This window comes from Streptomyces sp. R44 (assembly GCF_041053105.1).
GTDB lineage: Bacteria > Actinomycetota > Actinomycetes > Streptomycetales > Streptomycetaceae > Streptomyces.
In genome coordinates, this window is sequence record NZ_CP163444.1 from 8,569,734 (window position 1) to 8,623,597 (window position 53,864).

The window sequence follows — 53,864 nt, forward strand, 5'->3', positions numbered from 1 at the left end:
GGGCGCGGGAGCGGCCTGTCTCGCTCAGTTCTCGACGTCCTGCGGGTACCAGCGCAGTTCGACCGTGTTGCCGTCGGGGTCCTTCACGTAGACCGACTGGGCCGAGCCGCGGGCTCCCCAGCGCGGGACCGGGCCCTCCAGGACCTCGAACCTGCCGGAGTCGATGACCTCCTGCCAGTCCAGGGGGTCCACGACCAGACAGATGTGGTCGACGTTGGACTCGCCGCGCGGGCGGGAGAACAGGTCGATGACGGCGGTCTCGTTTATCCGCACAGAGGGGAACGACACCTTGCCGGCCCGCCACTCCTCGACGCGCTCGGGGGCCAGGCCCAGGGCGCCTGTGTAGAACTCCAGGGACTTCTCGACGTCGGTCACGTTGAGCACCAGGTGATCGAAGGCTTTGACTCGCATGAGGGGCTCAATACCTTTCTGAGGTTGCGTCTCGTCTTGATGATCATGGTGACTGCGGAGGCCGTGGGCAAGTGCCCCGGAGGTCCGCGATCCGGACCACCCGCCTCCGGTCCACGGCTTCCGGGCGGCTCCCCGTGCCGTCAGATGTGGAGCTCGGGAGGGAAACCCGTCCACCGCAGCTCGGCGGGGAGATGACCCGTGTCGTTGAAGAAGAGGACGGCGGGGGCCCGGTCGGACGTGTAGCGGATGACGGTCAGCGCCGCGTTCGTCTGGTTGATGCCCATCCACCGCGCCTTCGGGGCGTCGAGGGCCTCCCGGACGAGCCAGGCGATGAGGAAGTTGTGCGTGACGACGAGTTCGTGGCGCGGCTCGTCGCCGTCGACGGGGCCGGTGAACCGGGCCACGGCCTCGGAGGCCAGTCCGGGGCCCTCTTCCCGCTCCTGCGCCGGGAACCGGGCCAGGAAGTCGAGCATCGCGTCGGCCGACTTCGCGGGCAGTTCCTCGCGCCGCGGAATGTAGGGGATGTAGTCGCCGGCGGGCGGGGACACGCGCAGGGGGACCCCGTCGAGCTGGTCACCGATCAGCCGAGCCGTCTGTTCCGCGCGGGCCAGCGGGCCGTGATGGATCGCTGTGAGAGGTGCCTTCCGGAGCCGCTCCCCGAGGAGGACGGCCTGACGGCGCCCCCGGTCCGTCAACGCACTCTCGTCCTCGTTCGCTTCACCGTGCCGCGCCAGATACAGGTAGCGGGCGGCTGTCTCCGTCATGCTCGACTCCTCCGGCCAGGTTCATGATCATCTGAATGAGTGGACAGACGTGCTGCGGCGCCATGTGGTTCCGCTGCCAGGGGTGTTGCCACACGAGGGGCGGTGTCAGTGCCTGTCCTTAGGCTGCCGCCATGAACGTGAGGGAACCTTCCGCGGACGAGGTCCGCCCCGCACCGGAGCGCACGGTGCGGCACCTCCTGGAGTCGGCACGCGAGCAGGCGACACAGCTGACCCTGGAGGCCGCCTTCGCCTGGATGACGGAGGGGCGGCTCGCGTACGACCTGGTTGCCGACTGGCGCGGTCTGCAGGAGGAGGCGAACGCGGAACTCGACCGCTGCTGTACGGCCCTGCGCGGCCTCAGGAACGCGACGACCCCACAGGACACCGTGCGGTACGGCCGGTGCGCGGCGGAGGCGATCCTCGCAGGAGAGCTGCGGGAGCTGGTGTCCCGCACGAAGAAGGCCGTGGCGTGGTCCGAGCAGGCCCGTGACGCGGTCATGGCGGACCTCGGCCGACTGGTGAGGGAGCGACGCACCGAGTTCCCCTCGGCCAAGGCGGCGCCCCTGGGGGAGTTGCTCGAGGAACTGGCGCGGGCACGGGCGGACCTCGCCCGCTCCCTGGAGACGTACCGGGAGGAGATGCGCGAGCTGTCCCTGGAGGAGGAGCGGCGCCAGGAGTTCCTGCGGAGCGACGGCAGCGTCTCCCTGGAGGAGATCCGCGACCTGTCCAGCCGCGGATTCGAGGAGCTGATCGCCTCACTCCTCGAACGCGACGGCTGCGAGGTGCGGCGTACGCACGGCGGGGCGGGGGACCGGGGAGCGGACGTCATCGCCGTGGGCGGGAACGGGGAGCGGATCGTCGTGCAGTGCAAGCTGCGGAGGAAGCCGGGTGCGGCGATCGGGGTCGTCGACGTGCAGACGTTCAACGGCACGGCACGGCCCGACCACCGGGCGACCCATCCCCTCATGGTGACGAACGCCCGCTTCACCGCCCAGGCGGAGGCGGCCGCGGCGAGATACGGGATCACACTCATGGACAGGAGCGCGCTGCGGGTCTGGGCGACCTTCGGGAAACCCCTTGTGTTCGCCGTCGCCTGAGGGCGTCAGAGCCGGAGGAGGACCAGGGCCGTGTCGTCGGTGACACCGGAGGGCGGGGTGAGCTCGGTGAGCAGGATGTCGGCCAGAGCCTCCGGGGCGGCGGCCCGGTGCCGGGCGAGCGCGTCGGCGAGCCTGTCCAGACCGGTGTCGATGTCCTCGCGGCGGCGCTCGACGAGCCCGTCGGTGTAGAGCGCGAGGACCGTGCCGTCCGTGAAGGGGGTCCGGGCCTGGGGCCGGGGCGCGTGTTCGGGGAGCGCCCCCAGTGGGGGGTCGGTGGCCCGGTCGAGGAACTCGACGGTGCCGTCGGGGTGGCAGAGGACGGGAGGGGGATGGCCGGCACTGCTGTAGGTGAGGACACGGTTCGTCCAGTCGATCACGACGGACACGGCCGTGGTGGACTCGGCGCCGTGGACGTCACGCGAGTACAGGTCGAGGACTTCCAGGGCGCGGGCGGGGCCGTCGGCGACGCGTGAGGCCGCCGACAGGGCGCTGCGGAGGAGTCCCATCACGCCGGCGGCGCGCAGACCGTGGCCGACGACGTCGCCCACGGCGACCGCGGTGCGGCCGGGCAGCTCGACCAGGTCGTACCAGTCGCCGCAGACGTTGAGCGCTCCGGTGGCGGGCCGGTAGCGGACGGCGGCGTGGTGGTGGCCCAGGGGGCGGGGCGGGGGCAGCATCGCCTCCTGGAGGTGGAGGGCCACCTCGCGCTCGCGGGCGTGCGCCCGGCGCAGGCGCTCGTTCACCTTCTGCAGTTCCCTCGCGCGGGTGTAGAGCTCGGACTCCAGGACCTGGGCGCGCTCCCCGGCAGTGCCCCTGCCGCGGGCCTGCATCAGTTCGGTGACCTCCTCCACGCGGTGCAGAAGGAAGGCCACGGAGCCGTCCGGCGCGAGGACGGGGGCGTTGACCGGGCTCCAGTACCGCTCCTGCCACTGCCCGGGCCGGTCGGGGGCCTCGACGTCGTAACGCTGCAGTGCCATGGTGTCGGGTTCCCGGGTGGCGAGGACCCGCTCCAGGGAGGCGCGCAGATTGCGCACGCCGGTCGCGGACGGATCGTCCGGGTTGTCGGGGAAGACGTCGAAGAGATAGCGGCCGACGACCTGCTCGCGGGTCCGGCCGGACATCGACAGGAAGGCCTCGTTGACGTCCGCGAAGACCAGCCCGGGGGTGAGCACCGCGACGGCACCCGGCAAGGCCTGGAACACCGCTTCGTAATCGATCCCGGGTCCGTTCACCCTTCACCTGCCCGTCCGCCGCGGGTCCGGCCATCAGACTGCCCCCACGATAGGCGCGACCTGCGAGTACGGCCTCCGGACGGAGTCCGTTCCGGGGCCGTCGTCCACCCCGGAGCCTTGCCGTGCGCCGAAACGAAGAGATCATGTCGAGATGACGGATCACCACTCCTCCGCGTCGCCGACCGTGGTGCGGCTCGCGGAGTACACGAAGGCCGACCAGACCGAGATCCTCGGCGACGGTGCCGATCCCTTCGGCGTCGCCGACGCCGGACTGACCTGGCTGCCCAAGAAGGAACACTTCGGCATCAGGCGGCAGGACCGCCTCGTCGCGCACGCCGGCCTGCTGCAGCTGCCCCTGTCGGTCGCCGGCTCGGCGATACCGGTGGTGGGCGTCGGCGGCGTGGCCGTCGCCCCCGACCTGCGGGGCCACGGACTGGCGCGCGCGGTCGTCGCGGCGGCCCTGGACCACGCCCGGACACTGGGCCCGCGGTACGGGCTGCTCTTCTGCCGACCGCCCCTCGTCGCGCTCTACCGGCGACTCGGCTGGCACCTCCTCGAACAGCCCGTCCACGTCGAACAACCCGAGGGGCCCGCGATCATGCCGCTCCGCACGATGTGGACACCGCTCCACGACGACGCGACCTGGCCGCCGGGAGAGGTCAGGCTGCTCTCGCTCCCCATGTGACCGACGACGCGGCCCGGGGCTCGTCCCCGCATATCGCGGGCGTATCGAAAATCGCATACGTCACGGCAACGGGGACTCGTCTTCCCTGGGCGTATGAACGACCACACCCCTGCGTCCGTCCCGCTCCGCCGCGCGCGCCGGATCGTCCTGCCCGGTCTCGCGGTGCTCGGCCTCGCGTGCGGCCTGTACGTCCTGCGGGGCCCGCTCCTGATGGCCGCCCCGCGCTGCGTGGCCGGGCAGTGGCACGGCTGCTTCGACACGTTCAACGGTGTGGTGCTGATGACGCTGGTCGCGCTGCCCCTGGCGTTCCTGGTGGTGTGGGGTCTGGCGTACCGGCGGCGTGCCGCCGGAGCGAGGTCGGCGTGGCGGATGTCGCTGGCCGAGGTGGGCATGGTCCACGGGACGCTGCCGTTCCTGGGGCTGACCATGATGCCGGGGGCCGGCGCCGGGGTCGTCCCCGGCCGGGTGAGCCTGGTCCCGCTGCGGGACCTGGTCACGATGGGGACGCTCGGGATCATCGGCAACCTGCTGGTCTTCGCGTCGCTCGGGTTCTTCGCCCCGATGCGGTGGGCGGCGCTCGCCTCCGTACCGCGGATCCTCGCGCTCGGGGCCGGCTGCTCGCTCCTGGTCGAAACCGCTCAGTACGTCCTGCGGCTCGACCGGGTGTCCTCCGTCGACGACGTCCTGGTCAACACCACCGGCGCCGTCCTGGCCGCGCTCGCGTCGCGCCGCTGGTGGCGCACTCCGGGGGAAGCGCCCTCGGACACTCCCCGCCCGGCACTCCAGGCCGCTGCTTAGGCTTGAGCCATGCGCGTACTGATCGTGGAGGACGAGCCCTACCTGGCCGAAGCAGTCCGTGACGGGCTCCGCCTGGAAGCGATCGCCGCCGACATCGCCGGCGACGGCGACACCGCACTGGAGATGCTCGGCGTCCACAGCTACGACCTCGCGGTCCTGGACCGCGACATCCCCGGCCCCTCCGGCGACGAGGTCGCCCGGCGCATCGTCGCCTCCGGCAGCGGCATCCCGATCCTCATGCTCACCGCGGCGGACCGGATCGACGACAAGGCCTCCGGGTTCGAGCTCGGCGCCGACGACTACCTGACCAAGCCGTTCGACCTGCGCGAGCTCGTCCTGCGGCTGAGGGCCCTCGACCGAAGGCGCGCGCACTCCCGGCCCCCGGTCCGCGAGGTCGCGGGCCTCCGGCTCGACCCCTTCCGCCGGGAGGTCTTCCGCGACGGACGCTACGTCGCGCTCACCCGTAAGCAGTTCGCCGTCCTCGAAGTCCTTGTCGCCGCCGAGGGCGGCGTCGTCAGTGCCGAAGAGCTCCTCGAACGGGCCTGGGACGAGAACGCCGACCCGCTCACCAACGCCGTACGCATCACCGTCTCCGCCCTGCGCAAACGGCTCGGCGAACCATGGATCATCGCCACCGTGCCCGGAGTCGGGTACCGGATCGACGCCGGCTCGCATGGATAGGCGCCCCGGGCTCAGCGCCCGCCTGAAGCTCACCCTCAGCTACGCCGGATTCCTCGCCGTCGCCGGCGCCCTCATGCTGGCCGTGGTGTGGGGCTTCCTGCTGCGCTACGTACCCGACAACTCGCAGGGCCTTCTCGGGATCTCGCCCAACCGCTACCTCCTCGTGCACACCTTCGCCCCCGCCGCGGCCGTGGCGATGGCCTTCCTGCTCGTGTTCGGCCTCGTCGGAGGATGGATCCTCGCCGGCCGGATGCTCGCACCGCTCGACCGGATCACCGCCGCGGCACGGACGGCGGGAAGCGGATCGCTGTCCCACCGCATCCGCATGAAGGGCCGCCGGGACGAGTTCCGCGAACTGTCCGACGCCTTCGACTCGATGCTCGAACAACTCGAGTCCCACGTCGCCGAGCAGCAGCGCTTCGCCGCGAACGCCTCCCACGAACTGCGCACCCCGCTCGCCGTCTCGCGCACTCTCCTCGACGTCGCCCGCGAGGACCCCACGCGGGACCGGGACGAACTCATCGAACGCCTGCAAGCCGTCAACACCCGGGCGATCGACCTCACCGAAGCGCTCCTCCTGCTCAGCCGCAGCGACCGCGGGAACGTCACCCGCGAGAGCGTCGACCTCTCCCTCGTCGCCGAAGAGGCCGCCGAAACCCTGCTCCCCCTCGCCGAACAGCGCCGGATCACCCTCGACGTCACCGGCGAGGCCGCCCCGACCAGGGGCTCCGCCGGGCTGCTGCTGCGGATGGTCACGAACCTCGTCCAGAACGCCATCGTCCACAACCTGCCCACCGGTGGCACCGTGACCGTCCACACCGGGACGCGGGACGACGCGAGCGTGGTACGGGTCGAGAACACGGGCCCTCCGCTGCCTCCGGAGCTGGTGCCGACCCTCACCGAACCCTTCCGGCGCGGAACGGAACGCGTACGCACCGACGAGCACGCCGGTGTCGGCCTCGGCCTCGCCATCGTGCACAGCGTCGTCCGCGCCCACGACGGGACCCTCGACCTCGCCCCTCGCCCCGGCGGCGGCCTCCTCGTCACGGTCACGCTTCCCCGCACGCCGTAGACCCTCCGACGCCTCCGCTTCACACCGCTTCCGTCCGCACCGGCCGGCGCAGCAGATACACGGCCGCCGAGGTGACGAGAAGCAGCATGCAGCCGGTGAACACCAGGCCCGCCTGCTCAAGGCCGAGCGGTTCGGCCAGGAGGCCGACCCCGATGACCGGGATCGAGATGCCCGTGTACGCCACCACGAACAGGGTCGAGATCACCGCCGCACGCCGCTCCACCGGCGCGGCCGCGGCGACGGCGGACAGCGCCGCGCGGAAGGAGAGCCCCTGGCCGACTCCGCCGACGACAGCGGCGAGGACCACGAGCGCAAGCAGCTCGGCGGAGAGCGCCCCCGCCAGGAACGCAAGCCCGGCGAAGAGCACGACGCAGCCCAGCGGCAGGGACCGGGGCACCCCGAAGCGGCCGACGGCCAGCTGACCGGCCGTGGAGGAGAAGAAGGCCAGCGCGACGATCAGACCGCTCACCGCGTGGTTGTCCACCTGCAGGAACTGGGCCAGGAAGGCGGGGCTGACCGAGGTGAACACCCCGAACAACGCGAACCCCGCGAAGGACGCGATGGCCGCCGGCACGAACACCGGGCGGACCTGCGCGGGCAGCGCCGGCCGCTGCGGCCGTACGGCGCTCAGCGGCCGCGGGTCCCGCACGGTCTCCGGCAGCCGCAGCAGGACGACGACCGATACGGCCACCAGGGCGAGATGTACGGCGAAGGGGAGCAGCAGCGGCTCGGGGGCGTACTCCGCGAGCAGGCCGGCGAGCAGCGGCCCGCAGCCCAGTCCGCCCATGTTGGCGGCCGTCGCCACGAGCGTCGCCCGGGACTGGCCGCCGGGCGGGGCGAGATCCATGACGTACGCGGTGGCCGCCCCCGTGAACAGGCCGGCCGACAGGCCCGAGAGCAGCCGGCCCGCGTACAGCCACGCCAGTCCGTCGGCGCTCAGGAAGCAGACCGCACTCATCCCCGCGAAGCCGAGCCCCCACAGCAGTGTCGGCCGTCGGCCGACCGTGTCCGAGGCGTTGCCCGCGAGCAGCAGCACGCCGATGACCCCGAAGGCGTACACCGCGTACACGACGGTCACCGTCAGCTCGGAGAACCCGAATTTCTCCTGGTAGAGCGGGTAGAGCGGAGTCGGCAGCGTGGTGCCGGTCATCCCCACGACGAACACGGCCCCGGCGAGCAGACACCGCAGCCACCCCTGACGATCACCAACCATGCCGCCGACCGTAACCCCCACCCGCGCCCCCACCCGGCAACGCGACGCCCGCGATCGGGTCATCGACCGTGCCGGCCCAAAGCGGGCTGGACGAGGGGGACCCACGAGCCAGACTGTGCGCATGGACGGATGGATCCGATCGGGGAGTGAACCCGGTCCCGCACTGTACGGACGCCTGCGCGTCGAGACCGCCGACCTGGGGCCGGCCCGCCGCCTCACCGAACGCCGCCCCGGGTACGGCGATTTCGGCACCGTCGCCGGCGTCGCCGCGCCCGGCTTCCCGGCGTACGCGCGCGTGCTGCACCCCGCCGCCCTCGACGAGCGCCCGGTCCGCTGGGACACCGTGGCCGCCGCCTGCGGACGGCGGGTCGAGGCGCTGACGGACTGGTACGAGGTGATCGGTGCCGAGCGGTTCCACCAGAACCGCTCGGAGTACGGCCTGCCCGGAGTCTGGGACGAGCATCCCGCCGAAGGCCCCACGCCCGGTGCGGTCGCGCGGGCGATGATCCCCGTCCTCGCGCGCCACACGGGCACGCCGGACCACTGCTGGTACGGGCTGTGGGAGGGGTACGGCCGCTGGGACTGGGAGGGGATCCCCACCTTCCCGACCCCGGGCAGGGACGAGATCCTGCTGTCCGGGACGCTGGCCGACGCGGTGTCCCCGGAATTCCTGGACGAGTTCGCCGAACTCCCCGACCTGTGGTGGCCGCAGGACGGCGTCTGGTGCGTGGGCGGCGACGTCGACCTCGTGAGCACGTACGTCTGCGGATCCGAGGAACTGATCGCCGACCTGCTCGCCACACCCGGCCTGGAGGCCCACCGGGTCACGGCCTCCGACCGCGTCGGCTGAAGGGAGGCGGAGGACCCCCGGCGGGCTCGTCGCGCGCACGGCGCTCGTACTAGCGTGGGGCGCATGGCCACGTCGTACTCCTCCGCCGCGGGAAGTCGGTGGCGACCGGCGACGAGGGGCCTCCTGCACATGGGAGGGGCCACGCTCGTGCGGTCGCTCTACCTGCTCACCGCTCCGGTGACCGCCGCCGCCGGACTGCTCCCGGCACTCGGCGCGCTGTTCGCCTCGACGGCCGGCCTGCTGCTGCCGTCCGGTTCACCGGTCGTGGCTCGCGCCCTGGCCCCGGCCCGGTGGTGCGCCGACCTGGAGCGGTGGCGCATCGCCCGGGTACGTCCGGTAGCCGGGGAACGGGAGGGCGGTGACGCCGCGTCGGCTCCCGTCCCGTGGCTCGACGCCGCCCACGCGCTACTGGTCCTCCCCGTCGCCCTGGTCACCTCGCTCGTGACGGCGCTGTGGTGGTTCGTCGGACTCGCCTGCGTCACCTGCGCCCTGCGCTACGAGGACGCGCCGCCCGGATCCCTGCGGCCCCTGGCCCTGACCGCGGGCAGCGCCCCGTCCCACATCAGCGTGAGCCTCGGCCTGTCGTCACCGACGGACCGGGCCCTCTTCGGGACCGCCGTCGGCCTCGCGCTGCTCCTCACGCTCCCGCTCGTGACCCGGGCGTGCGCCACGGCGCAGGCCGGTCTGGGGCAGGCATTGCTCTCCGACACCTCCGCTCTGCACCGCCGGATCAGCGGACTCGAACGCGAACGGGACACCGCCCGGGCCCAGACCCTCGCGGCGGTCACCGCCGAGGCGGCCGCACTGCGCCGCCTCGAACGCGACATCCACGACGGTCCCCAGCAGCGCCTCGTCCGCCTCGCGCTGGAACTGGGGCGGGCCGAGCGCCACCTCGACAGCCGGCCGGAGACGGCCAGGGCGGCCCTCGCCGACGCGATCGTCCAGACCCGGGAGGCGCTGGAGGAGCTGCGGGCCCTTTCCCGCGGCATCGCCCCGCCGATCCTCGTCGACCGCGGCCTGCACGAGGCGCTCACCTCCCTCGCCGCACGCTCCACCGTCCCCGCCGCACTCGACACCGCGCCCCTCGGCCACCGGCCCGACCCCGCCGTCGAGACCGCCGCCTACTTCGTGATCGCGGAGACTCTGACCAACGTGGCCAAGCACAGCCACGCGCACCGCTGCTCCATCGGACTACGCCACAGCGAGGGAACCTTGAGGGTCTGGGTCACGGACGACGGGGTGGGCGGCGCGCACCCGGGCAAGGGGCACGGCCTGCGGGGCCTGGACGAGCGGCTGCGCGCCGTCGGCGGCCGGCTGCACGTGGACAGTCCCGCCGGGGGCCCGACGACGATCACCGCCGAGCTGCCGTGCTGCTGACCCCGAACGACGGAGCGCGCCGACCGCCGACGGACCCCGCGTCCCGCGGTCCGCTGCGGATCGTCGTGGCCGACGACTCCGTGCTGCTGCGGGAGGGCCTGGTCCGTCTGCTCGTCGAGGAAGGGCACGAGGTCGTGGACGCGGTCGGTGACGGGCCCTCCCTGGTCGCGGCGGTCCTCGCCCACCGCCCGGACGTGTCGGTCGTCGACGTACGGATGCCGCCGACCCACCGGGACGAAGGGCTGCGCGCGGCCGTCGACGCCCGCTCACGGCTCCCCGGGGCACCGATGCTGATGCTCAGTCAGTACGTGGAGGCGTCGTACGCGGGCGAGCTGCTCGCCGACGGGTGCGGCGCGGTCGGCTACCTCCTCAAGGACCGGGTGGCCAGGGTCGACGAGTTCCTCGACGCGCTGGAGCGGGTCGCCCGCGGCGCGACCGTACTCGACCCCCAGGTCGTCGCCCAGCTCCTCACCGAGCGGCGCCGCGACGACACCCTCGGCGCGCTCACCGCACGGGAACGGCAGATCCTGGCGCTCATGGCCGAGGGCTGCTCCAACGCGTCCGTCGCCCGGCAGCTCGGGGTGACCGCCAGTGCGGTGGAGAAGCACATCGGCAACATCTTCGCCAAGCTCGGCCTGCTGCCCGACGACGCCCACCACCGCCGGGTGCTCGCCGTCCTCAGCTACTTGAAGGGATGACTGCTTGAAGGGATGACGACGGCCCGGTCCACCGCCCTCGGGGGTGGGGTTGTCCCCACCTTCCGGGCTCCGGTCTGCTCCGGTGACCGGGCGGCGTTCGTGCGCGAGCGTGGTCGGCATGACAGCAGCACCCCTGCGGACGGGCTCCGCAGCCCCGTCGCGACCGGCGGCCCTCCATGGCCGCGCCCTCGCCGTCCTCGTCGGCGCCGTCCTGGCCCTCGCCGCCGCCTTCGTCCTCGCCCCGCGCCCGCTGGCGGCGACGGGCCCGGGGGACGACTTCGGCGAGGCGGGGGAGCTCACCGGGGCCTTCCGCGAGGCGTTCGTCGCGTACTGGAGCGCGGGCGAACGGCGCTTCCCACCGGACCTGGACAGGATCGTCGACTACTGGTCCCGCTATCACGTCGCCAAGGGCGTGATCGCCGCGATGCTGTTGACCGTGCTCATCGCCCTGGGCGTGCTGCTCTGGAAGGCCTTCCTCAAGGCCGAAGGGCTCGGAGCGGGGAAGAGGCTCTCGCTCGCCGCGGGAGGCGTTCTCACGACTCTGCTCGCGTTGCTCTCGCTGGCCGCGGTGATGGCCAATGTCCAGGGTGCCGCGGCGCCCTTCGCCTCCCTCCTGCCGATGCTGCCGACCGGTGCGGCCGACGGCGAACTCGCCGGCGTGCTTGCCCAGGTCGGAGGGCGCCTGACCCTCACCCCGAGTGAGGTTGATCAGAATCCGCCCGCTCTCGACGCGATGGTCGGCGACTTCGCCCGCTATCACGAGGCGATGGCTGTGATCGCCGCCACCGTCGCGGTCGGCCTCGTCCTCCTGAGCGCGCTGGCCTGGAAGAGGTTCAGGAGAACGGCGCCGGCCGACCGGCGGACGAGGCGCACGCTCGGGTCGTTCGGTGTCCTCTGGGCGCTCGTCGCGCTGTTCGCGCTCGTGGTCGCGGTGGCGAACACGACCACGGCGGCCGACCCCCGGCCCGCGCTGCTGGCGTTCTTCGAAGGCGGATGGTGACACCCGCTCAAGGCCTCTGCTCCGGACCGGTGCCGAGCACCTCCAACAGGCCTGGGATCAGGGGGTTCTGGGTGTCCTTGCGCCAGGCGGCGGCGACGCGTGTCAGCGTGGCGTCGAGATCGATCCTGCGGTAGGCGACCCCCTTGAGGCGGATGCGGCGGACGCTCTCGGGAGCCAGCGAGACGCCCAGACCGGTCTCCACCAGGGCGCAGACGGTCTGCCACTCCACGGCGTGCTGCACCACCTCGGGCGTGAAGCCCGCAGCAGCGCACAGGCCGGCGATCTGGTCGTACAGCGACGGGCCGACCGTACGAGGCAGGAGGACGAAGGGCAGGTCGGCCAACTGCTCGACGCGCACGGTCCGTTGTCGTGCGAGGGGATGCGCCGACGGCAGGACCGCCACGAACGGTTCGGTCAGTACGGTGGCGAAGCCGAGTGCCGCGTCATCGGCGGGTGGTTCGCGCAGCAGCCCCACGTCGATGGTCCGCTCGCGCAGCGCGGCCAGTTGGGGGGTCGTGGTCATCTCCTGGATGTCCAGGCGCACGGCGGGGAAGCGCTCGTGGAAGGTCCGGAGCAGGCCGGGCAGGACGGTCAGGGCGAGGGATGCGGCGAATCCGATGCGCAGCCTGCCCGCTCTCCCGCTGCCGGCTTCCCGGGCCGCGGCGAGGCCGTCCGCCAGGCCCGTGAGGGCGTGCCGGGCCGGGGGGAGGAGTTCCCGCCCCGCTGGGGTGAGGGCGACCCGGCCGGGTTCGCGGCTGAACAGAGGGTGGCCGACCTTGTCCTCCAGGCGGCGGATCTGCTGGCTCAGGGGTGGCTGGGCGATGCCGAGGCGGGTGGCGGCGTGGCCGAAGTGGAGCTCCTCGGCGAGCACGACGAAGGCGTACAGCTGCGCGAGGGGGATTTCGGGGCGGTCCATACGCTCAGTGATATCACTCCACACCAGATCGTGTATTAGACGTATCCTCGCAGGTCACCTAGCGTTCGGCGCATGACAGAGCGACGTTCCCTCCTCAGCGGCTCCACGTTCGAAGAGCAGATCGGCTATGCCCGCGCCGTGATCGACGGCGACTGGGTGCACGTCTCCGGGACGACCGGATTCGACTACACCACGATGACGATCTCCGAGGACGTGGTCGAACAGGCCGAGCAGTGCCTGCGCAACGTCGAGGCCGCCCTCGTGGAGGCGGAGTGCACCTTCGCCGACGTGGTCCGCGTGCGCTATCTGCTGCCGGACCGCGCCGACTTCGAGCCCTGCTGGCCGGCGCTGCGCCGGGCCTTCGGCGAGGTCAGGCCGGCCGCCACGATGCTGATGTGCGGCCTCGCCGACCCGCGTATGAAGATCGAGATCGAGGTGTATGCGCGACGGGCCGCCGCGTAAGGGCGCTCAGTCCGAGTCGTCGGCGCGCAGGGTGAGGGCGAGGAGTCCGGGGAAGCGGGCGTCGAACTCCTCGCGGCGGAGGCGGTTGAGCCGCTTCGGGCCCTGGTCGCGCTGTTCGACGAGGCCCGCGCCGCGCAGGACGGTGAAGTGGTGGCTCTTGGCGGCCCGGCCCACGGGGACGTCGAAGTTGCTGCAGCTGAGCGTCCAGTCGGGCTGGGCGGCCAGTTCGCGGATCAGCTGGAGGCGCACGGGGTCGGCGAGCGCGGACAGTGCGGTGAGGAGTGCGACGTCATCGGGGTGCGTGTGCACGGGCGCCGCACGATGGCCCGCGCCTCCCTCTCGCTCCGGCATCCCGCCTCGTCCTTTCGTCGCGACCCGCTCGCTTGCCCAATGTTCGATGACCATCATACAGTGCGGGTGTTCGCTTTTCGTTGAACACTCCGTTCGAGCTCTCCGTCCGAGCTCTGCCTGAAGGGTGGTTCGTCCATGCGCGCGATCGAGTTCCACGAGTACGGCGGTCCCGAGGTGCTGCGGGTCGTCGAGGCCACGACACCGCGGCCGGGCCCGGGCCAGGTGGCCATCGACGTCGCCTGGGCGGGGGTGAACTTCGCCGACGTCAAGGCGCGCGCCGAGGGATACCGCGTCGACGAACTGCCCTACCGCCCCGGCCTGGAGGTCTCCGGACACGTCCTGGCGGTCGGAGAGGGAGTCGACGGCCTGGAGGTCGGCCAGGAAGTCGCCGCCCTCGTCGGCGGGGGCGGATACGCCGAGGTGGTCCTCGCCCGGGCCGAGTCCGTCTTCCCGCTCCCCGAGGGCCTCGACCGTAGGACCGCGGCGACGCTCCCCACGGTCCTGCCCACCGCGCACGCCCTGATCCACGAAGTGGGCCGGCTCCGCACCGGGGAGAGCGTCCTGGTGCACGGAGCGGCGGGCGGCATCGGTACCGCCGTCGGCCAGCTGGCCCGGGCGGCCGGCGCCGGCGCCGTCTACGGCGTCGCCTCCACCGAGGAGAAGGCCGCGTACGCCCTGAAGTACGGCTACGACGAGGTCTTCCGGCCCGACACCTTCGCCGAGGACGTCCGACGGGCCACCGGCGACAGGGGAGTCGACCTCGTCCTCGACCCCGTCGGCGGGGACACCCTGCGCCGCGGCCTGAACGCCCTGGCCCCCTTCGGGCGCCTCGTCTCCTTCGGCAACGCCGGTGGCGGCGCACCCTGGCAGGTCGGCCAGCCCGAGCTGTACGGCCAGGGCCACGCCGTCGCGGGCTTCTCCGTCCTGTCCCTCGCGCAGACCGCCCCCGCCGCCGCCCGCGCCCTGACCGAGCGGGCCCTGCGCGCGGTCTCGGAGGGGGCCGTGACCCTCCCCGTCACCGCCGAGTTCCCCCTGGCCGAAGCGGCCGAAGCCCACCGGCTCCTGGGCGGTCGCACCTCCACGGGCAAGCTGCTGCTCCGGGTGAAGGACTGAACGCGCCCGATCGAACGCCGGTCGCTCCGGGCGCGGTTCAGGCCGGCCGGCACGTCCTGCTCCGCGCCGGAGGGCGGCAGGCGCGCGCACGCGGATTCACAGCTGGTGGATCCAGGCGATGACCAGGACGACGCCGGCAGCCGACGACACCAGGAGGGCGAACACGGGACCCGCCCCCACCCTGCGCCCCCACAGCCGGCCCGCCAGTCGCGAGCGCAGCCGGTCGATGAGCCAGAGGGCGCCCAGGCCGGCGGCCGCGAACGGCAGGGCGACGAGGAAGTGCGTGATCCAGGCCCCCGCCAGAGTCGGGCCGCCCCAGGAATGGTCGTACGGGCCCTGGTCGACGAGCCCGTACAGCACCCCGCGCAGCACGAACAGGACCTCGATGCCGACGGGGATGAGGGCGAGCAGCCCCAGCGGCACGCACACCAGCGCGTGCGCGAGCAGGCGCCCCGCCCCGGGCCGCCGGGCCACGGCGGGCAGTGCCGGATCCGGCTCGTCGACCCGGGCCCAAAAGGCGCGTGCCCTGTCCGACCGCCCGGCCACGACGGCCCCGACCGTCACCACCGCGGCCGGAAGCAGCGCCGCGGCATACCCCACCCGGCGCGCGAATCGCGCGGTGCGCGCGGGCGAAGCGGAGCCCGAGGCCCGCGAGTTGCGAGCGCGCCGTGCGGCAAGGAATGACATGGCCTGTCCCCGTTCTCGTGATCGCCGGCCGCTGCCGACGCCCGGAGAGTAGGGGGAGGCCTCCGTCGACCACGTCACACCACGGTGCCAAGGCGCCGTCGTACCCGAGTAGGGGGTCAGGTGTCGCGGTCGACCCCGCTCAGTCCTGCCGGCGGAAGTCCAGCATGCAGAAGACCTTGTCGTAGCGGCGTTCGCCGACCGCGACGAAGTCAGGCAGCCGGCCGTACTCCGTGAAGCCCAGCGTCCGGTAGAGGTGCAGCGCGTCGGCGTTGTCGCCGCGGGCGTCCAGGGTGAGGACCTCGATCCCCGCCTCCCGGGCGTCGGCGATCAGCGCGGCGGTCAGCGCCCGGCCGACGCCGAGACCCTGGGCGGCGCTGTCCACCGCGAGCTTCTCGAGGTCGGCGTGCGGTCGATGCGTCGGCCGCGCGTAGCGGAGCCAGTATCCGAAACCGACGAGCCGACGGTCGACGTAGGCGGCCCGGAGGGCCCCGTCCCCGGTCCGCACGGTGGCGAGGACATCGTCCACGAGCTCCGCCGCCTCGTCCGGTGAGGGCGGTTCGACCCAGCCCAGCGCGGCCCCGCCACGGACCAGGTCCGCGAGGATCCGGTGGGCCGACTCGACGAACCCTTCCCGCAGGCCGGCGTCGGAGGTCAGCTCCACCGCGTCGAGGAGGGCGGGCCGGGGGGTCGCGTCGTGGGGCATGGCGGGCTTCATGATCGACAGCCTAGTCATCCCGGAGGCCGGGCTGACGCCGGCGCTTGCGGTTCGGCCGGTGCGGGCGGACGAGGGTGTCGAGAGCGCCCACGGCAGCCCGGACGTGCGCGGGATCGTGCGGGGTGCGCCCGCCCGCACACCACCAGGACGGCTGCCCGTCCACCTCGTGCAGATGCATGCCGAGACCGTGCTCTGCGCACAGCGGCCATGCCTGCCAGAGAAGCTCGGAGACGGTGTCCTGCGCGGCGTCGGCGATGGCCGCGAGCGCGCACACGGGATCGTCCGCCGACTCCGGCTCCAGGAAGTTGCCGTGCCACTCGCCGTTGGCCATGGCCACGTAGACGTTCTCGGCCTCCCCGTACACGGGCGCTTCCAGCAGCCGCAGGGTCTCCTGGTCCGGCAAGGTCGCCGCGAGGTCCCGGTTGACGAGGGCGAGAGCCTCGTCCCACAGCGGGTACTGGCCGAGCAGGACGGGGCGGGGCGTGGACGATTCGAAGAAGGGGCTCACGGAGACCATCCTGCACGGCACGACGCCGACAACGCCCGGCCTTTTCGGCCCTCGTCCACAGGGCACCGGCCGGGACGGGTCGCCGCCCCGGCCGGTCGGATCACTCCCCGGAGTCGATCGTCGGGCGGCGCAGCTGCACCTCGGCACCGGTCTGCTTGAAGGATTCCGCCGACACCGGAACGAGCACCGCGTCGCGGTGGAAGTCCCGCAGGTTCGTCGAACCGCAGCTGATCATCGTCGACGTGAGCTTCGCCCGGGTCCGCTCCACGTTGTCGTACAGGCTGCCCGCGTAGGGCACATAGCCGTCGACGCCCTCCTCGAAGACCATCTGACCGCGCTGGCCGTACCGGGCCGCGTTCTGCGCGCGCCGCGAGCCCTCGCCCCAGTACTCCTTGTACCACTGGCCGCCGATCTGCATCTTCCGCGACGGGCTCTCGTCGAGGCGGGCGAAGTAACGGCCGAGCATGATGAAGTCCGCGCCCATCGCCAGGGCCATCGCCATGTGCGAGTCGTTCAGCAGACCGCCGTCGCAGCACAGCGGCACGTACACCCCGGTCTCCTGGGCGTAGGCGTCGCGCGCCTCCACCACGTCGAGCAGCGCGGAGGCCTGGCCGCGGCCGATGCCCTTCTGCGCCCGGGTGGTACAGATGGCGCCGCCGCCGATCCCGACCTTCACGAACGCCGCGCCGGCGTCGGCCAGGTACCGGAAGGCCCGCCCGTCCACGACGTTCCCCGCACCCACGTGGACGTCGTCGCCGTACGTCTCCCGCGCGAACTCGACGGTCTTCGCCTGGTAGACGGAGTAGCCGTCGGAGGAGTCCAGGCACAGCACGTCCGCGCCGGCCTCCACCAGGGCGGGGATGCGGTCCTTGAAGTCACGGGAGTTGATGCCGGCGCCCACGCGCAGCCGCTTCTCGGCGTCCACGCTCGCCCGGTGGTACGTCTTATGCGCCTGGTAGTCCCGCTTGAGGACGAGGGAGACGACCCGGCCGTCCTCCAGGACGGGAAGGACGTCCAGATGGTGCTGCCAGATCAGCTCGTTCGCGTCGGACAGGGAGACGGTGGCCGGCGCGGTGACCAGGCCGTCGCGGCCCCGCATCCGGTTTCCGGCGGTCTCGGACGCCCCGTGACGCTCCAGATGGAAGTCGTCGAGGCTGATGATCCCGAGGAACTCGCCGTCCGCGTCACCGGTCGCCGTGACCACGGCCACGCCCTGCTCGGTGTCGGCCAGCTGCCGGGCGACCTCGCCGAGCGGCGTCGTCGGGGCCACGGTGACCTCGCAGGTCCGGAAGCCGGCCTTGTGCCGCTTCACCGCCCGCACGTCCGCGGCCTGCTCCTCGATCTGCTGGTTCTGATGGACGAACGACAGCCCGCCGACCTGCGCGAGCGCCACCGCGAGCGTCGGTGACGACACCGCCTGCATGATGGCGCTCACCATGGGGGTGGCGATCCGGATTCCCGGCTCCTCACCGACCCGGTGACGCACCAGCGGCGCCCCGAGATCCACATTGTCCGGTGTGCAGTCTTCTGTGGTCAGGCCGGGGATGAGGAGGTACTCACTCAGCGTACGAGAGATCTCGGGAAGGATTTTCACATCGTCTCCAGCAAGGAGCCTGCACACCGTTCAACGACGGAACGGCGGGGCTCGTACGGGCAGTGCGGATCGATGCCGGCCGGTAGCGCACTGACGGAAGGAGACGCTCCGGAAACCCGGGAGCGGGCGCGCCCGGCGAGGGCAGTGCCGTCACGCGCAGCCGAATCGACGGCGGACGCACGACAGACCCGGATCCCACGGTGAGGCACAGGCGTTGACTTCCATTACGCCATACGTGATCTTAGCGCACTGCCCGTGTGCACCCGTCGGCGCAGGGCGACGAGCGCTTCCGCGGACGAGGCGTCGTCGGGGGTGTAGATCTCCAAGCGGTGGCCGGGACTGTCGGGTTGGTAGCAGTTGATTCGGTTATAGGCCACGGTAGGTCATACAGTCGCCCACATGAGTGACAAGGCTGAGGACTGGGTCTCTGCGGGCAAGGCGGCGAAGCGGTTGGGGGTGTCCACTCGGACGCTGCGCCGCTACACCCTGGAGGGGGTATTGGAGGATCGGCGTTCGCCGGGCGGGCGTCGGGTGTTCCGGGTCGCGGATCTGAACGCGCTCGCGCGGCGGCGGGGTAACCCGGTGGTGCCGGCGTCTGGGGGCGTGGTGCTGTACGGGCGGGTGTCCTCGCACCGCCAGCGCGCCGAGGGGGCTCTGGAACGTCAGATGGAACGGCTCCGTGCGGCGGCCGGGGGCCGGGTCGTGGCCGGGGAGTTCACCGATGTCGCCTCCGGGCTGTCGGACAAGCGCAAGGGGATGAGGCGGGCGCTGCGTGCGTGTCAGGCCGAGGGGGTGACTTCGCTGTTGGTGACACACGACGAGCGTCTGGCCAGGTTCGGGACCGGCTTGCTGGCGGAGGTGGTGTTGCCGTCGTGGGGGTGCCGGCTGGAGATCGTGGGCGGGGATGAGGAGTTGGAAGGGAGCGAGGAGGGGGACTTGGTCCGGGACATGCTCGCTGTCGTGACCTCCTTTTCAGGGCGGCTGTACGGGGCGCGGTCGGCGAAGGCCCGCGCGTTGACGGCGGCGGTCAAGTCCATCACAGGAGAGGGTTATTTGTAGGCCACGCTTGGTCATGTATAGGATCTTCCTTGTTGATTGTGGATCAGCTCCGGAAGGGGGTCGTGATCGTGGCGAGGAAGCGCAGCGGCAAGAGGCGCGAACTCCGTACGATCGCGGCCCCCTTCACTGTTGCCGCTCCGGCCGGAGCCCGCATACGCGACCGCGCCAAGGTCGAGGCCCAGGACGCGTACGTGCTGCGCGCGGTCGGCGAGCACCTCGGCCACCATCAGCGGGCGGGCCGACCTCGCCGAGCGCATCAGCCTGGGCAAGGTCGCGGTGAAGGACAACCAGCGCGCCCCGCGCAAGAAGTCCCTCACGGCGGTGTCCTCCTCCCGCTGGGCCGGCGCGATGACCCGGGCCAGCGAGGACCAGTACCAGCTCTCCACGCGTGCCCTGTTCGACGAGCGCGCGTCCCTGCGTCGGGCCGTGCACGCTGTCGAGAAGCGGCTGGCCGCCCAGTGTGGGCAGCGCTCCAAGAGCGGGACGCGCGGCTATCGCAGCCAAGCCGAACGCTTCGAGAAGCAGCGCCGCCTCCAGGTCCTCAAGGGCCGCCTCGCGGCCGTCGAACGGCGCATCGAGGCCGGACGCCCGTCGGTCGTCATCGGAGGGCGGCGCCTGCTCAAGACCCGCCACGGCCTCGCGGACGCGCAGCTCACCGAGGAGCAGTGGCGCACACGGTGGGAGTCCGAGCGGCTGTTCCTCACCGCTGACGGCGAGTCCGGCGCACCGCACGGCAACTACACCATCACCGTCCACCCGGAGACGGGCGAGGTGACGATGGTGCTGCCCGAGCCCTTGCGGCATCTGGCGAACGCACCCCGGGGCCGGTACCGGTTCTCCTTCACCGTCACCTTCCACCACCGCCGTGAGGAATGGCTAGACCGGGCGACCGGCGATCGGGCCGTCCGCTACGACTTCGTCCATGCCCCCGGCCGTGACCGCTGGTACCTCGACGCCTCCTGGGGCACCGAGGACGCCGCCCTCCTCACCCCGGACGAGATCCGCGCGGGTGGCGGCAGTCTCCTCGGCGTCGACCTGAACGCCGACCACCTTGCCGCCTACGTCCTCGACACCCACGGCAACCCCGTCGGCGCCCGGATCACCGTCCCCCTCGACCTGACCGGACCGACGAGCCGGCGGGACGGCCGGCTGCGAGCCGCGATCTCCGAACTGCTCCGCATCGCCCGTACCCACCACTGCGCGGGTATCGCGATCGAGAACCTCGGCTTCGACGACGCCCGCGCCACCGGACGCGAGACCATGGGCCGCGGCGCGCGCGGGAAGAAGTTCCGCCGCACTGTCGCCGGCATCCCCACCACCCGGTTCCGCGAGCGCCTGCGCTCGATGGCCTTCCACGCCGGGCTCGTCGTCATCGCCGTCGACCCCGCCTACACCTCCGTCTGGGGTGGCAGGTACTGGAAGGCCCCGCTCCAGAAGCAGAACCAGCAGACCACGGTCACCCGCCACCACGGCGCATCGGTGACCATCGGCAGACGCGCCCTCGGGCATCGAGCACGGCGTCGGCCAGGTGTGACCGCACATGACCAGAGGATCGTCGCGCGGAGAGCTACCGGCCAGGCCCTGCCCATCCCGGCGGCGCGTGGGACAGCGAGCCCACCCAGGACAGCGAGCACGCCCGCCAGGGGCGGCAAGACTCGACCGGACCTCGGTGGCCAACTCGCGCTGTTCCCAGACCCCGAACACCGTTCGCGGGGTCACCGGACCAGTCCGGTTTCATGTGATTCGACCAACAACGGCCGACATCGCTAAGAACGGTTGCAGCCAGACCTGGTACGCGACGTTCACGGCGCCGACGACGGGGTGCCGCAGACGCATGTCGCCGACGGTGCAGTCGGCGACCTCGACGCTCGCCCACAGGCCGGCGAACCGGTCGCTGCGCATGCTGAGTTCACCGATGAGGTTCGCGAGCCGCGCGTCGGTCGGGAAGCGTCCGGCCGTGAGCCGGAGGTAGGCGACGTGGATGCGGGCCAGCTCCTCCCAGTTGCGGTGGAGATCCCGGGCGAGGGGGTCGAGGAAGAACATCCGCGGAATCGACGGGCGGGTGCCGGGGCTTTCGGGCGCCGCGAAGCCGACGTGTCCGGCGAGGAGGGCGTGGCCGGTGCGGTTCCAGGCGAGGACGTCTCCGCGTCTGCCGAGCAGGAGCGCGGGGGTCGTCTCGGCCAGCGAGGCGAGCAGGGAGAGCACACGGGGGTGGGCTTCCTCCGGCGGTGGTTCGGCCAGCCCGGTGCCGCCGGGCTGCCGGGCGAGGTTGTGGAGGTGCGCGGTCTCCACCTCGTCCAGTTCCAGTACGCGGGCGAGCGCGCCGAGCACCTGCGCGGAGGCGGTCTCGGCGAGGCCCTGCTCCAGCCGGGTGTAGTAGCCCGCGCTGACCCCCGCCAGGTGGGCCAGTTCTTCGCGGCGCAGTCCGGGGACGCGGCGGGCGGTCCCGTAGGTGCGCAGTCCGATCCGGTCGGGGGTGATCCGGTCGCGACGGCTCTTCAAGAATGCTCCGAGGCTCTCCACCCGTCGAGCCTAGGCAGTCCCGGCCGCGGGTGGGTGTACCTGTCGGGTGTACCCACGGCGGGTGGCTGGTCGCCGGCGGCGCCGGGGCCGAGCGTGGCCGGCATGACGCGACCCACTTCACCTACGGCCGACGCCCGAGCGTGGCCGGCATGACGCAACCCCCCTCACGTCCGACCGACGCCCGTGCGTGGCTCGGTCTGCTGGTCGTCCTCGGCCCCGTCCTGCTGGTCTCGATGGACGGCTCCATCCTCTTCCTCGCGATGCCGCGGATCGGTCGGGCGCTGGAGCCCAGCGCCGGTCAAGCACTGTGGATCCTGGACGTGTACGGCTTCGCCGTGGGCTCCCTGCTCATCGCCTTCGGGAACATCGGCGACCGGTACGGCCGGCTCAGGCTCCTCGTGACCGGAGCGGTCCTCTTCGGCGTCGGCTCGGCAGCCGCCGCGTTCGCCCCGACGCCGGAGCTGCTCATCGGCGCCCGCGCCGCGATGGGGATCGCGGGAGCCACCCTGCTTCCGTCGGCGCTCGCGGTCCTGAGCGAACTGTTCGACGACCCGAGGCGACGGGCGCGCGCCGTCGGCGTCTTCGCCGCGGCCTTCGCGGCGGGGTTCGCGATCGGCCCCGTCGTCGGTGGCGTCCTCCTCGAACGCTTCTGGTGGGGATCGGTCTTCCTGGTCAACCTCCCCGTGATCGCCCTGTTCCTGTCCTTCGCGCCCGGTCTCCTCCGCGAGGTGCGGGCGAACCGCCCCGGACGCGTCGACCCCGTCAGCGTGGTGACCTCGGCACTCGGTCTGCTGCTCGCGATCTACGGGCTCAAGCACGCCGCGGCCGAGGGGATGACGGCGGCGGCGGTGCTCGCGGGAGCCGCCGGCATGGGCGTACTGACCTGGTTCGGCGTGCGGCAACGACACCTGGAGCATCCGCTGATCGACTTCTCCCTCTTCCGCGACCGCGTCTTCACGGTCGCGGTGGTCACCGGCCTCCTGCCCCTGGCCGCATGGTCGGCCACCGCCTACCTGGCAGGCCTCTACCTGCAGTCCGTCCTCGACGTCCCCGTCCTGCGCGCAGCCCTGCTGGCGCTGCCGGGGGCCGGCGTCCTGACGGTGACCTGCATCCTCACCCCGGCCCTGGTCGACCGCATCGGCAGGCGCACCGCCCTGCTCGTCTGCCACTCCTCCATCGCCACCGGTCTCCTCCTGCTCCTGCCCGCGTCCGCCACCGGCGGGACCGGCTGGTACATCGCCTCCACGGCGACCGCCGGTGTCGGCTACGGCATCTCCTTCGCCGTCGTCGCCGACACCGCCGTCGGAGCGGTCCCACCCGAGCGGGCGGGTTCGGCGGGTGCGATCGCCGAGACCAGCAACGAGCTCGGCAACGCCCTGGGGATCGCCCTCCTCGGCTCGCTCGCCGCCCTGTTGTTCCGTCTGCAGGGCCCCGACCTCGCCCCGACCCTGGACGCGACGCTGCGCCTGCCGGGCCTGGCGGGCACGACGGCCGCCGACGCCAAGTCCGCCTTCGTCACCGGCATGCGCGTGGTGGCGGCCGTGGCCGCCGTACTGCATCTCGCCCTCGGCCTGGTCGCCCTGCGGTGGCTCCCGAGACCCACCGGGGAGGAGCCGGGCGCCCACGTGCGGACGAAAACCGCCACGGCATAGGCTCGCCCTCATGTTTTCGGTGGTGCAGAACATGGCGATCGACTGTGCGGACCCCTATGAGCTGGCGCGGTTCTGGAGCGCGGTGACGGGCCGGCCGCTGGGTCCGGAGGACAGGCCGGGCGCCCGGGAGACACAGGTGCTCCTCGCCCAGGGCCCGGTGCTGTACTTCAACCGGGTGCCCGAGCCGAAGACGGTCAAGAACCGGCTCCATCTGTGCCTGCGCCCCGAGACCTCGCGCGATCAGGAGGTGGAGCGACTCCTCGGCCTCGGCGCCACGTTCGTGGGGGACCACCGGAATCCCGACGGCTCGGGCTGGGCCGTCCTCGCCGACCCCGAGGGCAACGAGTTCTGCGTCCTGCGCAGCGACTCCGACCGGGCGGCCGGGTCGTGAGCACCGGCCGGACGGGTCGGTGCCGGGTGAAATGCCCGCTGCATATGATCAGTTCATGAATGCCTCTGTCGTCCTTCGCGCGGCCGCGACGCCGGCCTCTCCCGCTCTCGTCCTCCGTCCCTGGCGCATGGAGGACGTCGCCGCACTGGTCGAGGTGGGCCGGGATCCGGGATTGCGCCTGTGGGCGGATTCCGGCGTGGACGACGAAGCCGAAGCGGCGGCACAGTGGGTGCGAGCCCAGCAGCGGGGCTGGACGGCGGGGGACCGGTTGGGCTTCGCCGTTCTCGCCGAGGAACCGGGTTCGGTGCACGGACAGTTGGTCGGCAGTGTGGTCCTGAAGGAAGCCACTCCCGGCGAACCGGCGGCGGAGGTGGGCTACTGGACCGCGGCCCGCGCTCGTGGGCGAGGAGTGGCCCCCCGCTCCTTGGAGGCCCTCACCGGCTGGGCCTTCGACACCTTCGAGGCCGACGGTCTTGAGCGTCTCGAACTCCTGCATCAGGTGGACAACCCGGCGTCGTGCCGGGTCGCGCAGAAGACCGGGTACGACTTCGACAGCATCCTGCCCGCGTCGCCTCCCGCCTTCCCCCACGACGGCCACCTGCACATTCGGCGCGCGAGCGCCTGAGGCCCTCCCGGCTCCCGGAAGCGATCGGGTCGTGGGGCGGCCCGTGACGTCATGACGCTCACGGGCCGCCCCGGCCGGTCTCCTACGTCAGCGTGTCACCACTGACAGTGCACGTGGGTGCCGTGGTCCTTGTCGCCGGGGCCGAGGACCAGCTTGGCGCCGAGCTTGCGGCAGGCGTTCATGAACCCGCGGTGATCGGCCTTCTTGCCCACGTGACGGCCGTTGATCCAGGTCACGTCGACCGCGCGGCCCAGGTAGTGCTTGGAGGTGGCGCTGTGCCTTCCACCGACGAACTCCGAGACCTGGAACTTGTAGCGGTACTGGCTGTTGAGCTTCAGGACACCGTTGAGCATCCGCGTGTCGAGCGCCACCCGCGAGCCGTTCTTGTGACCCCAGGGGCTGGTCCTGGCCGCACGCCCGTTGGAGACGTCGACCAGGTTCTGCCGCGGGAGGGACGCCTTGTCGGTGCCGCCCCCGTGCGACGTGGCGTAGGTGATGCCCTTCGCGTTCAGGATGGAACGGGCCAGCCGGGCCGATTCGCTCGCCGGCTTGGCGGGTGCGCGATGCCGGGCCGCTTCTCCGTGCTTCCCCGGGGAGGGATCCGCTGTCGCGGCCGGCCCTGCGGCGAGGGCGACGGCCGAGACGGCGGCAGCGACGCAGACAGCGAGACGGTTCATGGATGGGTCTCTTTCCTCTGTGGACGGGCGGAACGATCAAGAGGAAAGCAGGTGACCAGGCGATATCCGGCGAACCAGGGGGTTTCCCACTCGATCGGGGTACCCCGATGTCAACGTCCCGTGGCATAGTCCGCACGATCGTGGGGCGGTCCGAGGTGGTGCGGATCCCTCAGTCGGAGTGGAGGACCCGGAAGCGATCGGGCTCTGCCGGGTCCCGGTCGACGACCTGGATCGGGGCCCACGTCCACTGCCACACGCCGATGCCCGGCGCGCGGGAGAAACGGATGGGCCCGCGTGTGCCCTCGACGGTCACGCGCGGCCAGGACTCGGCGACGGCCGCCCGGTCCGTGCCGTGGGAACGCAACGCCTCGGCGAGGACGGTGATCGTGTCCCAGCCCTCGAAGGCGACGAAGGAGGGCGCCTCGCCGAGCCGTTCGGCGAGTTCCTTCCCGACGCGCTCGCCCAGCGGTCCGAGCCGCTCGGGCAGATAGCGCAGGAACGGGATCCCGGCGCCGTCCTCGCCGAGCGCCGCGGCCCATCCCGCGAACTCCGGCTGCCCGGCCGGAGCGCCGATCAGCAGCTCCGCGAGCCGCCGGTCGCCCCGTACGGCCCGGACGATCGGCACCGCGGGCTCCGGGCTGCCGACCAGCAGGAGGAGTGCCGCGGCGCCGTGGTCGACGAGCGCGTCGCACAGGGCCTCGGGGGTCAGCGCCGTGGCGTCGAGTTCGACGACGCTGCCGCCCCGGGAAGCCAGATGGTCCCGCAGGACGCGGGTGCCGGTCGCCCAGTAGACGCTCGGCTGCGTGGCCACGGCGATCCGGGGCCGACCCGAGGCGAGGAGGAAGTCCGCGTAGATCCGCCAGCCGCGCGACTGCGCCGGGGCCAGGCGTGCGACCCGGTCCGTCGGCTCCTCGGTGAGCGCGTCGAGCACCGCCGACGAACACAGGAACGGCAGACCGAGGGCGTCGGCCCGGGCGGCGGCCGCGCGGGCGACGACGCTGTGGTACTCACCCGCCACGGCGGCCACGCCGAGGCCCGCCAGTTCGTCCACGGCCGCAGCGGCCCGCTCGGGGTCGGCCGCGGTGTCCCGCACCACGAGCTCCAGGGGCCTGCCGTCGATCCCGCCCGCGTCGTTGACCTCGCGCACGGCCAGTTCGAGTCCCGCGAGCAGATGACGGCCCGCCTCGACCCAGCCGGGCGGCGTGAGCGGGACGAGCGCACCCAGGCGGACGGGGGAGCCGTTCTTGTGCCGGGCTTCGGACGGAGATGATGGCGTGTTCATGGTGACCATGGGAACCATGTGCGCGGCTCCTGGGCAACCGGTTATTCCTCCGTCGCTCGCAGTGCCGGTGAGGCGGTGAACAGGGCGGACACCGCCGCCTTCACCTGTCCGGCGACCACCTCGGGGGAGGAGGCGTCCAGCTTGCCGTCGAGGTGCAGGAACGCCAGGCCGTGGACGAGTGCCCACACGGTCGTCGGGAGGGGGCCCGTCTCGTCCGCGCCGGGGAACGCGTCGCGGACGATGCCGCGGACGTACTCCGTGATGACGGCGGTCGCGGCGACCCGCTCCTCGCTGGTCGGATCGCAGGGCTCGGCGAACATCGCCCGGAACAGCGCCGGGTGGTCGAGCGCGAACCGCACGTAGACGACGGCGACGGCCGCCAGGTCGTCGGGCGTCGAGGGCGCGGGATGGGCCGCGGCCAGGTGCTGGGCGAGTTCGCGGTACCCGTCCGCCGCGACCGCGGAGACGAGTGCGTCCCGGTCCGCGTAGTGGCGGTAGGGGGCGGTGGCCGACACGCCCGCGCGTCGGGCGACCGCGCGCAGCGAGAGTCCCGCGCTGCCGTCCTCCTCCAGGAGTTCCCGTGCGGCGCGCAGGCAGGCGGCGCGCAGATCGCCGTGGTGATACGTACCGGTTTGCGACATAGGTCACACTCTTTTATGTTTGCGCCGCTTACATCGGGGCTTAATGTTTGTGGTGCATACATCGTAGGCGGGGGAGAAGAAAGAGGGAACCGGAATGACCAGCGAGCTGTTCGCGCCGCTGCCCCTGCGCTCCGGGCAGATACTGAACAACCGCATCGCGAAGGCGGCCATGGAGGAGAACATGGCCGGTGACGGCCAGCTCCCCGACCGGCGGCTGCTGACCCTGTACCGCCGATGGGCCGCCGGCGGCACCGGGCTGCTGATCACCGGCAACGTGATGGTGCACGCCGAGGCGCTGACCGGCCCCGGCGGAGTCGTCCTCGACGAGCACGCGCCCCTGGCGCCCTTCGCCGAGTGGGCCGAGGCCGGAAAGTCCGGCGGCGGCGCCGTCTGGATGCAGATCAACCACCCCGGCCGCCAGGTCGCCTCGGACATGCCCGGCGTCGTGTGGGGCCCGTCCGACGTCGCCGTCGACCTGGGCAGGCACAGCGGCCGCTTCGGCCGGCCGACCGCCATGACCCCGCAGCAGATCGAGGACACCGTGGCCCGGTTCGCCGTCACGGCCCACCGCGCCGAGCAGGCCGGCTTCGACGGGGTCGAGATCCACGCCGCGCACGGCTATCTGCTCTCGCAGTTCCTGTCCCCGCTCGTGAACAAGCGGACCGACCGGTGGGGCGGATCCCTGGAGAACAGGGCCCGGATGCTCCTCGACGTCGTCCGCGCGGTGCGCGCGGCCGTCTCGCCGTCCTTCGCGGTCGCGGTGAAGCTCAACTCCGCCGACTTCCAGCGCGGCGGATTCGAGGCCGACGACGCGCGCCAGGTGATCGAACTGCTCGAACCGCTGGGCGTGGACCTGGTCGAACTCTCCGGCGGCAGCTACGAGAGCCCGGCGATGGCCGGCCGTCCCGCCGACGACCGCACGCGCGCCCGTGAGGCCTACTTCCTGGACCAGGCCGAGGACCTGGTGAGGACCAGCCCCCTCCCGCTGATGCTCACCGGCGGCATCACCCGGCGCGCCACGGCCGAGAAGGTCCTCGACAGCGGCGTCGCGGTCGTCGGGATGGGCACCGCCCTCGCCGTCACCCCGGACCTGCCCGACCGCTGGAGGAGCGATCGCGAGGCCGAGCGGCAGCTCGCGCCGGTGACCTGGTCGGACAAGACCCTCGCCTCGGCCGCCGGGATGGCGCAGGTCCGCCATCAGATGCGCCGCCTCGCCCGCGGCAGCGAGCCCAGGCCCGGTACGCATCCGGCGATCGCCCTCGTCTCCGAGTACCGGAAGCAGCGGGTGGCCCTGCGCGGCTACCGCGCCTGGCTGTCCACGAGCCGCTGAGCGGGGAACTTCCCGACCCTCGCACGCGTTCCGGAAGGCGACCTGATCGTTTTCTGATGTGTGACACGGCGGCGGAGTGCTGCCGTCGGGGGAAGTGAGCAAGCCATGGCCATGGTGGGCCTGTTCTGGATCGCCGAGGGCGACGTGTACGTGGGCGCGAAGCCGTCCGGTCTGGCGCCCGGGGTGCGCCTGACCCCCGACGGCGTGGTGGTCCTCGGCGAGGGACAGTCCGGCCTCCACCTGTGGGAGGACATACGTGCCCTGACGGTGGCGGACGTCCCGGTGAAGTCCTTGAAGCGACAGGTCGGTGTCGTCACGGACGTGGCCCTGGAGGTGGTGATGAACCTCGCCATGACCCTGGGCCCGGGCCTCGGGGGCGAGGCCCCGCCGATGATGACGCTGGGCCTGGAGTCGGAGGACGGCGCGTACGAGCTGAAGGCGTACGTGGCCGCGGCCGTCGGCTACTCCCCGACCGAGGTCGAGCTCTCCCGCGCCCTGCTGTCCCGCCTCACGGAGGGCGAGGCGACGATGGCCACGACGCTGGCGGCGATGTCGGAGTGGGGGCGCGCCCGGGAGGGCGGGTCGCCCCGCGCGTCGCAGCGCGAGGAGCTGCTGCGGGGGTGGGTGGACTAGCCACCGCATCGGGTTGCGTTCGCACCCCAGGCGGGGACCATGGAAGGGAGAACAGGGATTCGACGCCCGTCGAATGCGCCCGGCCGGTCCCCGTCCTGACCGCCACGCGTCCGATACGGCAGCCGGTATCGACCGCACTCCCTCTCAGGAGGCGTCATGACCGAACCCGACGACCCACTCGGCCAGTGGACGGGTCGGTTGCTCCGGCTCGGCGTCGGCATCTCGCCCGAGGCCGCTCGGAGTTTCGTGCATGACCTGTACGCGAAGGCCCAGTCCGACCTCGACGACGAGCGGGCGGAGGCCGACTTCCAACGGGAGGAGTGAAGCCGGGCGAGAGCCGTCGTGAACCTGGTGAGGAACGGAGTTCCACATGACCGGTACGGAAACGTGGGGCGATGACGTCTACCAGCCCGACGGCAGCGAAGTCCAGGACGACGCGGGTGTCCTGGACTACGAGGACACCCTGGAGGGACCGGCCGGCGACCCCCTCGACGCGGGGTACTCGCCACCGGAACGCCCTCTCGGAGCCGAGCACGCGGGAGTGACCGCGGCCGAACGGCAACACGGTGAGTCCCTCGACGAGCGCCTGGCGGAGGAGGAGCCGGAGTTCCCGCTCCTCGACGGCGACGGCCTCGGTGACACGACGGACACCGACGGCGAGCTCCTGGACGACCAGGTCGGCGGCCGGCGCGCGGGCCGCCTGATGTCCGAGGACGAGGGGACGGGCCCCGTCAGCCACGAACTGAACGCCCGGGACCTCGGCATCGACGGCGGCGCCGCGTCCGCCGAGGAGGCCGCGATGCACATCATCGACGTGGAATGACTCAACCGGTCTTCGGATTGCGGACCGCGAGGAGTGCCGCGCCGATGTCCGCGGCCGCCCGCGGGTCGGAGAGGGAGCGGCCCGTCAGTTCCTCCACGCGCCGCAGACGGTAGCGGACGGTGTTCGGGTGGACGAAGAGGCTCCGGGCCGCGGCGGCGGCCGAGCCGGCGGCGGCGAACCAGTGCTCCAGGGTGCGCAGCAGCCGGGACCGTTCCGCGGCCGGCAGATCGAGCACCGGCCGGAGCACCACCTCCATCAGGTGCGCGGCCTCGGCCGGAGCGGCCGCCACGACCATGGCCAGCGGATTGTCGTCGAAGCGGGCCACACCGGGGCCGGTGCCTTCGAGCCCGGCCAGGGCGAGACGGGCGAAGCGCAGGGCCTGCGGCGTGTCCCGCAACGACCGGAAGCGCGGACTGAAGCCCACGCGGGCCCGCGTCCGGCGCAGGATGCGCAGACACGTGGCCTCCTCCGCCGCCGTCGGCAGGGCGATCAGGGCGAGCTGCTGGTCCGGCAGGAGTCTCCAGGCGGACGGCAGGTTCGCCTGCCGCAGCGCGGCCTCCGCTCCGGTGAGCGGTTCCTCGCCAGGAGTGCCGGCCTCCGCCGCGGCGACCGCATAGGGCCCGTGCTCGGGCAGTCCCAGTTCGCGGGCGGTCTCCCACAGCGTGCGGTCGGTGACGATCCCGGTGAACAGCGCCTCCACCAGCGCGGAGCGCCGTGCCTGGCCCTGTGAGGTGAGTTCCGCGGCCGTCTCCCGGTAGGCCACCGCAACCGACTCGGCGTACAGACCGGACAACGCCCAGAACTCCGTCGACTCCGACAGCAGCAGGTCGTCGGAGATCTCGGGGCGGGCCCGGGCCTCGGCCAGGATCTCCGTCCACAGGAGCTGCGAGCCGATCCGGTACGCGTGCAGCGTGTCCGCCAGCGGTACCCCCTGCTCGGCCCGGAGCCGGCCGGTGTCACGGGCCGAACTCGCGTCCGGGGTGCCGCCGAGGCGGAGGTGGGTGAGGATCAGGTCCGCGTTGGCGGTGCAGGAGAGGCGCAGGGACTCCAGCGGGATCAGCGACTCGTCCTCGTACGCCTCGACCTCCGCGCGGATGCGCAGCGCCATGCGCTCGCCCAGTTCCGGAAGCCCCGCCTGGAGCGTCGCCGCCACACCCGAAAGGATCATTCGTGCAGCTTAGCGCCGCTGGATTGTTGCCGGTGACAATCAGGAAGGTCATCCGTTGTCGTACCGGCCATAGGCCGGGACCGCATACCCCTGCAAGATGTCGACGATGTAAACATTCGGCGATTCCGTGTAACGGAGGCGGGTCATGGCCAATCTGGCAGGGTTCCTCGTGGAGACGGCTGCGCGGCAGCCCGAGCGTCCCGCGCTGCGCCTGGGGGAGCAGGTCATCACGTACGCGGAGCTGGACGAGCGCAGCGCCCGCGTCGCCGCCCTGCTGAGGGCCGAGGGGGTGCGGCCCATGGACCGGGTCGCGCTGATGCTGCCGAACGTTCCCGAGTTCGTCGTGCTGTACTACGGCATCCTCCGCGCCGGCGCGGCCGTCGTTCCGATGAACCCCCTCCTGAAGACCCGGGAGACGGAGTACCACCTGGCCGACGCCCGCGCCGTGCGGCTCTTCGAGTGGCACCAGGCGCCGGGCGAGGGCGCTCAGGGAGCGGCCGCCGCGGGCGTGCGCCACACGGCCGTCGAACCCGGCGAGTTCGCCGCCATGCTGGCCCGGCACGAACCCCTCCGCGAGGTCGACGAGAAGGCCGACCAGGACATGGCCGTGCTGCTGTACACCTCCGGGACCACCGGCCGCCCCAAGGGAGCGGTCCTCACCCACGGCGGGCTGCGGCACAACACCGAGGTCAACAGCGTCCACATCCAGGAGATGACGCCGGAGGACGTGGTGGTGGGCTGCCTGCCGCTGTTCCATATCTTCGGCCAGATCTGCACCATGAGCGCGGCCGTCCGCAGCGGCGCCTCGCTCGTGCTCATCCCGCGCTTCGACCCGGGGGCCGTCCTGGCGGCCATCGCCCGCGAGCGGGCCACCGTCTTCGAGGGCGTGCCGACCATGTACGCGGCGCTGCTCCAGCACCCCTCGGACGCGGACGTGTCGACGCTGCGGATGTGCATCTCCGGCGGCGCCTCGCTGCCGGTCGAGATCCTCCACGGCTTCGAGCGGCGCTTCGGCTGTCCCGTCCTCGAAGGCTTCGGCATGTCCGAGACCAGCCCGGTGGTCACCTTCAACCACCCGGACCGGCCCCGCAAGGCCGGCTCCATCGGCACCCCCATCCGTGACGTCGAGGTGCGGCTGCTCGACGACAAGGGACAGGACGTGGCCCCCGGCGAGATCGGTGAACTCGCCGTCCGCGGCCCCAACCTGATGCAGGGGTACTGGGACCGCCCCGAGGAGACCGAGGCCGCCATCCCCGACGGCTGGCTCCGGACCGGTGACCTCGCCCGCGCCGACGAGGACGGCTACCTCTACATCGTCGACCGCAAGAAGGACATGATCATCCGCGGCGGCTACAACGTCTACCCGCGCGAGATCGAGGAGGTCCTCCACGAGCACCCGGCCGTCGCCCTCGCCGCCGTCGTGGGCATCCCGCACGCGGAACTGGGCGAGGAGGTCGCGGCCGCGGTCGTGCTGCGCCCCGGCGCGGAGGCCACCCCCGAGGAACTGCGGGAGTACGTCAAGGACCGCGTGGCGGCCTACAAGTACCCGCGCCGGGTGTGGCTCGTGGACGCGCTGCCGCTGGGACCGAGCGGCAAGATCCTCAAGAGGGAGATCACCGTCCCGGCCGGGTGATCAGTAGGCGGTCGCCCGGTTCTCCTCCGCCCAGAGCCGCTCCGTGTCGGAGCCGCCGGGCGGAGGGACGATCCCGTTGATCATCCAGAGCTCCTCGCTGGTCTCGTCGACGTGGAACTCCCAGTGGAGCCCGGCGTGCCGTTCGAGGTGGGGGCGCACCATCTCCCTGATCCAGCGGGCCGTCCGGCGCCTGCTGTCCTCGTCGGGGTTGCGCCGGGCGATGTGGTCGATGGTGATGCGGACCGCGATCGGGGCGGGCTCGCCTCCGACGTAGAAGTCCTCGGGTCGGGTCTCGTGGAACAGGGTGACCACGTAGAAGCGGGGCAGACCGACCTTCTCGTAATGGTCCGCGACGGTCGAGGCGAGCCGGTGCTTCTCTTCGGCGGAGAAGATTCCCGGCGTGTGGTGAACGGTCCACAGGGGCATGGGGGTTCGTGGCTCCTCAGTCAGGGGGTAGGGGGGCAGGGGGGTCAGCCGGCGGCCGAGAAGGTCAGGTGTTCCACGGGACCGGACAGCGCGGACTTCACGGTGACGCTGACGTCGTCGGCGAGCACCTCGGCGTCCCCGGCCTCCAGGCCGTCCACGATCCGCGCGGCCACGTCGGCGGGCTTCGCCTTGCTCCGGTCGAGGGCGGAGACCATGTCCGTGTCGATGAATCCGGCGTGCACGCCGACGACCTGCGTGTGCTGCGGCGCCAGTTCGAGCCGGAGCGAGTTCGTGAGGGACCAGGCCGCAGCCTTGGAGGCCCCGTACGCTCCGCTGCCCGCCAGCCAGGACAGTACGGAGTGCATGTTCACCAGCGCTCCGCCGCCGTTCTTGGCGAGGACGGGCGCGAACGCCCGCGCCACCCGCAACGGCCCGAAGACATTGACCTCGAACGTCTCGGCCGTCTGCCCGAAGTCACCCGTGAGCAGCGGCGAGGGCAGCAGGACCCCGGCGTTGTTGAACACGATGTCGGCGTCCGAGGCGAGCTCCGCGAGGGAGGCGACCGACTCGGCCGAGCGGACGTCGAGCACGGTGGTCACCACCCGCGGTCGCTCGTCCACGTACGCCGAGCGGGCCGTCGCGTACACCTTGCTCGCCCCGCGCGCCAGCACCTCGTCCACGAGCGCGGCGCCGAGCCCTCGCCGCCCGCCGGTCACCACGACCACCTTGCCCATCACCGCAACCACGGCACTCACTCCTCGTTCGGCCGGAGATCTGGATAACGACCTCGTTAGTCAGATGCAAGCACGCCAGGGCTGAGTAACGCAAGCATTAGCTACACTGGGCTCGTGGCGATGAGGTTCGAGAAGCGATTGAGCGACCGGGACGCGTGGTCGATCGGCGACGGGTGCTCGGCCGGCCGGGTGCTCGACCTGCTCAGCACCCGCACGGTCTTCATGGTCGTACGGGAGTGCTTCTACGGCACGACCCGGTTCGAGGACTTCGTGGCGAGGATCGGCACCTCCGCGCCCTCGGTCTCCCGCGCGCTCAAGCAGCTGGAATCCGCCGGGGTCGTGGCGCGCACTCCCTACCAGGAGCCGGGGAAGCGGGCCCGCGACGAGTACCGGCTCACCGAGGCGGGCGAGGACCTGCTGCCGGTCTTCCTGTCGCTGATCCGGTGGGGTGACACCTACCTGCAGGACGGCCGTCCGCCGCTGGCCTTCGTCGAAGCCGGCAGCGGCCGCCCGCTGGACGTCCGCGTGACCGCCGAACCGGCGCCGGAGGCGTCGTCCGACGACATCGAGATCCGCCTGCACCCCGACTGGCGTCGCGACTGACGCTCCCGCGGTGCGCGGAGGCGTACGAGGCTCAGTCCGCGCGCTTCCTGCCGTGGAGGTGCAGCGAGCGCAGGGCCGCTTCGAGGGCGAACCGGTGGTCGGGGTCGAGGAGCCGGTCGCCGAAGTGGTTGTCCAGGTTCCGCAGCCGGTAGCGGACCGTCTGGGCGTGCACGCCCAGCATCTCGCCGACCTGTTCGGCGGGGGCGCGCGTGGAGACGTGGACCCGCAGGGTCTCGATCAGCCGCTCGCGCCGGGTGCCCGAGAGGGCGTCGAGCGGGGCCAGTTCGCGCGCGGCGAGATGCGCCGTGAGGGCCGGGTCGGACAGCAGCCACAACGTTGTCAGGTGCTCCTCGCAGTGCACGAGGGGCGCGTCCGCCACGATGCCGTCGTCGATGAGCTGCAGCACGCGCCGCGCCCAGCGGATGGAGTGCGCGGCCTGCACCGGCGGCACGGTCAGACCGACGACGGCGGGGGTGCCGGCCAGGGCGGATTCGAGCATCGCGAGGCGCTGCGGGGTGAGCGGCCCCGGGATGAGCAGGTGCGGCTGGGGGAGGCTGAGGTCGGCCAGGACGTCCCGGTCGAGCCCCGCCTGGATGAGCTCGGCGACCGGAGGGCGGAGGGCCACCAGGGTGCACGCGGAGGGGAGCTCCCAGGAGGCCTCCTGGCACAGCTCGGCGATCGTCGCCCGGGGCAGCGGCGGCCCCGCGACGACGAGGTGGAGTAACTGTCTTCTCCGCGCCGCCGCGTCGGACACGGCACGGGCCTGGGCCATGACGTAGCCCTCGCGGGACAGGGCTTCGAGCTCCTCGACGTACGCGAAGAGGGCGTCCGCGAAGGCCAGGATCAGGGTGGGGGAGAGGTTGTAGGTGCGGCCGATGCTCTTGGCCCGGCGCAGCGCGATGCGCGCCCCGAGACGGTAGGCGCCCTGCAGACTGTCGAGGTCGCGGCCCTCGTAGGCCTCCACGCGGCCGAACTTGCGCAGGAGCTCGTCCCGGAGGGCCGACTTGGTGCCGGGCGTGGCGACCCGTTCCACGAAGGCCGCCAGGGCCTGTTCCACGCCCTGGCGGATGGCGTCCGAGTGCGGTCCGTTGAAGAGATGGGCGTACACGGGATAGGTCCGCTGGACCTCCATGCCGATCTCCTTGATGAGGCCCGGGATCTCCGGCCTCATCAGGTCGGCGAACTCCCTGGGGAGCGGGTCGAGCGGCTCGCCGATGTTCGGGGACTGTGCGGTTGCGGGCATGGAACCGATCCCTTGCTCTCCTGCGCGACCGGTGGGGAGCGGCGGTGCGGCGCCCTCCGTCGTGGGGTGGGCGCCGCCTCGGCCGTCAGGTGCGTACCAACGGGGACTGCTGAAGCTAAATCAACTGCTGTGTGCTGTACACAACTTGCGCAAGAGTTGGCGGTCCGGAGGCCCGTACGGCGCCGGACTAGGCCGGGAATCGACCTTGGGTGGCCGTTACCTGACGGCCGAGTGCCAGTTCTGGGAGAAGACCTTGCCGGCATCGGGGGCGATGACGCCGGGGGCGTACAGGCCGGTCAGGTAGGTCTGGGTGTTGTTCAGGGTGAGGACGTTCCGGCCGGAGGCGGCGGGCAGCCCCGTCTTGAGGTTGACCGCGCCGTTGACCAGGCCGAGCCCCAGACCGCAGCCGCTGGCGCCGGGGACGGCGAAGGTGGTGTCGACCTGGGTGGAGCCGAGGAGGTTGAGGCGGCTCATGTCGCCCTCCTCGTTCGGGGTCCCGTCGCCGCTGAAGCGCTCGACGGAGAAGTCCGGCGCGGTCTTGTTGCTCGGGCGCAGCAGGATCGGGTGGGACTTCGTCCCGATGTAGCAGTTGCTCCCGAGGAACGGGTTCTCCAGGTGGATCCGGACCGGGACGGTCACGATCGGCATGTCGGTGAGGACGCCCGCGATCTGGTCGAAGTTCGAGGGCGTGCCGACCGATTCCATGGTGGCGGTGATCTTGTTGAGGTTGGCGTCGGACAGCTGCCGGCAGATGTCGGTGATGAAGGGGATGTCGCTCGGACACATCAGGCCGAGCAGGCCGCCGGGGACGGTGGCGGAGTCCGCGATGAGCGCGCCGGCGGGCGGGGGGACGACGGTGTTGGTGCCGTCGGCGTTCTGGACCACGGCGAACTGGAGGTTCGTCCTGCCGGTGACGACCGTGGTGTTGCCGAGCTTGATGGAGCCGCCGGCCGAGGAGGAGGACACGCACTGCGGCGACCTGTCGAGGCCGTCGGCGGCGAGGATCGCGGGGGCGTCGACGGGGCACCGGTCGAACGGGGCCCAGTCGCCGTTCAGCTGCGGAGCGGCCGCGGTCGCCGTGCCGAGGGAGACGAAGGCGCCGAGCGCGGTCAGCGCGGAGAGGGTGGCGAGTCTCGTGCGGGAGGGGACGAGGGACATGGCGGTTGCCTTCCGTCGGGGAGAGGGGGGACGGGCGGGTCGGTTCAGCGTTCGGGCTTGGGGACCACGTACGGCTGGCGGTCCTCGGTGCACTGGCCCTCGGTGGGCACCTCGACGCCCACGGCGCAGGTCTGGCCCTGGATCTGCTTGATGTAGTTGCCGGGGCCGGAGATGGAGGCGGTGAGGAGCCTGTCGAGGTTCTCTCCGCCGGCGCCGCACCCCTTGAAGGCGGGGATGGTCACCTCGCCGGTGAGCGGGCCGCCGCCGGTGAGGAGGTAGCCCGTCGCGTCCGTGCCGTTGATGAGCTGCCCCTTGCCGAGAAGTACGAGGTGGTCCCCGGGGTACTTGGCGGGGTCGGGCTCGGGGGAGCCGAGCGGCTTCTCGGTGCGGCAGTCGGGCCCGACGTCCAGCCGGGTGCCGTTGACCCGGACGTCGAGCACGCGCAGGACGAAGCGGGCGCGGATGTAGGTCTCCGAGAGGTTGTCGGGGAAGACCAGGAGGACGTCCGAGTCGACGGTCATGGTCCCGATCTGCTCCAGGACCATGGTGGCCGTGGCCGGCGCGAAGTCGAACGTCAGGAAGGTGGCCTTGAACGGAGGGGTCTGCTTGCGCCCCTGGTAGGAGAGGTGTCCCGTCGACGGGGTGAGGAGGTGGAAGCTTCCGTCCGGCCGGGGGTCGAACACCGGCTCGCCCTGCTCGATCAGGACGCAGGACACCGGGATGATGTTGGCGCCGTTCAGCTTCCGTACGTTGGAGTAGCCGGTGATGTACGCCGCCAGTGAGGTGGGGGTCGGCTTCTCCGTCACGCAGGGCGGTGCGGCCGGCCGGGCCGCCGGGGTGCCGGGCGTGTCCTCCTCGGTCACCGTCGGGCCCCTGCCCCGGTCCGCCTGCTGCCCGTTCCGCGGGGCCTTCGGGACGGGGCCGGCCGCCGTTCCCGGCATCACCGGGACCGTCCGTCCCGAGGGGGAGGACGGCCGGGAGGAGGGGGACGCCGAAGGGGCGGACGGCGAAGGGGGAGGGGTGCTCGGTTCCCTGGTGCCGGCACCGACCGGAACGGTGGCGAGCAGCGTCCGGCCCCCCGCGTCCTGGCCGGGGACGCAGGTGACGGAGAGGGAGGCGGGGGCGGTGGGTGCGTCGCCGGTCGTGCCGGGGGCGAGGTCGAGGGCGAGACCCGCGGCGGTGAGGGTCAGATCGCCGGTGGTGTCCGTCGTCAGGGCCGGCACGTCGCCGGTCGTGGTGAGCACGAGCGGCCCCTCGGCGGGGACGTCGAGAGACTGCGCCGTGCCGCTCCATGTGGCCTGCGCGCGCTGCTCGTTCTGCGCCACGTCGACCGTGAGCCGGGTCTCCGCCCGTACGGCGGAGCCCAGGGAGGCCCTGAGGTCGGCCGCGGCCGGGAGTTCCACCGTCGTGGTGACGTCGGTGGCCTTGATCTCCTCGCCGGGGGCCGCCCGGTCGGGGAAGGCCGCCGTGATCCGTACCGTCGCGGACTGCTGTCCCGAGGGCAGGGTGCAGACGTAGGGCAGCGAGGTGTCGACCTTCAGCGTCCCGACGGCGACGGCTGCCGCGGGGAGCAGGGGGGCGAGCGCCACGAACGCGGCGATCGCCGCGCCGCGCGCGCGGACACGGGAAGGTCGAGGGGTGGGCCCGGGGCCTCTCATCTGTTGCTCCGCTCGGGTCGTTCGTGTGCCGACGGGGAAGGGCGGCCGGCGAAGGGCGCGCACAGGCCCGCGTCCGCCCGGCCGGGGTCGCCGGCCGGACGGACGCGGGTTTCTGCGTCCTTACGGGTTGGAGCCGACGATCGTCGGGATGGTGCTGGTGCCCGCCACCTTGAAGAGGTACGTGCCCTTGAAGATGGGCTTGGCGCCGACCGGGACGGCGGAACCGCAGCCGCTCGACGAGACGACGGTGAGCTCGCCGGAGACGCTGTTGACGGCGAGCGCGCCCGTCGAGTTGGTGTACGTGCTGGACGCCTTGCCCGTCACGCGGAAGACACAGGCGCCGACGGTCACCGTGGCGTCGACGTTGCCGACGTAGCCCTTGGTGACGCCGGTCGAGGCGGTGTAGTCCTGCGCCACGATCGTCCAGGGGGTGGCCGGGACGGTGGTCACGGGGCCGAGCACGCTGGTGCAGGGCGTGCCGCTGGCACCGAAGGCGATGGAGTTGATGGTGCCGACGGTGGCCGGGTTGCCGGTGGTGCTCTGGCCCGAGCCCGAACCGTTCGACTTCGTACACGTCATGGCGATGCCGTTGACGCTGAGGACGATGTTCCCGCTGTTGACCGCGGTGATGCTGGCCGGGGACGGGCTGACGGTCCAGACCGTGGACGCCACCGCCGACGCGGGGCTCACGGCCAGGGCGAACGCGGCCGAGGCGGCTCCGGCGACGACGGCGAGCTTTCTGATGGGCTTCTTCATGGCTCTGGGACTCTCCTTGGGGATTGACCGGCAGAGGGGTGGCCGCGGTGGGGGTCGAGCGGCCGGCGGCCCGGCATTTCTCGGCCGCGAAACCAGACGTTACTTGCGGGAAACTTAGCTGAACAATGGCGAAGTCCATGATTCTTTGGAGATGTCGGAATGCCTGTCAAGTGGGTGAGCGATGGCGTGAATCCCCTTGGTTCCAGGGTGCGCATTGTCGACAATTCTGATCGATCGCCGAGGTCGCCCACCCCTCTTCCCGGTGATAAGTGCGGAGACGGAACTGTCTCCCGTCTGACAAATGTTCCGCCGTTTGATTCCGAGCCGGGAAAACTCGGAATCGGCTATTGCCGCGAGAGGTTACTCGGCCGTAGCGTTCCCGGGGCGGCACACCGTCGCAGGTCGGCGCCGCTCTCTGTCTCCACGGAGACAAAGGCCGAACCCGGCCTTGTCTCCCCGGTGACAAATACGGGAGCCGATCAAGAAAATCGGCGCCCGCCTATTGTCCGGGTGATCCGCACCGCCTTAACGTGCGCCCGCGGCGCACACCCGACGCACGCTTGCTGGAGGTGGGATGGGAATCGAAGTAGTCGTCGAGGGGCTGACCATGTCCTTTGGCAAGCAGAACATCTGGCAGGACGTGTCGCTGACCCTGCCGGCCGGAGAGGTCAGCGTCATGCTCGGCCCTTCCGGAACCGGGAAGACGGTCTTCCTGAAATCCCTCATCGGACTGCTGAAACCCCAGCAGGGCCGCGTCCTCATCAACGGTGTCGACATGGTCAGCAGTCCGGAACGGGACATCTACGAGACCCGGAAGCTCTTCGGCCTCATGTTCCAGGACGGCGCCCTGTTCGGCTCCATGAGCCTCTTCGACAACATCGCCTTCCCGCTGCGCGAGCACACCCGCAAGCGGGAGTCCGAGATCCGGCGCACCGTCATGGAGCGCATCGAACTCGTCGGCCTCCTCGGCGCGGAGGACAAGCTGCCGGGCGAGATCAGCGGCGGCATGCGCAAACGCGCCGGGCTGGCCCGCGCGCTCGTCCTCGACCCGCAGATCGTGCTGTGCGACGAGCCGGACTCCGGACTCGACCCGGTCCGCACCGCCTACCTGTCCCAGCTGCTCATCGACCTCAACGCGCGGATCGACGCGACGATGCTCATCGTCACCCACAACCTCGACATCGCCGCCACCGTCCCCGACAACATGGGGATGTTCTTCCGGCGCAGGCTCGTCACCTTCGGCCCCCGCGAGGTCCTCCTCACCAGCGACGAACCGGTCGTGACCCAGTTCCTCGCCGGCCGCCGCGAAGGCCCCATCGGCATGTCCGAGGAGAAGGACGCCGCCCTCCTCGCCGCCGAGGCGGACAACCCGGCCGGCCACTCGACGGCGCCCCGCGTCATCGTCCCGCAGCTGGAACCCTCCCCGGGCCTGCCGCCCCGCGCGGCCGTCACCCGGCGCAGGGAGCGCGTCCTCGGCATGCTCGACCAGCTCCCGCCCGCCGCCCGCGCCGCCATCCGCGACACCTACGCGCGGACCGCCGCGGCGCCCACCCTCACCCTGCCGGCCACCGGGAGCGGCTCGTGATCACCGGCGCGCTGCGGCAGACCGGCCGCCTCTTCGCCCTCGCCGCCGAGGTGAGCCGGGCCGTCTTCCGGCGGCCCTTCCAGTTCCGCGAGTTCATCGAGCAGTTCTGGTTCGTCGCGAGCGTCACCATCCTGCCCGCCGCACTCGTCTCCATCCCGTTCGGCGCCGTCATCGCCCTCCAGGTCGGCTCCCTCACCCAGCAGCTCGGAGCCCAGTCGTTCACCGGCGGCGCCAGCGTCCTCGCCGTCATCCAGCAGGCCAGCCCGCTCATCGTGGCCCTCCTGATCGCCGGTGCCGGCGGCTCCGCCATCTGCGCCGACCTCGGCTCCCGCAAGATCCGGGAGGAACTCGACGCGATGGAGGTCATGGGCGTCTCGCCCGTCCAGCGACTGGTCGTCCCGCGCGTCCTCGCCACGATGGCGGTCGCCGTGCTCCTCAACGGCATGGTCTCCGTCGTCGGCACCCTGGGCGGCTACTTCTTCAACATCGTCCTCCAGGGCGGCACCCCCGGCGCGTACCTCTCCAGCTTCTCCGCCCTCGCCCAGCTGCCCGACCTCTACATCAGCGAACTGAAGGCCCTCGTCTTCGGGTTCATCGCCGGCATCGTCGCCGCCTACCGCGGACTCAACCCCCGCGGCGGACCCAAGGGCGTCGGCGACGCCGTCAACCAGTCCGTCGTCATCACCTTCATGCTGCTGTTCTTCGTGAACATGGTGCTCACGGGCATCTACCTGCAGATCGTCCCGCCGAAGGGAGGCTGAGACCGATGGCCTCCCCGTTCGTGTGGCTCGACCGGTCCGGCGACCAGCTCCTGTTCTACCTCCGAGCCCTGCTCTGGATCCCGCGGACCCTGCGCCGCTACCTCAAGGAGGTGCAACGGCTGCTCGCCGAGGTCGCGTTCGGCTCCGGCGGCCTCGGCGTCATCGGCGGCACCATCGGCGTCATGATCGCGATGACGCTGTTCACCGGAACCGTCGTCGGCCTCCAGGGCCACGCGGCCCTCGAACAGATCGGCACCGCCGCCTTCACCGGATTCGTGTCCGCGTACTTCAACACCCGCGAGATCGCCCCGCTCGTCGCCGGACTGGCCCTCTCCGCGACCGTCGGCGCCGGATTCACCGCCCAGCTCGGCGCCATGCGCATCAACGAAGAGGTCGACGCCCTCGAAGGCATGGGCATCCGCTCCATGCCGTACCTGGTCACCACCCGCATCATCGCGGGCGTCGTCGCCATCGTCCCGCTCTACGCCATCGGCCTGCTCTCCTCCTACCTGGCCTCCCGCTACGTCACGGTCCTCTTCAACGGCCAGTCCCAGGGGACCTACGACCACTACTTCAACCTCTTCCTGTCACCGACGGACGTCCTCCTCTCGGTGCTGAAGGTGTTGATCTTCAGCGTGATGGTGATCATCGCCCACTGCTACTACGGCTTCCGCGCCTCCGGTGGCCCCGCCGGCGTCGGCATCGCCGTCGGCCGCTCCGTACGCAACGCCATCGTGCTGATCAGCGTCACCGACTTCTTCCTGTCGCTGGCCCTCTGGGGCGCGACCACGACCGTGAAGGTGGCGGGGTGAGATGACCGACTCACGTGCCGAGACCGTCCGCCGCCGGTTCGCCGGCGTCGTCTTCCTCCTGGTGCCCGTCCTCCTCGCGTCCCTCGCGGTCGCCGTCTACGACAAACGCTTCACCGACTCCGACCCGGTCGTCGTGGAGACCGGCAGCGTCGGCAACGAGATGCACCTCGGGGCCGAGGTGAAACTGCGCGGCGTCGTCATCGGCGAGGTCCGCGCCATCGACGCCATCGACGGCGGAGCCCGGCTCACCCTCGCCATGCGGCCCGGCACCCTGCGCCACGTCCCCTCCGACGTCCGCGCGCAGATGCTGCCCACGACCCTCTTCGGCGAACGGTTCGTGGCCCTCGTACCGCCCGCGGCCCCCTCCGCGCGGCCCCTCGGCCCCGGAGACGTGATCCCCGAGGACCGATCGAGCAACGCCGTGGAACTCCAGCAGGTCCTCGACAACGTCCTGCCCCTGCTCACGGCCGTCCAGCCGCAGAAACTGTCGGCGACCCTCTCCGCCGTCTCCCGCGCCCTGGAGGGGCGCGGCGACAAGCTCGGCGAGACCCTCGCCCGACTCGACGCCCACCTGCGCGAGTTCAACCCCCACCTGCCCGCCCTCACCCGCGACCTGAAAGAGCTCGTGAAGGTCAGCCACCTCTACGCGGACGCCGCCCCCGACATCGTCACGGCGCTCACCGACTTCACCAGGACCAGCGGCACCCTCGCCGAGAAGGAGGGCGAGCTGGCCGGCACCTTCGGCGCCACCACCCGGACGGCACAGGACCTGACCGCCTTCCTGCGGCAGAACAAGAACAACATCATCCGCCTCAGCGCCACCAGCAGGCCCACCCTCGAACTCCTCGCCGAGTACTCCCCGTCCTTCCCCTGCACCCTGCGCACCCTCGCCCAGTTCGTGCCCGCCATGGACAAGGCCCTCGGCAAGGGCACGAACCAGCCGGGACTGCACGTCGAGGTGACCACCGTCCCCTCGCGCGGTGCCTACGTCCCCGGCCGCGACGCTCCCTCGTACGGCTCCGGCGGCGGCCCCCACTGCTACCCCGTGCCCTACCTCGGCGTCCCGGCCGCACCCGCCGCACGGGCGTCCGCCGCGGCCGACCAGGACCTCGGGCCCGCCAACTCCCCGCAGGAGAACGACCTCGTCAACGAACTCCTCGCCCCCGCCGCGAAGCAACGGCCGGGCGACCTGCCGGACTGGTCCAGCCTGCTCGCCGGCCCGGCGTTCCGCGGTGCGGAGGTGACCCTCCGATGACGACACGGCCCTCCCACACGCGACGACGCGGCCTGACCGGGACCGTCCTCAAGTCCCTCGCGTTCGTCCTCGTCACGGCCCTCGCCACCACCGTCCTCGGCTTCAGCATCGCCAACACCGGCGTCGGCTCCGCCACCCGCTCGTACAAGGCGCTGTTCACCGACGTCACCGGGCTCGTCGAGGGCGACTCCGTGCGCATCGCCGGAGTGAAGGTGGGCGAGGTGACCGATGTGCGCGTCGTCCAGCGGCGCACCGCCCAGGTCACCTTCACGGTCCGCGAGGACCGCACCCTGCCCCGGTCGGCGACCGCCGCCGTGAAGTACCTCAACATGGTCGGGCAGCGGTACGTCTCCCTCGGCCGCGGCACCGGCGACCTGACCGGCACCCTGAACGCCGGCGACACCATCCCGCTCGACCGCACCACACCCGCACTCGATCTGACCCTGCTCTTCAACGGCTTCAAACCACTGTTCGAGGGGCTCTCGCCCGCCGACGTCAACGACCTCGCCGGCTCGCTCGTCCAGGTCCTCCAGGGCGAGAGCGGCACCGTCGACAGCCTCCTGCGGCACATCGGCTCCCTCACCAAGACCGTCGCCGCCAAGGACAAGGTCATCGGCGAGGTCGTCACCCACCTCAACACGGTCCTCACCACCCTCAACAACCGCGAGGCCGCCTTCGGGGACCTCGTCGTCACCCTCCAGAAACTCGTCACCGGCTTCAACACCGACCGCAAACCCCTCGGCGAGGCGGTCAAGGCCATCGGCGACCTCACCACGACGACCGCAGGACTCCTCCAGGAAGGGCGCGCCCCCCTCAAGAAGGACATCCGCGAACTCGGCCGCCTCTCGGGCACCCTCGGCGACCACACCCCCGCCATCGAGACCTTCCTCGCCCACACGCCCGGCAAGATGACGGCCCTCGCCCGGCTCTCCTCGTACGGATCGTGGTTCAACCTCTACCTCTGCGAGGCGCGCGTGAGCGGCGTGGGAACCTCCGACGGCTCGAAGCCGCCGACCGGCATCGCCGTGACCGAGACGAGGTGCCGCGGATGAGCCCGCGCGTCCGGCTCAAGCCGGTCAAGGAGCGCAGCCCCGTCGCCGTCGCCCTCGTCGGCCTGCTGGTCCTCGCCCTCATGGCCGTCCTGGCGTACAACGTGGAACGGCTGCCCCTCGTCGGAGGCGACACCGCCTACAGCGCCGACTTCACCGAGGCCGCCGGACTCGACGCCGGCGACGAGGTCCGCATCGCCGGGGTCAAGGTCGGCAAGGTCACCGAGGTCGCCCTCGACGGACCCAGGGTCAAGGTGACGTTCGAGGTCGGCGACGCCTGGATCGGCGACCGCTCGACCGCCGCCATCGCCATCAAGACGCTCCTCGGCGAGAAGTACCTGGCCCTCGACCCCCTGGGCTCCGCCCCGCAGGACCCCGGCACCCGCATCCCGCGGTCCCGCACCACGTCCCCGTACGACGTGACGCAGGCCTTCCAGGACCTCAGCGGCACCGTCGACGCCATCGACACCGAGAAGCTCGCCGAGAGCTTCCAGACGATCTCCGACACCTTCGAGAACTCCCCGCCGCACGTCCGCAACGCCGCCACCGGCCTCTCCGAGCTGTCGAAGTCCGTCTCCAAGCGCGACACCGAGCTCGCCCGGCTCCTGGAGAACAGCAAGAAGTTCACCAAGACCCTGGAGGACAAGAAGTCCAGCTTCGAGATCCTCATCGAGGACGGCGGTTCGCTGCTCGGGGAGCTCAAGAAGCGCCGCGAGGCCATCCGCGCCCTGCTCAAGGGAAGCCGGGACCTGGGCACCGAGCTCAGCGGCCTCGTCGGCGACAACAACCGGCAGCTCGGTCCCACCCTCAAGGCCCTCAGCCGCGTCACCGGCGTCCTGGAGAAGAACAGCGGCCAGCTCGACAAGACGCTCGCGCTGATCGGCCCGTACTACCGGCTCGTCGGCAACACCCTCGGCAGCGGCCGCTGGTTCGACAGCTACCTGTGCGGCGTGGTGCCCCGCACCTACCTGCCCGAGGCCTCGCAGCCCAGGACCGGATGCCTGCCGCCGAAACAGACGGCGACGGCCAAGGGGAGCGGTGAACGATGACCAAGTCCAGAAAGCCCCTCGTCGCCGGGCTCGCCCTCGCGGTGCTCGCGGCCTGCGGCCTCGTCGCCGTCCGCGTCCTCGACGACGACGGCATGCGCGTCACCGCGTACTTCGACCGGGCGGTCGGCATCTACGCCGGATCCGACCTGCGCGTCCTCGGCGTACGCGTCGGGGAGGTGGAGTCCGTGGAGCCGCAAGGCACCCGGGTGCGCGTCGAACTCCGCCTCGACGAAGGCATACGCGTCCCCGCCGACGCGCGGGCCCTCGTCGTCGCACCGAGCATCGTCGCCGACCGGTACGTCCAGCTCACCCCCGCCTACAGCACCGGCCCCACGCTCGCCGACGGCGCCCAGCTGCCCGCCTCCCGCAACCGCACCCCCGTCGAGATCGACCAGCTCTACGACTCGATCACCGAACTGAGCAAGGCGCTCGGCCCCGACGGCGCCAACTCCGCCGGAGCCCTCTCCGAACTCCTGGACACCGGAGCGAAGAACCTCAAGGGCAACGGCACGGCCATCGGCACCTCCATCGAACAGTTCGGCAAGGCCGCCAAGACCCTGGACGGGAGCAGCGAGAACCTGTTCACCACCCTCGGCCAGCTCCAGACCGTCACCACCATGCTCAAGAAGAAGGACGGCGACGTCCGTACCGCACAGGAACGCCTGGACGAGGTCGTCGGCTACTTCGCCGAGAACAAGGACGACCTCGCCGGCGCCCTCAAGGAGCTCGGCAAGGCCCTCGCCCAGGTCAAGACCTTCATCAAGGACAACCGCGGCGAACTGAAGAAGAACGTCGACCGCCTCGTCCCCCTCACCCAGACCCTCGTCGACCAGCGGGCCTCCCTCGCGGAGGCACTCGACGTGGCCCCGCTCGCCGCGGGCAACGTCGTCAACGCGTACAACCCGGCCACCCGCACCCTCGACGGCCGCGCCAACCTCAACGAGATCAGCATGGGCGGACCGCTGCTGCCCCTCCCGGTCACCGGAGCCTCGTATGCGAGCACCGGGGAGGGGAACCGGTGAACGCAGACTCCCTGCCCTCCCGGAAGGCCCTCGGCGCAGGAGCCGTAGGAGCGCTCGCACTCGGCCTCGGGCTCGCCGTCGTCCTCGGCGCGCTCCCCTCGAACCCCGTCCGGTTCGACGGCATCGAGGACCTCCCACTGCCCGGCGGCGCCGACCTCGGCCCGCACCCGTACACCGTCACCGCCGAACTCGACGACGTCCTCAGCCTCGTCCCGCAGTCCGCGGTCAAGGTCGACGACGTCGCCGTCGGCCGCGTCACCGCCATCGAGCTGGGGGGCACCGGCACCTGGTCCGCCCGCGTCACCCTGAAGATCAACGGCGACGTCCGCCTCCCCGCCGACGCCGGCGCCCGCCTGGAACAGTCCAGCCTCCTCGGCGAGAAGTACATCCAGCTCGTCGCCCCGCGGAAGGACACCGGCCCGCACCTCACCGACGGCAGCGTCATCCCCCTCGCGCGCACCAGCCGCAACACCGAGGTCGAGGAGGTGTTCGGCGCCCTGTCGCTGCTCCTCAACGGCGGCGGCGTCAACCAGCTCAAGACCATCACCCGCGAACTCGACGCGGCGCTCGGCGGCCGCGAACCCGAGGTCCGCTCGATGCTGAACCGCGTGAACACCCTGGTGACGAACCTCGACGCGCACCGCGGCGACATCACCCGCGCCCTCGACGGCGTCAACCGGCTCTCCGCGACCCTCGCCGGCCGCAAGAAGGACGTCGACACCGTCCTCACCGGCCTCTCGCCCGGCCTGAAGACGCTGGAGAAGCAGCGAGGCTCCCTGCTGACCATGCTGCGCGCCCTGGACACCCTCTCCGGCGTCGCCGTCTCCACCGTCGACGCGAGCAAGAAGGACATGGTCGCCGACCTCAAGGCCCTGGCGCCGACGCTGACGGCCCTCGCGGACGCCGGAGCCGACCTGCCCGCCTCACTCCAGGTGCTCCTCACGTATCCCTTCACCGACGAAGTGATGCGCGGCATCAAGGGCGACTACCTCAACACCTATCTCCACCTCGCCGCCGCCCCGGGCACCGAGGTCATCCCGCCCCTCATCCCCAAGGCAGAACCCACCCCGACGCCCACGCCGCCGGCCCCGGATCCGACCTCGCGGCGGCGAACGGAGACCGACGGAACCGCGCCGAGCCCGCGATCGGCGCTGCCCCTGCCCCCGGTCACGACGGCCACCACACCCCCGGACGGAGGTGAAAACCGGTGATCACCCGAACGGTTCGGCTGAAGAACCTCGCGTTCCTCGCCATCGCCGTCCTCGTCCTCGGCTTCGTCGGCGTCCGCTACGCCGACCTCGGCCGCTACGCCGGCGTCGCCGACCACTACACCGTCCGCGTCCATCTCGCCCGTACGGGAGGCCTGTTCACCCACTCCGACGTCACCTACCGGGGCGTCTCCGTGGGCCGCGTCGGAGCCATCGACCTCACCGCCGACGGCGTCGTCGCCGAACTGCGCATCAAGAACTCGTCGCCCCGGATCCCCGCCGACGCGCGCGCCGTGGTCGCCGGACTCTCCGCCGTCGGCGAGCAGTACATCGACCTCCGCCCCGAGAGCGACGGCGGGCCCTACCTCGCCGACGGCGCCCGCATCGAACAGTCCGACACCGACGTGCCGGCGCCCGTCACCGACGTGCTCGCGAGCATGAACGACCTCACTCGCTCCGTACCCCTGGACTCCCTGCGCACGGTCGTCGACGAACTCGGCAAGGCCTTCGAGGGCCACGGCGACGACCTCCAGGTCCTCCTCGACAACGGCAGCCGGTTCGTCCAGGCCGCCGACCGGTCCCTGCCGGCCACCACCCGGCTCATCGACGACGGCGAGGTCGTCCTGCGCACCCAGGCCGACGAGAGCCGCGCCATCCGGGACTTCGCCACCGGCGCCCGCGACCTCGCCGCCACCCTCAAGGGCTCCGACACCGACCTGCGCCGCCTCCTCGCCGTCACCCCCGAAGCGACCGGCCAGGTCAGCGGCCTCCTGCGCGATCTCGACCCGAGCCTCGGCGTCGTCCTCGCCAACCTCCTCACCACCTCGGAGATCGCCGTCACCCGGCAGCGGGGCACGGAGGAACTCCTCGTCAAGTTCCCGGCGGCCGTCTCGGCGGGAGCCACCACCGTCGACGGAGGACACGTGAACTTCGGCATGGCCGTCACCTTCTTCAAACCACTGCCCTGCACCTCCGGATACGGCGGTACGCGCTACCGCAACGGACTCGACCTGGGGACCGCGCCCGCCCTCAACACCCGCGCCTCCTGCACGTCCCCGGCCTCCACCGGCGTCAACGTCCGCGGCTCGGCCCACGCACCCGGGACCGGCGTCGTCCCCACCCCGGCCCGGCCCGGCTCCCTGCCCTCCGGCAGCGCGCGCACCACCACCGGTACGCAGCAGGCCCTCCCCGGCGCACTCGCCCTCCCCGGCGACACCGGCGGCCCGACGGACATGGCCGGCCTCCTCGGCCTCACCACCGGGAGCACACGATGAAGCGCGCCAAGGCCCTGGGCACCGCCGCCCTCGTCGCCGCCCTCGGTTTCTGCGGGACCGGAGCCTGGACCTACGCCCAGGCCCGTACCGACGAGGAACTCGCCTTCAGCCGCGAACGCGACACCGCCCTCGCCGAGGGCCGCAGCCGCGTCACCGTCCTGAACACCCTCGACGCCTCGACCCGCGAACGCGCCGAAGCGGGCATCCGCGCCTGGCGCGACGCCTCCACCGGGCCCCTCCGCACCGAACTCGGCCGCACCGGACCCACGGTGGGCGCCTCGGCACGCGCCACGGTCACCGAGGCCGCGCTCACCGCCCTCGACACCAGGGCCGGTACGGCGAAACTCCTCGCGACCGTACGCGTCGACGTCACCCCGCGCGGAGCCGCGACCGCGACCACCGACCGCAAACGCCTGGAGGCAGTCCTGACCCGCACGGGCGAGCACACCTGGAGAGTCGCGGCACTGAGCGCGGTGCCGGTCGCAGGAGCGGAGGGCGGGGACCAGTGACGCGACTGCTGCGCAAGGAGACCGGCGGGGACACGGAGACCGACGGGGACACGGAAACCGGGGACACGGAGACCGACGGGGGAGAGGCCCCGGAGTCCGTCGGCGACGACCGGCCCGGGGCGATGCCGGCCCCCGGCGAGGACGCGACCGGACCCATCGACAGAACCGGACGCCGTTCCGCCTCCGCCTGGCGAAAGGGCGCTCTCGCCGCCGCGGTCACCGTCCTCCTCCTCGGCGGCAGCGGCTTCTTCTACGCCGCCCACCAGCTCCGGTCCACCCCGTCGGCGCGCAACCACGCGCTCACCGACACCGAGGCCACCACCCGCGTGAGCGGCGACGTGGCCGAAGGACTCGCCCGGGTCTTCTCCTACACGGCGAACACCGACGCCGCCGAACGATCCGCCCGCACCGTCCTCGCGGGGCGCGCCGCCCGCCAGTACGGCGACCTGCTCGCCCAGGTCCGCGCGAGTCTGGTCGACCAGCGCATCACCCTCTCCACCCAGGCCGTCCGCACCGGCGTGATCGAACTCGACGGGGACAGCGCGCGCCTCCTCGTCTTCCTCGACCAGACCTCGCGGCGCGACAAGGCCGCCGCCACCTCCGCCGCGGCCCAGCTCACCGTCACCGCGAAGTACCAGGGGGACCGGTGGCTGATCGTCGACATCAAGGCCCGCTGACGATGAGCGGGAGACAGGAGAAGCCCATGACACGCCAGGTCCGCGCCTCGGCGGGCAACCGGCCGGCCCTGGCCGTGGCCCTCGTGCTCACGCTGGTCGCGGGCGGCTTCGCGGCCTGGGAGGGCCGGAGCTGGTACGCCGCGGCCCACGACGACTCCGCGGCGTACGCCGTGCAGCGCGACCGGGCGCTCGCGGCCGGAGAGCAGGCCGTACAGAACCTCAACACCCTCGACCACCGGCGCGTGGACCAGGGCCTCGACCTCTGGGAGACCTCGACGACCGGCGAGCTCCATCAGCAACTGGTCGACGGCCGCGCGGAGTTCACCAGCCAGGTCAAGACGGCGAAGACGGTGACCACGGCCCGGGTGCTGTCCGGCGCCGTCACCGAACTCGACGACAGGGCGGGGCGGGCCCGGCTGCTCGTCGCCCTGCGCATCACCGTCACGACCCCCGACAGCAAGAGCACGGAGAAGGACAGCCGCATGCTGGGCGAACTGACCCGCGCCGACGGCCAGTGGAAGCTCAGTGCCCTGGGGCAGGCCCCCGTGGGCGGCACGGCGACCGGTTGACCGGACCGTCCCGTACGCGAGAGCCGCACGCACCCGAAAGGACCCGCACGATGCCGACGCCCCGCCACCACCTCAACCGCCAGCGCCGCCGCCAGTCCCTCGCCGCCCCGTCGGCCCCCGCGACCAGGACCCACTCGCCGGTCGCTCTCCTTCCGGAGCCCGAGCCCGAGCCCGAGCGGGAGTCGAAGCCGAAGCCCGACCCGGGCACCCCGGAGCCGGCAAGAGACGGGACGCGGAGGCGCCGCGTCTCCCCCCTGGTCCTCCTCTGCGTCCTGACCCTGCTGCTCGGGGGCTTCGCGGGGTGGGCGCACAGCAGGGCGGGAGAGCTCCGGGAGGACCCGGCGCGCGGCAATACGGCCCTCACCGACCTCGCCCGGACCAGCGAGATCAAGGGGCAGACCGCCGCGGCGGTCGCCGCCCTCTTCTCGTACGACCACGCCGACACGGGTCCCTTCGAGCGGGCGGGGAAGACCCTCCTCACAGGCAAGGCGGTGGCCCAGCACAAGACGCTGTTCAGCGGGGTGCTCGCCCAGGCCGCGAAGCAGAAGACGGTGATCACCACGACGGTCACCGACAGCGCGGTCGAGCGCATCGACGGCGACCGCGCCCGGGTGCTCGTCTACGCCGACCAGAGCAGTGTGAGCACGGCGGGAACCGGCAAGGCGAAGACCGATGATCGGGGTGTCTACGCGGGAGCGGTGTTCGCCGTGGACGTCGTGCGCCGCGACGGCCGCTGGCTCGTCGAGAACATCGACACCTTCGGCCGCTGACCCGCCCTCACCGGAGACGGCGAGGGCGCCTGCGTACCGAACCACCGCGTGCGGTGCGCAGGGCCCTCCCGTCCGGCCGTCCCCTCGCGGCGAGAGCCACTCCTCCGCAACGGGCCGGTGCGGCCAGTCAAGCAGCCCCGGCCCGTGGGGGCGATTGGACGCACACACGGAAACCGGACCCCTGCCAGCGGGATGGGCACGGTGGATCATCCAAGAGGTGAATGGTCAGTCTAGGGTCACATCTGCAAGTCATTCCGGCGATGACCTCTCGCGGATGCAGGCGATGGATGTGACGCCGGTCGCGATCGGAATCATCCACTCGCGACCGGCCCCGTCGAGGGCATCTCCATCCGCAACCAGCTCGCCGGCTCCATCGCCGAGGTGTCGACGGGCCGCGCCATGGGCTCGGTGAAGGTCCCCGTCGCGGGCGGCGAGCTGACGGCCGCGATCACCAAGGACGCCGTCGAGGAGCTCGGCCTGGGAGCCGGCACCCCCGTGGTCGCCCTGATCAAGGCGACCGAGATCTCCCTCGCCGGCGCCTGATCGAGCATCAGACCTAGACGGCTGTCAGAGCGGTACGACCGTCGTCTCGGTCGCCTTGACGCTCGTCCAGACGGACACCCCGTCGGCGAGCCCGAGTTCGGCGGCGGCCTGCGGGGTGATCTCGGCGACGAGGTCGGGGACGCCGTCGGAGGTGACGAGGACCCGCAGCCGGCTGCCGCTGGCGGTGATCTCGCGCACGGTACCGGGCCAGACGTTGCGCGGGCTGCCGGCGGGCTTCTCGCGGTGGACGGACACCGCCTCGGGCGCCACGATCGCGAGCGCCTGGGTACCGACGGCCGGCGGGTCGGCCGCGACCAGAGTGCCGCCCTCCTCCAGGGCGAGGCCTTCGGCGGTGGCGGTGCCGGGCCAGGCGTTGCGGCCGAGCATGCGGGCGACCCAGGGGGAGCGGGGGTGTCGGGTGACCTCGGCGGGGCTGTCGTCCTGGAGCGCCCGGCCGTCGTCGAGGACGAGGACCCGGTCGGCGAGGGAGACGGCCTCGACGGGGTCGTGGGTGACGATGAGGCAGACGCCGCCGAAGCGCGCGAGGTGGGTGCGCAGGGTGTGGCGTACATGGGCCCGGGTGGTCTGGTCCAGGGCGGCGAGCGGCTCGTCGAGGACGAGCAGCCGAGGGCGGGCGGCGAGCGCCCGGGCCAGGGCGACCCGCTGGGCCTGGCCGCCGGAGAGCTGGCCGGGGCGGCGGTGGGCGAGGTGGCCGACGCCGAGCCGGTCGAGCCAGCGTTGGGCCGCGCGACGGGCCTCCGCACGGGCGACGCCCTGGGCGCGCAGGCCGTAGGCGGTGTTGGCGAGTGCCGACATGTGCGGGAAGAGGGCGCCGTCCTGCGGCACCCAGGCGACCCGCCGCCGGTGCGGGGGCAGCGCGGTGACGTCGGTGGCGCCGAGGGTGAGGTCCGCGTGGGCCCGGGGTGTGAGGCCGAGCAGGGCCCGGAGCAGGGTGGTCTTGCCGGCGCCGTTGGGGCCGACGACGGCGATGGTGGTGCCCGGTTCGGCGTCGAGGGTGAGGCGGGTGAAGCCGGTGACCTCGGCGTGCAGCGACCAGCGGTCCCCGGACTGCTCCGCCTCGGGGGCGTCGGAAGCGGCGGTCCCGGGCTCGGGGTCCTCCACGGGCTCGGGGGCGGGCCGGGGCCTGCGGTCGACGGGGATGCCGGTCCACCGTCCGCGCAGGGCGATGAGGACGCCCATGGCGATGGCGAGGAGGAGCAGGGAGACGGAGGTGGCCGCCTCCGGCTCGTCCTGGAGCAGCAGATAGACCTGGAGGGGAAGCGTCTGGGTGGTGCCCGGCAGATTGCCGGCGAAGGTGATGGTCGCGCCGAACTCGCCGAGCGCCCGCGCCCAGGTGAGGGCGGCCCCGGCGACGACGCCCGGCGCCACCATGGGCAGCGTGACGGTGAAGAAGACGCGGACCGGTGAGGCGCCGAGGGAGGCCGCCGTCTCCTCGTACCGCGGCCGCAGTCCACCGAGCGCGCCCTCCAGGCTGATGACCAGGAAGGGCATGGCGACGAAGGTGGCCGCGAGGACGGCGCC

The 53,864-nt window shown here is 72.0% G+C and carries 57 protein-coding genes and 1 pseudogene (1 of these 58 only partly in view); 36 read left to right on the plus strand and 22 right to left on the minus strand.

Going from position 1 to position 53,864, the window contains the following annotated elements; all coding sequences use genetic code 11:
- Positions 1-24: 24 nt before the first annotated feature.
- On the minus strand, positions 25-411 hold the full coding sequence (locus AB5J54_RS39570) for a VOC family protein (protein ID WP_369148819.1): 387 nt from the start codon (positions 409-411) through the stop codon (positions 25-27).
- Between the two features lie 140 nt (positions 412-551).
- The gene (locus AB5J54_RS39575; protein WP_369148821.1) at positions 552-1,175 is read right to left on the minus strand and encodes a histidine phosphatase family protein; all 624 of its coding nucleotides are present in this window, start codon (positions 1,173-1,175) and stop codon (positions 552-554) included.
- A gap of 131 nt (positions 1,176-1,306) precedes the next feature.
- On the opposite strand from AB5J54_RS39575, the gene AB5J54_RS39580 reads away from it, so the two are divergent.
- Positions 1,307-2,272, plus strand: a complete 966-nt coding sequence (locus AB5J54_RS39580) for a restriction endonuclease (protein WP_369148823.1) — start codon at positions 1,307-1,309, stop codon at positions 2,270-2,272.
- A gap of 5 nt (positions 2,273-2,277) precedes the next feature.
- Here the strand turns inward: AB5J54_RS39580 and AB5J54_RS39585 are convergent, their stop codons facing one another.
- Positions 2,278-3,504, minus strand: coding sequence for a PP2C family protein-serine/threonine phosphatase (locus AB5J54_RS39585; RefSeq protein ID WP_369148825.1), 1,227 nt, complete (start codon positions 3,502-3,504; stop codon positions 2,278-2,280).
- Between the two features lie 151 nt (positions 3,505-3,655).
- On the opposite strand from AB5J54_RS39585, the gene AB5J54_RS39590 reads away from it, so the two are divergent.
- From AB5J54_RS39590 to AB5J54_RS39605, 4 genes are all read left to right on the plus strand, one after another.
- On the plus strand, positions 3,656-4,189 hold the full coding sequence (locus AB5J54_RS39590) for a GNAT family N-acetyltransferase (protein ID WP_369148827.1): 534 nt from the start codon (positions 3,656-3,658) through the stop codon (positions 4,187-4,189).
- A 93-nt stretch (positions 4,190-4,282) separates the two neighbouring features.
- Positions 4,283-4,987 (plus strand): VanZ family protein, encoded by a 705-nt coding sequence (locus tag AB5J54_RS39595; RefSeq protein ID WP_369148829.1) that lies wholly within the window; start codon positions 4,283-4,285, stop codon positions 4,985-4,987.
- A gap of 9 nt (positions 4,988-4,996) precedes the next feature.
- Positions 4,997-5,668, plus strand: coding sequence for a response regulator transcription factor (locus AB5J54_RS39600; RefSeq protein WP_369148831.1), 672 nt, complete (start codon positions 4,997-4,999; stop codon positions 5,666-5,668).
- Positions 5,661-6,740: a sensor histidine kinase gene (locus tag AB5J54_RS39605; protein WP_369148833.1), complete on the plus strand. Its 1,080-nt coding sequence runs from the start codon at positions 5,661-5,663 to the stop codon at positions 6,738-6,740. Before AB5J54_RS39600 ends, AB5J54_RS39605 begins: the two co-directional genes overlap by 8 nt.
- 19 nt (positions 6,741-6,759) lie before the next feature.
- On the opposite strand, the gene AB5J54_RS39610 is transcribed toward AB5J54_RS39605, so the two are convergent.
- A complete protein-coding gene (locus AB5J54_RS39610) occupies positions 6,760-7,953 on the minus strand; it encodes an MFS transporter (RefSeq protein ID WP_369148835.1) in 1,194 nt (397 codons plus the stop codon).
- Positions 7,954-8,074: 121 nt separating this feature from the next.
- Here AB5J54_RS39610 and AB5J54_RS39615 point away from each other — a divergent pair, with 121 nt between their 5' ends.
- From AB5J54_RS39615 to AB5J54_RS39630, 4 genes are all read left to right on the plus strand, one after another.
- Positions 8,075-8,803 carry a hypothetical protein gene (locus tag AB5J54_RS39615; protein ID WP_369148837.1) on the plus strand — a complete coding sequence of 243 codons (729 nt, stop codon included), beginning with the start codon at positions 8,075-8,077 and terminating at the stop codon, positions 8,801-8,803.
- Between the two features lie 63 nt (positions 8,804-8,866).
- Entirely contained in the window at positions 8,867-10,180 is a 1,314-nt protein-coding gene (locus AB5J54_RS39620; protein ID WP_369148839.1) for a sensor domain-containing protein, read from the plus strand.
- Positions 10,181-10,233: 53 nt separating this feature from the next.
- On the plus strand, positions 10,234-10,878 hold the full coding sequence (locus tag AB5J54_RS39625) for a response regulator (protein WP_369149609.1): 645 nt from the start codon (positions 10,234-10,236) through the stop codon (positions 10,876-10,878).
- Positions 10,879-10,996: 118 nt separating this feature from the next.
- On the plus strand, positions 10,997-11,878 hold the full coding sequence (locus AB5J54_RS39630) for a hypothetical protein (protein ID WP_369148841.1): 882 nt from the start codon (positions 10,997-10,999) through the stop codon (positions 11,876-11,878).
- Between the two features lie 7 nt (positions 11,879-11,885).
- On the opposite strand, the gene AB5J54_RS39635 is transcribed toward AB5J54_RS39630, so the two are convergent.
- Positions 11,886-12,794: a LysR family transcriptional regulator gene (locus AB5J54_RS39635; RefSeq protein ID WP_369148843.1), complete on the minus strand. Its 909-nt coding sequence runs from the start codon at positions 12,792-12,794 to the stop codon at positions 11,886-11,888.
- A 72-nt stretch (positions 12,795-12,866) separates the two neighbouring features.
- On the opposite strand from AB5J54_RS39635, the gene AB5J54_RS39640 reads away from it, so the two are divergent.
- Positions 12,867-13,256, plus strand: coding sequence for a RidA family protein (locus tag AB5J54_RS39640; RefSeq protein WP_369148845.1), 390 nt, complete (start codon positions 12,867-12,869; stop codon positions 13,254-13,256).
- Positions 13,257-13,262: 6 nt separating this feature from the next.
- On the opposite strand, the gene AB5J54_RS39645 is transcribed toward AB5J54_RS39640, so the two are convergent.
- Positions 13,263-13,607: an ArsR/SmtB family transcription factor gene (locus tag AB5J54_RS39645; protein WP_369148847.1), complete on the minus strand. Its 345-nt coding sequence runs from the start codon at positions 13,605-13,607 to the stop codon at positions 13,263-13,265.
- A gap of 135 nt (positions 13,608-13,742) precedes the next feature.
- On the opposite strand from AB5J54_RS39645, the gene AB5J54_RS39650 reads away from it, so the two are divergent.
- Positions 13,743-14,720: a zinc-binding alcohol dehydrogenase family protein gene (locus AB5J54_RS39650; RefSeq protein WP_369148849.1), complete on the plus strand. Its 978-nt coding sequence runs from the start codon at positions 13,743-13,745 to the stop codon at positions 14,718-14,720.
- Between the two features lie 96 nt (positions 14,721-14,816).
- On the opposite strand, the gene AB5J54_RS39655 is transcribed toward AB5J54_RS39650, so the two are convergent.
- The 4 genes from AB5J54_RS39655 to AB5J54_RS39670 all read right to left on the minus strand — a co-directional run bounded on the left by AB5J54_RS39655 (position 14,817) and on the right by AB5J54_RS39670 (position 18,251).
- Positions 14,817-15,407 (minus strand): hypothetical protein, encoded by a 591-nt coding sequence (locus AB5J54_RS39655; RefSeq protein ID WP_369148851.1) that lies wholly within the window; start codon positions 15,405-15,407, stop codon positions 14,817-14,819.
- A gap of 139 nt (positions 15,408-15,546) precedes the next feature.
- Positions 15,547-16,122: an N-acetyltransferase family protein gene (locus tag AB5J54_RS39660; protein WP_369148853.1), complete on the minus strand. Its 576-nt coding sequence runs from the start codon at positions 16,120-16,122 to the stop codon at positions 15,547-15,549.
- Positions 16,123-16,132: 10 nt separating this feature from the next.
- Positions 16,133-16,630: a hypothetical protein gene (locus AB5J54_RS39665; RefSeq protein WP_369148855.1), complete on the minus strand. Its 498-nt coding sequence runs from the start codon at positions 16,628-16,630 to the stop codon at positions 16,133-16,135.
- A 100-nt stretch (positions 16,631-16,730) separates the two neighbouring features.
- The gene (locus tag AB5J54_RS39670; RefSeq protein WP_369148856.1) at positions 16,731-18,251 is read right to left on the minus strand and encodes an IMP dehydrogenase; all 1,521 of its coding nucleotides are present in this window, start codon (positions 18,249-18,251) and stop codon (positions 16,731-16,733) included.
- Positions 18,252-18,623: 372 nt separating this feature from the next.
- Between AB5J54_RS39670 and AB5J54_RS39675 the strand changes: the two genes are divergently transcribed.
- Complete coding sequence (locus AB5J54_RS39675) at positions 18,624-19,283, plus strand: IS607 family transposase (protein WP_369148857.1); 660 nt, start codon at positions 18,624-18,626, stop codon at positions 19,281-19,283.
- 129 nt (positions 19,284-19,412) lie between these two features.
- A complete protein-coding gene (locus AB5J54_RS39680; protein WP_369148858.1) occupies positions 19,413-21,053 on the plus strand; it encodes a hypothetical protein in 1,641 nt (546 codons plus the stop codon).
- On the opposite strand, the gene AB5J54_RS39685 is transcribed toward AB5J54_RS39680, so the two are convergent.
- A complete protein-coding gene (locus tag AB5J54_RS39685) occupies positions 21,018-21,785 on the minus strand; it encodes a helix-turn-helix domain-containing protein (RefSeq protein WP_369148859.1) in 768 nt (255 codons plus the stop codon). The two genes, AB5J54_RS39680 and AB5J54_RS39685, sit on opposite strands and share 36 nt — an antisense overlap.
- Positions 21,786-21,955: 170 nt before the next feature.
- On the opposite strand from AB5J54_RS39685, the gene AB5J54_RS39690 reads away from it, so the two are divergent.
- From AB5J54_RS39690 to AB5J54_RS39700, 3 genes are read left to right on the plus strand one after another with little or no spacing between them, the layout of a single operon-like run.
- Entirely contained in the window at positions 21,956-23,458 is a 1,503-nt protein-coding gene (locus AB5J54_RS39690) for an MFS transporter (RefSeq protein ID WP_369148860.1), read from the plus strand.
- Between the two features lie 10 nt (positions 23,459-23,468).
- Positions 23,469-23,849: a VOC family protein gene (locus AB5J54_RS39695; protein ID WP_369148861.1), complete on the plus strand. Its 381-nt coding sequence runs from the start codon at positions 23,469-23,471 to the stop codon at positions 23,847-23,849.
- A gap of 55 nt (positions 23,850-23,904) precedes the next feature.
- Positions 23,905-24,474, plus strand: a complete 570-nt coding sequence (locus tag AB5J54_RS39700; RefSeq protein WP_369148862.1) for a GNAT family N-acetyltransferase — start codon at positions 23,905-23,907, stop codon at positions 24,472-24,474.
- A gap of 95 nt (positions 24,475-24,569) precedes the next feature.
- On the opposite strand, the gene AB5J54_RS39705 is transcribed toward AB5J54_RS39700, so the two are convergent.
- From AB5J54_RS39705 to AB5J54_RS39715, 3 genes are all read right to left on the minus strand, one after another.
- On the minus strand, positions 24,570-25,151 hold the full coding sequence (locus AB5J54_RS39705; RefSeq protein ID WP_369148863.1) for a hypothetical protein: 582 nt from the start codon (positions 25,149-25,151) through the stop codon (positions 24,570-24,572).
- 169 nt (positions 25,152-25,320) lie between these two features.
- The gene (locus AB5J54_RS39710) at positions 25,321-26,433 is read right to left on the minus strand and encodes an ABC transporter substrate-binding protein (RefSeq protein WP_369149610.1); all 1,113 of its coding nucleotides are present in this window, start codon (positions 26,431-26,433) and stop codon (positions 25,321-25,323) included.
- Positions 26,434-26,474: 41 nt separating this feature from the next.
- Positions 26,475-27,074 (minus strand): TetR/AcrR family transcriptional regulator, encoded by a 600-nt coding sequence (locus tag AB5J54_RS39715; protein ID WP_369148864.1) that lies wholly within the window; start codon positions 27,072-27,074, stop codon positions 26,475-26,477.
- Between the two features lie 94 nt (positions 27,075-27,168).
- On the opposite strand from AB5J54_RS39715, the gene AB5J54_RS39720 reads away from it, so the two are divergent.
- The 4 genes from AB5J54_RS39720 to AB5J54_RS39735 all read left to right on the plus strand — a co-directional run bounded on the left by AB5J54_RS39720 (position 27,169) and on the right by AB5J54_RS39735 (position 29,860).
- The gene (locus AB5J54_RS39720) at positions 27,169-28,404 is read left to right on the plus strand and encodes an NADH:flavin oxidoreductase/NADH oxidase family protein (protein WP_369148865.1); all 1,236 of its coding nucleotides are present in this window, start codon (positions 27,169-27,171) and stop codon (positions 28,402-28,404) included.
- Positions 28,405-28,509: 105 nt separating this feature from the next.
- Complete coding sequence (locus tag AB5J54_RS39725; protein WP_369148866.1) at positions 28,510-29,037, plus strand: hypothetical protein; 528 nt, start codon at positions 28,510-28,512, stop codon at positions 29,035-29,037.
- A 156-nt stretch (positions 29,038-29,193) separates the two neighbouring features.
- Positions 29,194-29,361, plus strand: a complete 168-nt coding sequence (locus AB5J54_RS39730; RefSeq protein WP_369148867.1) for a hypothetical protein — start codon at positions 29,194-29,196, stop codon at positions 29,359-29,361.
- A 46-nt stretch (positions 29,362-29,407) separates the two neighbouring features.
- On the plus strand, positions 29,408-29,860 hold the full coding sequence (locus AB5J54_RS39735) for a DUF5709 domain-containing protein (protein ID WP_369148868.1): 453 nt from the start codon (positions 29,408-29,410) through the stop codon (positions 29,858-29,860).
- A gap of 1 nt (position 29,861) precedes the next feature.
- Here AB5J54_RS39735 and AB5J54_RS39740 read toward each other — a convergent pair whose 3' ends face one another.
- Positions 29,862-31,028: a PucR family transcriptional regulator gene (locus AB5J54_RS39740; RefSeq protein WP_369148869.1), complete on the minus strand. Its 1,167-nt coding sequence runs from the start codon at positions 31,026-31,028 to the stop codon at positions 29,862-29,864.
- 145 nt (positions 31,029-31,173) lie between these two features.
- Here AB5J54_RS39740 and AB5J54_RS39745 point away from each other — a divergent pair, with 145 nt between their 5' ends.
- Positions 31,174-32,661: a long-chain fatty acid--CoA ligase gene (locus AB5J54_RS39745; protein WP_369148870.1), complete on the plus strand. Its 1,488-nt coding sequence runs from the start codon at positions 31,174-31,176 to the stop codon at positions 32,659-32,661.
- Here AB5J54_RS39745 and AB5J54_RS39750 read toward each other — a convergent pair whose 3' ends face one another.
- Positions 32,662-33,087 (minus strand): tautomerase family protein, encoded by a 426-nt coding sequence (locus AB5J54_RS39750; protein ID WP_369148871.1) that lies wholly within the window; start codon positions 33,085-33,087, stop codon positions 32,662-32,664. It abuts the gene before it with no gap.
- A gap of 44 nt (positions 33,088-33,131) precedes the next feature.
- On the minus strand, positions 33,132-33,833 hold the full coding sequence (locus AB5J54_RS39755) for an SDR family oxidoreductase (RefSeq protein ID WP_369148872.1): 702 nt from the start codon (positions 33,831-33,833) through the stop codon (positions 33,132-33,134).
- Positions 33,834-33,941: 108 nt separating this feature from the next.
- On the opposite strand from AB5J54_RS39755, the gene AB5J54_RS39760 reads away from it, so the two are divergent.
- On the plus strand, positions 33,942-34,424 hold the full coding sequence (locus AB5J54_RS39760; RefSeq protein WP_369149611.1) for a winged helix-turn-helix transcriptional regulator: 483 nt from the start codon (positions 33,942-33,944) through the stop codon (positions 34,422-34,424).
- Positions 34,425-34,455: 31 nt separating this feature from the next.
- On the opposite strand, the gene AB5J54_RS39765 is transcribed toward AB5J54_RS39760, so the two are convergent.
- From AB5J54_RS39765 to AB5J54_RS39780, 4 genes are all read right to left on the minus strand, one after another.
- Positions 34,456-35,667, minus strand: coding sequence for a helix-turn-helix domain-containing protein (locus tag AB5J54_RS39765; protein WP_369148873.1), 1,212 nt, complete (start codon positions 35,665-35,667; stop codon positions 34,456-34,458).
- Between the two features lie 216 nt (positions 35,668-35,883).
- Entirely contained in the window at positions 35,884-36,825 is a 942-nt protein-coding gene (locus AB5J54_RS39770; protein ID WP_369148874.1) for a hypothetical protein, read from the minus strand.
- Positions 36,826-36,869: 44 nt separating this feature from the next.
- On the minus strand, positions 36,870-38,483 hold the full coding sequence (locus AB5J54_RS39775; RefSeq protein ID WP_369148875.1) for a DUF6801 domain-containing protein: 1,614 nt from the start codon (positions 38,481-38,483) through the stop codon (positions 36,870-36,872).
- A 120-nt stretch (positions 38,484-38,603) separates the two neighbouring features.
- Entirely contained in the window at positions 38,604-39,239 is a 636-nt protein-coding gene (locus tag AB5J54_RS39780; RefSeq protein WP_369148876.1) for a hypothetical protein, read from the minus strand.
- 574 nt (positions 39,240-39,813) lie between these two features.
- Here AB5J54_RS39780 and AB5J54_RS39785 point away from each other — a divergent pair.
- The 14 genes and pseudogenes from AB5J54_RS39785 to AB5J54_RS39850 form a co-directional block, all read left to right on the plus strand.
- Positions 39,814-40,824: an ABC transporter ATP-binding protein gene (locus AB5J54_RS39785; RefSeq protein ID WP_369148877.1), complete on the plus strand. Its 1,011-nt coding sequence runs from the start codon at positions 39,814-39,816 to the stop codon at positions 40,822-40,824.
- Positions 40,821-41,585: an MlaE family ABC transporter permease gene (locus AB5J54_RS39790; protein ID WP_369148878.1), complete on the plus strand. Its 765-nt coding sequence runs from the start codon at positions 40,821-40,823 to the stop codon at positions 41,583-41,585. The genes AB5J54_RS39785 and AB5J54_RS39790 overlap by 4 nt, the downstream gene beginning before the upstream one ends.
- Positions 41,586-41,590: 5 nt before the next feature.
- Positions 41,591-42,397 (plus strand): MlaE family ABC transporter permease, encoded by an 807-nt coding sequence (locus tag AB5J54_RS39795; protein WP_369148879.1) that lies wholly within the window; start codon positions 41,591-41,593, stop codon positions 42,395-42,397.
- A 1-nt stretch (position 42,398) separates the two neighbouring features.
- The gene (locus tag AB5J54_RS39800) at positions 42,399-43,652 is read left to right on the plus strand and encodes an MCE family protein (protein ID WP_369148881.1); all 1,254 of its coding nucleotides are present in this window, start codon (positions 42,399-42,401) and stop codon (positions 43,650-43,652) included.
- Entirely contained in the window at positions 43,649-44,704 is a 1,056-nt protein-coding gene (locus AB5J54_RS39805; protein WP_369148882.1) for an MCE family protein, read from the plus strand. Before AB5J54_RS39800 ends, AB5J54_RS39805 begins: the two co-directional genes overlap by 4 nt.
- Positions 44,701-45,750: an MCE family protein gene (locus tag AB5J54_RS39810; protein WP_369148883.1), complete on the plus strand. Its 1,050-nt coding sequence runs from the start codon at positions 44,701-44,703 to the stop codon at positions 45,748-45,750. Before AB5J54_RS39805 ends, AB5J54_RS39810 begins: the two co-directional genes overlap by 4 nt.
- Positions 45,747-46,772 (plus strand): MCE family protein, encoded by a 1,026-nt coding sequence (locus tag AB5J54_RS39815; protein WP_369148884.1) that lies wholly within the window; start codon positions 45,747-45,749, stop codon positions 46,770-46,772. The genes AB5J54_RS39810 and AB5J54_RS39815 overlap by 4 nt, the downstream gene beginning before the upstream one ends.
- A complete protein-coding gene (locus AB5J54_RS39820) occupies positions 46,769-47,983 on the plus strand; it encodes an MCE family protein (RefSeq protein WP_369148885.1) in 1,215 nt (404 codons plus the stop codon). Before AB5J54_RS39815 ends, AB5J54_RS39820 begins: the two co-directional genes overlap by 4 nt.
- Positions 47,980-49,254 carry an MCE family protein gene (locus AB5J54_RS39825; protein WP_369148886.1) on the plus strand — a complete coding sequence of 425 codons (1,275 nt, stop codon included), beginning with the start codon at positions 47,980-47,982 and terminating at the stop codon, positions 49,252-49,254. Before AB5J54_RS39820 ends, AB5J54_RS39825 begins: the two co-directional genes overlap by 4 nt.
- A complete protein-coding gene (locus AB5J54_RS39830) occupies positions 49,251-49,763 on the plus strand; it encodes a hypothetical protein (RefSeq protein WP_369148887.1) in 513 nt (170 codons plus the stop codon). The genes AB5J54_RS39825 and AB5J54_RS39830 overlap by 4 nt, the downstream gene beginning before the upstream one ends.
- Entirely contained in the window at positions 49,760-50,440 is a 681-nt protein-coding gene (locus AB5J54_RS39835; RefSeq protein ID WP_369148888.1) for a hypothetical protein, read from the plus strand. The genes AB5J54_RS39830 and AB5J54_RS39835 overlap by 4 nt, the downstream gene beginning before the upstream one ends.
- A gap of 26 nt (positions 50,441-50,466) precedes the next feature.
- On the plus strand, positions 50,467-51,009 hold the full coding sequence (locus AB5J54_RS39840) for a hypothetical protein (RefSeq protein WP_369148889.1): 543 nt from the start codon (positions 50,467-50,469) through the stop codon (positions 51,007-51,009).
- A 50-nt stretch (positions 51,010-51,059) separates the two neighbouring features.
- The gene (locus tag AB5J54_RS39845) at positions 51,060-51,779 is read left to right on the plus strand and encodes a hypothetical protein (RefSeq protein WP_369148890.1); all 720 of its coding nucleotides are present in this window, start codon (positions 51,060-51,062) and stop codon (positions 51,777-51,779) included.
- Positions 51,780-52,097: 318 nt separating this feature from the next.
- Positions 52,098-52,322 (plus strand): annotated as a pseudogene (locus AB5J54_RS39850) (molybdopterin-binding protein); the annotation flags it as partial.
- A gap of 24 nt (positions 52,323-52,346) precedes the next feature.
- Here AB5J54_RS39850 and AB5J54_RS39855 read toward each other — a convergent pair.
- Positions 52,347-53,864 carry the 3' portion of an ABC transporter permease gene (locus AB5J54_RS39855; RefSeq protein ID WP_369148891.1) on the minus strand. It continues 417 nt past the right edge of the window, so only the last 1,518 of its 1,935 coding nucleotides appear in the window; the start codon falls outside the window, past its right edge; it ends in the stop codon at positions 52,347-52,349.

What these genes read in the sequence shown, in the direction of transcription:
- AB5J54_RS39710 (WP_369149610.1), bottom strand. Translation starts at nt 26,433, where the DNA reads ATGAACACGCCATCATCTCCGTCCGAAGCCCGGCACAAGAACGGCTCC.
- AB5J54_RS39720 (WP_369148865.1), top strand. Translation starts at nt 27,169, where the DNA reads ATGACCAGCGAGCTGTTCGCGCCGCTGCCCCTGCGCTCCGGGCAGATA.
- AB5J54_RS39660 (WP_369148853.1), bottom strand. Translation starts at nt 16,122, where the DNA reads ATGAAGCCCGCCATGCCCCACGACGCGACCCCCCGGCCCGCCCTCCTC.
- AB5J54_RS39795 (WP_369148879.1), top strand. Translation starts at nt 41,591, where the DNA reads ATGGCCTCCCCGTTCGTGTGGCTCGACCGGTCCGGCGACCAGCTCCTG.
- AB5J54_RS39735 (WP_369148868.1), top strand. Translation starts at nt 29,408, where the DNA reads ATGACCGGTACGGAAACGTGGGGCGATGACGTCTACCAGCCCGACGGC.
- AB5J54_RS39780 (WP_369148876.1), bottom strand. Translation starts at nt 39,239, where the DNA reads ATGAAGAAGCCCATCAGAAAGCTCGCCGTCGTCGCCGGAGCCGCCTCG.
- AB5J54_RS39695 (WP_369148861.1), top strand. Translation starts at nt 23,469, where the DNA reads ATGTTTTCGGTGGTGCAGAACATGGCGATCGACTGTGCGGACCCCTAT.
- AB5J54_RS39805 (WP_369148882.1), top strand. Translation starts at nt 43,649, where the DNA reads ATGACGACACGGCCCTCCCACACGCGACGACGCGGCCTGACCGGGACC.
- AB5J54_RS39570 (WP_369148819.1), bottom strand. Translation starts at nt 411, where the DNA reads ATGCGAGTCAAAGCCTTCGATCACCTGGTGCTCAACGTGACCGACGTC.
- AB5J54_RS39800 (WP_369148881.1), top strand. Translation starts at nt 42,399, where the DNA reads ATGACCGACTCACGTGCCGAGACCGTCCGCCGCCGGTTCGCCGGCGTC.
- AB5J54_RS39770 (WP_369148874.1), bottom strand. Translation starts at nt 36,825, where the DNA reads ATGTCCCTCGTCCCCTCCCGCACGAGACTCGCCACCCTCTCCGCGCTG.
- AB5J54_RS39715 (WP_369148864.1), bottom strand. Translation starts at nt 27,074, where the DNA reads ATGTCGCAAACCGGTACGTATCACCACGGCGATCTGCGCGCCGCCTGC.
- AB5J54_RS39690 (WP_369148860.1), top strand. Translation starts at nt 21,956, where the DNA reads ATGACGCAACCCCCCTCACGTCCGACCGACGCCCGTGCGTGGCTCGGT.
- AB5J54_RS39640 (WP_369148845.1), top strand. Translation starts at nt 12,867, where the DNA reads ATGACAGAGCGACGTTCCCTCCTCAGCGGCTCCACGTTCGAAGAGCAG.
- AB5J54_RS39730 (WP_369148867.1), top strand. Translation starts at nt 29,194, where the DNA reads ATGACCGAACCCGACGACCCACTCGGCCAGTGGACGGGTCGGTTGCTC.
- AB5J54_RS39600 (WP_369148831.1), top strand. Translation starts at nt 4,997, where the DNA reads ATGCGCGTACTGATCGTGGAGGACGAGCCCTACCTGGCCGAAGCAGTC.
- AB5J54_RS39580 (WP_369148823.1), top strand. Translation starts at nt 1,307, where the DNA reads ATGAACGTGAGGGAACCTTCCGCGGACGAGGTCCGCCCCGCACCGGAG.
- AB5J54_RS39765 (WP_369148873.1), bottom strand. Translation starts at nt 35,667, where the DNA reads ATGCCCGCAACCGCACAGTCCCCGAACATCGGCGAGCCGCTCGACCCG.
- AB5J54_RS39615 (WP_369148837.1), top strand. Translation starts at nt 8,075, where the DNA reads ATGGACGGATGGATCCGATCGGGGAGTGAACCCGGTCCCGCACTGTAC.
- AB5J54_RS39655 (WP_369148851.1), bottom strand. Translation starts at nt 15,407, where the DNA reads ATGTCATTCCTTGCCGCACGGCGCGCTCGCAACTCGCGGGCCTCGGGC.
- AB5J54_RS39745 (WP_369148870.1), top strand. Translation starts at nt 31,174, where the DNA reads ATGGCCAATCTGGCAGGGTTCCTCGTGGAGACGGCTGCGCGGCAGCCC.
- AB5J54_RS39725 (WP_369148866.1), top strand. Translation starts at nt 28,510, where the DNA reads ATGGCCATGGTGGGCCTGTTCTGGATCGCCGAGGGCGACGTGTACGTG.
- AB5J54_RS39815 (WP_369148884.1), top strand. Translation starts at nt 45,747, where the DNA reads ATGACCAAGTCCAGAAAGCCCCTCGTCGCCGGGCTCGCCCTCGCGGTG.
- AB5J54_RS39810 (WP_369148883.1), top strand. Translation starts at nt 44,701, where the DNA reads ATGAGCCCGCGCGTCCGGCTCAAGCCGGTCAAGGAGCGCAGCCCCGTC.
- AB5J54_RS39775 (WP_369148875.1), bottom strand. Translation starts at nt 38,483, where the DNA reads ATGAGAGGCCCCGGGCCCACCCCTCGACCTTCCCGTGTCCGCGCGCGC.
- AB5J54_RS39705 (WP_369148863.1), bottom strand. Translation starts at nt 25,151, where the DNA reads ATGAACCGTCTCGCTGTCTGCGTCGCTGCCGCCGTCTCGGCCGTCGCC.
- AB5J54_RS39645 (WP_369148847.1), bottom strand. Translation starts at nt 13,607, where the DNA reads ATGCCGGAGCGAGAGGGAGGCGCGGGCCATCGTGCGGCGCCCGTGCAC.
- AB5J54_RS39675 (WP_369148857.1), top strand. Translation starts at nt 18,624, where the DNA reads ATGAGTGACAAGGCTGAGGACTGGGTCTCTGCGGGCAAGGCGGCGAAG.
- AB5J54_RS39700 (WP_369148862.1), top strand. Translation starts at nt 23,905, where the DNA reads ATGAATGCCTCTGTCGTCCTTCGCGCGGCCGCGACGCCGGCCTCTCCC.
- AB5J54_RS39620 (WP_369148839.1), top strand. Translation starts at nt 8,867, where the DNA reads ATGGCCACGTCGTACTCCTCCGCCGCGGGAAGTCGGTGGCGACCGGCG.
- AB5J54_RS39610 (WP_369148835.1), bottom strand. Translation starts at nt 7,953, where the DNA reads ATGGTTGGTGATCGTCAGGGGTGGCTGCGGTGTCTGCTCGCCGGGGCC.
- AB5J54_RS39830 (WP_369148887.1), top strand. Translation starts at nt 49,251, where the DNA reads ATGAAGCGCGCCAAGGCCCTGGGCACCGCCGCCCTCGTCGCCGCCCTC.
- AB5J54_RS39590 (WP_369148827.1), top strand. Translation starts at nt 3,656, where the DNA reads ATGACGGATCACCACTCCTCCGCGTCGCCGACCGTGGTGCGGCTCGCG.
- AB5J54_RS39760 (WP_369149611.1), top strand. Translation starts at nt 33,942, where the DNA reads ATGAGGTTCGAGAAGCGATTGAGCGACCGGGACGCGTGGTCGATCGGC.
- AB5J54_RS39575 (WP_369148821.1), bottom strand. Translation starts at nt 1,175, where the DNA reads ATGACGGAGACAGCCGCCCGCTACCTGTATCTGGCGCGGCACGGTGAA.
- AB5J54_RS39630 (WP_369148841.1), top strand. Translation starts at nt 10,997, where the DNA reads ATGACAGCAGCACCCCTGCGGACGGGCTCCGCAGCCCCGTCGCGACCG.
- AB5J54_RS39740 (WP_369148869.1), bottom strand. Translation starts at nt 31,028, where the DNA reads ATGATCCTTTCGGGTGTGGCGGCGACGCTCCAGGCGGGGCTTCCGGAA.
- AB5J54_RS39840 (WP_369148889.1), top strand. Translation starts at nt 50,467, where the DNA reads ATGACACGCCAGGTCCGCGCCTCGGCGGGCAACCGGCCGGCCCTGGCC.
- AB5J54_RS39595 (WP_369148829.1), top strand. Translation starts at nt 4,283, where the DNA reads ATGAACGACCACACCCCTGCGTCCGTCCCGCTCCGCCGCGCGCGCCGG.
- AB5J54_RS39650 (WP_369148849.1), top strand. Translation starts at nt 13,743, where the DNA reads ATGCGCGCGATCGAGTTCCACGAGTACGGCGGTCCCGAGGTGCTGCGG.
- AB5J54_RS39605 (WP_369148833.1), top strand. Translation starts at nt 5,661, where the DNA reads ATGGATAGGCGCCCCGGGCTCAGCGCCCGCCTGAAGCTCACCCTCAGC.
- AB5J54_RS39845 (WP_369148890.1), top strand. Translation starts at nt 51,060, where the DNA reads ATGCCGACGCCCCGCCACCACCTCAACCGCCAGCGCCGCCGCCAGTCC.
- AB5J54_RS39750 (WP_369148871.1), bottom strand. Translation starts at nt 33,087, where the DNA reads ATGCCCCTGTGGACCGTTCACCACACGCCGGGAATCTTCTCCGCCGAA.
- AB5J54_RS39635 (WP_369148843.1), bottom strand. Translation starts at nt 12,794, where the DNA reads ATGGACCGCCCCGAAATCCCCCTCGCGCAGCTGTACGCCTTCGTCGTG.
- AB5J54_RS39785 (WP_369148877.1), top strand. Translation starts at nt 39,814, where the DNA reads ATGGGAATCGAAGTAGTCGTCGAGGGGCTGACCATGTCCTTTGGCAAG.